Source organism: Alkalihalobacillus bogoriensis ATCC BAA-922, from assembly GCF_000621445.1.
GTDB lineage: Bacteria > Bacillota > Bacilli > Bacillales > Bacillaceae_F > Bacillus_AO > Bacillus_AO bogoriense.
The window spans coordinates 1-57671 of record NZ_JHYI01000011.1 but is presented as its reverse complement, the minus strand read 5'-3'; the positions used below and the strand labels follow the sequence as shown (position 1 = coordinate 57671).

General features: G+C 36.5%; 62 protein-coding genes (1 of these 62 running past the window's edge). 20 read left to right on the top strand and 42 right to left on the bottom strand.

Going from position 1 to position 57671, the window contains the following annotated elements:
* Nucleotides 1-526, top strand: the end of a protein-coding gene (locus T323_RS0104265) for a glycoside hydrolase domain-containing protein (protein ID WP_051556360.1). Its footprint begins 539 nt before the window's first position; the window shows 526 of its 1065 coding nt (coding positions 540-1065); its start codon lies beyond the left edge, outside the window; the stop codon is at nucleotides 524-526.
* Nucleotides 527-890: 364 nt separating this feature from the next.
* On the opposite strand, the gene ku is transcribed toward T323_RS0104265, so the two are convergent.
* On the bottom strand, nucleotides 891-1724 hold the full coding sequence (ku, locus tag T323_RS0104260) for a non-homologous end joining protein Ku (RefSeq protein ID WP_026672161.1): 834 nt from the start codon (nucleotides 1722-1724) through the stop codon (nucleotides 891-893).
* Between the two features lie 129 nt (nucleotides 1725-1853).
* Between ku and T323_RS0104255 the strand changes: the two genes are divergently transcribed.
* Entirely contained in the window at nucleotides 1854-3662 is a 1809-nt protein-coding gene (locus T323_RS0104255) for a DNA ligase D (protein ID WP_245613686.1), read from the top strand.
* A gap of 524 nt (nucleotides 3663-4186) precedes the next feature.
* On the opposite strand, the gene T323_RS0104250 is transcribed toward T323_RS0104255, so the two are convergent.
* The 5 genes from T323_RS0104250 to uvsE form a co-directional block, all read right to left on the bottom strand.
* Nucleotides 4187-5116: a manganese-dependent inorganic pyrophosphatase gene (locus T323_RS0104250; RefSeq protein WP_026672159.1), complete on the bottom strand. Its 930-nt coding sequence runs from the start codon at nucleotides 5114-5116 to the stop codon at nucleotides 4187-4189.
* A gap of 104 nt (nucleotides 5117-5220) precedes the next feature.
* A complete protein-coding gene (locus T323_RS0104245; RefSeq protein WP_026672158.1) occupies nucleotides 5221-6909 on the bottom strand; it encodes a methyl-accepting chemotaxis protein in 1689 nt (562 codons plus the stop codon).
* 182 nt (nucleotides 6910-7091) lie between these two features.
* A complete protein-coding gene (locus T323_RS0104240) occupies nucleotides 7092-7988 on the bottom strand; it encodes a manganese catalase family protein (RefSeq protein ID WP_026672157.1) in 897 nt (298 codons plus the stop codon).
* A 24-nt stretch (nucleotides 7989-8012) separates the two neighbouring features.
* Entirely contained in the window at nucleotides 8013-8258 is a 246-nt protein-coding gene (locus T323_RS0104235) for a YuzF family protein (RefSeq protein ID WP_026672156.1), read from the bottom strand.
* 177 nt (nucleotides 8259-8435) lie between these two features.
* Entirely contained in the window at nucleotides 8436-9332 is an 897-nt protein-coding gene (gene uvsE / locus T323_RS0104230) for a UV DNA damage repair endonuclease UvsE (RefSeq protein ID WP_026672155.1), read from the bottom strand.
* Nucleotides 9333-9480: 148 nt separating this feature from the next.
* On the opposite strand from uvsE, the gene T323_RS0104225 reads away from it, so the two are divergent.
* The 3 genes from T323_RS0104225 (at nucleotide 9481) to T323_RS0104215 (ending at nucleotide 11661) form a co-directional block, all read left to right on the top strand.
* Entirely contained in the window at nucleotides 9481-10065 is a 585-nt protein-coding gene (locus T323_RS0104225; RefSeq protein ID WP_026672154.1) for a hypothetical protein, read from the top strand.
* A 31-nt stretch (nucleotides 10066-10096) separates the two neighbouring features.
* The gene (locus T323_RS0104220; RefSeq protein ID WP_026672153.1) at nucleotides 10097-10342 is read left to right on the top strand and encodes a hypothetical protein; all 246 of its coding nucleotides are present in this window, start codon (nucleotides 10097-10099) and stop codon (nucleotides 10340-10342) included.
* Between the two features lie 86 nt (nucleotides 10343-10428).
* Nucleotides 10429-11661 carry an aminopeptidase gene (locus tag T323_RS0104215; protein WP_026672152.1) on the top strand — a complete coding sequence of 411 codons (1233 nt, stop codon included), beginning with the start codon at nucleotides 10429-10431 and terminating at the stop codon, nucleotides 11659-11661.
* Between the two features lie 300 nt (nucleotides 11662-11961).
* On the opposite strand, the gene T323_RS0104210 is transcribed toward T323_RS0104215, so the two are convergent.
* A complete protein-coding gene (locus tag T323_RS0104210; RefSeq protein WP_026672151.1) occupies nucleotides 11962-12864 on the bottom strand; it encodes an aldo/keto reductase in 903 nt (300 codons plus the stop codon).
* A gap of 135 nt (nucleotides 12865-12999) precedes the next feature.
* Here T323_RS0104210 and T323_RS25940 point away from each other — a divergent pair, with 135 nt between their 5' ends.
* A complete protein-coding gene (locus T323_RS25940; RefSeq protein ID WP_051556359.1) occupies nucleotides 13000-13551 on the top strand; it encodes a hypothetical protein in 552 nt (183 codons plus the stop codon).
* A gap of 185 nt (nucleotides 13552-13736) precedes the next feature.
* Here the strand turns inward: T323_RS25940 and T323_RS0104200 are convergent, their stop codons facing one another.
* Complete coding sequence (locus T323_RS0104200) at nucleotides 13737-14933, bottom strand: alpha/beta hydrolase (protein ID WP_051556358.1); 1197 nt, start codon at nucleotides 14931-14933, stop codon at nucleotides 13737-13739.
* A 457-nt stretch (nucleotides 14934-15390) separates the two neighbouring features.
* Nucleotides 15391-16056: an SIMPL domain-containing protein gene (locus T323_RS25935; protein ID WP_051556357.1), complete on the bottom strand. Its 666-nt coding sequence runs from the start codon at nucleotides 16054-16056 to the stop codon at nucleotides 15391-15393.
* Between the two features lie 108 nt (nucleotides 16057-16164).
* Between T323_RS25935 and T323_RS29505 the strand changes: the two genes are divergently transcribed.
* Nucleotides 16165-16290: a hypothetical protein gene (locus T323_RS29505; protein ID WP_279390754.1), complete on the top strand. Its 126-nt coding sequence runs from the start codon at nucleotides 16165-16167 to the stop codon at nucleotides 16288-16290.
* 325 nt (nucleotides 16291-16615) lie between these two features.
* Here T323_RS29505 and T323_RS0104180 read toward each other — a convergent pair whose 3' ends face one another.
* Entirely contained in the window at nucleotides 16616-16903 is a 288-nt protein-coding gene (locus tag T323_RS0104180; protein ID WP_026672149.1) for a HesB/YadR/YfhF family protein, read from the bottom strand.
* 15 nt (nucleotides 16904-16918) lie between these two features.
* Nucleotides 16919-17416, bottom strand: coding sequence for a preQ(1) synthase (gene queF, locus T323_RS0104175; protein ID WP_026672148.1), 498 nt, complete (start codon nucleotides 17414-17416; stop codon nucleotides 16919-16921).
* 169 nt (nucleotides 17417-17585) lie between these two features.
* Between queF and T323_RS0104170 the strand changes: the two genes are divergently transcribed.
* Nucleotides 17586-18110: a ribonuclease H-like YkuK family protein gene (locus T323_RS0104170; RefSeq protein ID WP_026672147.1), complete on the top strand. Its 525-nt coding sequence runs from the start codon at nucleotides 17586-17588 to the stop codon at nucleotides 18108-18110.
* Between the two features lie 95 nt (nucleotides 18111-18205).
* A complete protein-coding gene (locus tag T323_RS29500; protein ID WP_281175707.1) occupies nucleotides 18206-18337 on the top strand; it encodes a hypothetical protein in 132 nt (43 codons plus the stop codon).
* Between the two features lie 7 nt (nucleotides 18338-18344).
* Here the strand turns inward: T323_RS29500 and T323_RS0104160 are convergent, their stop codons facing one another.
* Nucleotides 18345-19061 (bottom strand): DUF2225 domain-containing protein, encoded by a 717-nt coding sequence (locus T323_RS0104160; protein WP_051556356.1) that lies wholly within the window; start codon nucleotides 19059-19061, stop codon nucleotides 18345-18347.
* 171 nt (nucleotides 19062-19232) lie between these two features.
* Here T323_RS0104160 and T323_RS0104155 point away from each other — a divergent pair, with 171 nt between their 5' ends.
* From T323_RS0104155 to T323_RS0104145, 3 genes are all read left to right on the top strand, one after another.
* Nucleotides 19233-20327, top strand: a complete 1095-nt coding sequence (locus T323_RS0104155; RefSeq protein ID WP_026672145.1) for an alanine racemase — start codon at nucleotides 19233-19235, stop codon at nucleotides 20325-20327.
* A gap of 117 nt (nucleotides 20328-20444) precedes the next feature.
* On the top strand, nucleotides 20445-21089 hold the full coding sequence (locus T323_RS0104150) for a cobalamin B12-binding domain-containing protein (RefSeq protein WP_051556355.1): 645 nt from the start codon (nucleotides 20445-20447) through the stop codon (nucleotides 21087-21089).
* 27 nt (nucleotides 21090-21116) lie between these two features.
* The gene (locus tag T323_RS0104145) at nucleotides 21117-21764 is read left to right on the top strand and encodes a hypothetical protein (protein WP_026672143.1); all 648 of its coding nucleotides are present in this window, start codon (nucleotides 21117-21119) and stop codon (nucleotides 21762-21764) included.
* Between the two features lie 141 nt (nucleotides 21765-21905).
* On the opposite strand, the gene T323_RS0104140 is transcribed toward T323_RS0104145, so the two are convergent.
* From T323_RS0104140 to T323_RS0104125, 4 genes are all read right to left on the bottom strand, one after another.
* On the bottom strand, nucleotides 21906-25505 hold the full coding sequence (locus T323_RS0104140) for a CheR family methyltransferase (protein WP_051556354.1): 3600 nt from the start codon (nucleotides 25503-25505) through the stop codon (nucleotides 21906-21908).
* A 504-nt stretch (nucleotides 25506-26009) separates the two neighbouring features.
* On the bottom strand, nucleotides 26010-26921 hold the full coding sequence (locus T323_RS0104135) for a chemotaxis protein (RefSeq protein WP_026672141.1): 912 nt from the start codon (nucleotides 26919-26921) through the stop codon (nucleotides 26010-26012).
* 121 nt (nucleotides 26922-27042) lie between these two features.
* A complete protein-coding gene (locus T323_RS0104130; protein WP_035177674.1) occupies nucleotides 27043-27840 on the bottom strand; it encodes an ABC transporter ATP-binding protein in 798 nt (265 codons plus the stop codon).
* A gap of 2 nt (nucleotides 27841-27842) precedes the next feature.
* A complete protein-coding gene (locus T323_RS0104125; protein WP_026672139.1) occupies nucleotides 27843-28025 on the bottom strand; it encodes a DUF2535 family protein in 183 nt (60 codons plus the stop codon).
* A gap of 190 nt (nucleotides 28026-28215) precedes the next feature.
* Here T323_RS0104125 and T323_RS29495 point away from each other — a divergent pair, with 190 nt between their 5' ends.
* Nucleotides 28216-28347 (top strand): hypothetical protein, encoded by a 132-nt coding sequence (locus T323_RS29495; protein WP_281175706.1) that lies wholly within the window; start codon nucleotides 28216-28218, stop codon nucleotides 28345-28347.
* Between the two features lie 6 nt (nucleotides 28348-28353).
* On the opposite strand, the gene T323_RS0104115 is transcribed toward T323_RS29495, so the two are convergent.
* Nucleotides 28354-29274 (bottom strand): dipeptidase, encoded by a 921-nt coding sequence (locus T323_RS0104115; RefSeq protein ID WP_026672138.1) that lies wholly within the window; start codon nucleotides 29272-29274, stop codon nucleotides 28354-28356.
* 154 nt (nucleotides 29275-29428) lie between these two features.
* Here T323_RS0104115 and T323_RS0104110 point away from each other — a divergent pair, with 154 nt between their 5' ends.
* Together T323_RS0104110 and T323_RS0104105 are read left to right on the top strand one after the other, a co-directional pair.
* On the top strand, nucleotides 29429-29857 hold the full coding sequence (locus T323_RS0104110; RefSeq protein ID WP_026672137.1) for an Hsp20/alpha crystallin family protein: 429 nt from the start codon (nucleotides 29429-29431) through the stop codon (nucleotides 29855-29857).
* A gap of 23 nt (nucleotides 29858-29880) precedes the next feature.
* Nucleotides 29881-30312 (top strand): YppG family protein, encoded by a 432-nt coding sequence (locus T323_RS0104105; RefSeq protein ID WP_026672136.1) that lies wholly within the window; start codon nucleotides 29881-29883, stop codon nucleotides 30310-30312.
* A gap of 68 nt (nucleotides 30313-30380) precedes the next feature.
* Here T323_RS0104105 and T323_RS0104100 read toward each other — a convergent pair whose 3' ends face one another.
* From T323_RS0104100 to T323_RS0104055, 7 genes are all read right to left on the bottom strand, one after another.
* A complete protein-coding gene (locus tag T323_RS0104100; protein WP_026672135.1) occupies nucleotides 30381-30581 on the bottom strand; it encodes a hypothetical protein in 201 nt (66 codons plus the stop codon).
* 107 nt (nucleotides 30582-30688) lie between these two features.
* A complete protein-coding gene (locus T323_RS0104090) occupies nucleotides 30689-31924 on the bottom strand; it encodes a DUF418 domain-containing protein (RefSeq protein WP_169737872.1) in 1236 nt (411 codons plus the stop codon).
* Nucleotides 31925-32440: 516 nt separating this feature from the next.
* Nucleotides 32441-33625 carry an MFS transporter gene (locus T323_RS0104080; RefSeq protein WP_026672132.1) on the bottom strand — a complete coding sequence of 395 codons (1185 nt, stop codon included), beginning with the start codon at nucleotides 33623-33625 and terminating at the stop codon, nucleotides 32441-32443.
* A gap of 136 nt (nucleotides 33626-33761) precedes the next feature.
* Nucleotides 33762-34979, bottom strand: a complete 1218-nt coding sequence (locus T323_RS0104075; RefSeq protein WP_026672131.1) for an EAL domain-containing protein — start codon at nucleotides 34977-34979, stop codon at nucleotides 33762-33764.
* Between the two features lie 75 nt (nucleotides 34980-35054).
* Nucleotides 35055-35825 (bottom strand): TIGR03943 family putative permease subunit, encoded by a 771-nt coding sequence (locus tag T323_RS0104070; RefSeq protein WP_026672130.1) that lies wholly within the window; start codon nucleotides 35823-35825, stop codon nucleotides 35055-35057.
* Nucleotides 35826-35837: 12 nt separating this feature from the next.
* Nucleotides 35838-36833, bottom strand: coding sequence for a permease (locus tag T323_RS0104065; protein ID WP_026672129.1), 996 nt, complete (start codon nucleotides 36831-36833; stop codon nucleotides 35838-35840).
* 982 nt (nucleotides 36834-37815) lie between these two features.
* Nucleotides 37816-38676 carry an alpha/beta fold hydrolase gene (locus tag T323_RS0104055; RefSeq protein ID WP_084309089.1) on the bottom strand — a complete coding sequence of 287 codons (861 nt, stop codon included), beginning with the start codon at nucleotides 38674-38676 and terminating at the stop codon, nucleotides 37816-37818.
* A gap of 102 nt (nucleotides 38677-38778) precedes the next feature.
* Here T323_RS0104055 and T323_RS28715 point away from each other — a divergent pair, with 102 nt between their 5' ends.
* Nucleotides 38779-38928 (top strand): hypothetical protein, encoded by a 150-nt coding sequence (locus T323_RS28715; RefSeq protein ID WP_156942391.1) that lies wholly within the window; start codon nucleotides 38779-38781, stop codon nucleotides 38926-38928.
* Between the two features lie 48 nt (nucleotides 38929-38976).
* Here the strand turns inward: T323_RS28715 and T323_RS25930 are convergent, their stop codons facing one another.
* Nucleotides 38977-40086 (bottom strand): P-loop domain-containing protein, encoded by a 1110-nt coding sequence (locus tag T323_RS25930; RefSeq protein WP_051556353.1) that lies wholly within the window; start codon nucleotides 40084-40086, stop codon nucleotides 38977-38979.
* Between the two features lie 239 nt (nucleotides 40087-40325).
* Here T323_RS25930 and T323_RS25925 point away from each other — a divergent pair, with 239 nt between their 5' ends.
* Nucleotides 40326-41735, top strand: a complete 1410-nt coding sequence (locus T323_RS25925) for an HD-GYP domain-containing protein (RefSeq protein WP_245613682.1) — start codon at nucleotides 40326-40328, stop codon at nucleotides 41733-41735.
* A 40-nt stretch (nucleotides 41736-41775) separates the two neighbouring features.
* On the opposite strand, the gene metA is transcribed toward T323_RS25925, so the two are convergent.
* Nucleotides 41776-42690, bottom strand: a complete 915-nt coding sequence (gene metA / locus T323_RS0104035) for a homoserine O-acetyltransferase MetA (RefSeq protein WP_026672127.1) — start codon at nucleotides 42688-42690, stop codon at nucleotides 41776-41778.
* A 315-nt stretch (nucleotides 42691-43005) separates the two neighbouring features.
* Between metA and T323_RS0104030 the strand changes: the two genes are divergently transcribed.
* Nucleotides 43006-43668, top strand: coding sequence for a reverse transcriptase-like protein (locus T323_RS0104030; RefSeq protein WP_026672126.1), 663 nt, complete (start codon nucleotides 43006-43008; stop codon nucleotides 43666-43668).
* A 564-nt stretch (nucleotides 43669-44232) separates the two neighbouring features.
* On the opposite strand, the gene T323_RS0104025 is transcribed toward T323_RS0104030, so the two are convergent.
* The 9 genes from T323_RS0104025 to T323_RS0103985 all read right to left on the bottom strand — a co-directional run bounded on the left by T323_RS0104025 (nucleotide 44233) and on the right by T323_RS0103985 (nucleotide 53899).
* Entirely contained in the window at nucleotides 44233-45246 is a 1014-nt protein-coding gene (locus T323_RS0104025; RefSeq protein WP_026672125.1) for an HD-GYP domain-containing protein, read from the bottom strand.
* Nucleotides 45247-45314: 68 nt separating this feature from the next.
* Nucleotides 45315-46166 carry a PHP domain-containing protein gene (locus tag T323_RS0104020; protein WP_026672124.1) on the bottom strand — a complete coding sequence of 284 codons (852 nt, stop codon included), beginning with the start codon at nucleotides 46164-46166 and terminating at the stop codon, nucleotides 45315-45317.
* Nucleotides 46163-46696, bottom strand: a complete 534-nt coding sequence (locus tag T323_RS25920; RefSeq protein ID WP_035177667.1) for a DUF4352 domain-containing protein — start codon at nucleotides 46694-46696, stop codon at nucleotides 46163-46165. Before T323_RS25920 ends, T323_RS0104020 begins: the two co-directional genes overlap by 4 nt.
* A 219-nt stretch (nucleotides 46697-46915) precedes the next feature.
* A complete protein-coding gene (gene nadE / locus T323_RS0104010; RefSeq protein ID WP_026672123.1) occupies nucleotides 46916-47746 on the bottom strand; it encodes an NAD(+) synthase in 831 nt (276 codons plus the stop codon).
* 108 nt (nucleotides 47747-47854) lie between these two features.
* Nucleotides 47855-48274 (bottom strand): acyl-CoA thioesterase, encoded by a 420-nt coding sequence (locus tag T323_RS0104005; RefSeq protein WP_026672122.1) that lies wholly within the window; start codon nucleotides 48272-48274, stop codon nucleotides 47855-47857.
* Between the two features lie 12 nt (nucleotides 48275-48286).
* On the bottom strand, nucleotides 48287-50605 hold the full coding sequence (locus T323_RS0104000; RefSeq protein WP_026672121.1) for an AAA family ATPase: 2319 nt from the start codon (nucleotides 50603-50605) through the stop codon (nucleotides 48287-48289).
* Complete coding sequence (locus tag T323_RS25915) at nucleotides 50586-51521, bottom strand: DMT family transporter (RefSeq protein WP_308417642.1); 936 nt, start codon at nucleotides 51519-51521, stop codon at nucleotides 50586-50588. The genes T323_RS0104000 and T323_RS25915 overlap by 20 nt, the downstream gene beginning before the upstream one ends.
* A gap of 222 nt (nucleotides 51522-51743) precedes the next feature.
* On the bottom strand, nucleotides 51744-53348 hold the full coding sequence (locus T323_RS0103990; protein WP_026672120.1) for a CopD family protein: 1605 nt from the start codon (nucleotides 53346-53348) through the stop codon (nucleotides 51744-51746).
* On the bottom strand, nucleotides 53345-53899 hold the full coding sequence (locus tag T323_RS0103985) for a copper resistance CopC family protein (protein ID WP_026672119.1): 555 nt from the start codon (nucleotides 53897-53899) through the stop codon (nucleotides 53345-53347). Before T323_RS0103985 ends, T323_RS0103990 begins: the two co-directional genes overlap by 4 nt.
* Before the next feature lie 134 nt (nucleotides 53900-54033).
* On the opposite strand from T323_RS0103985, the gene T323_RS0103980 reads away from it, so the two are divergent.
* Nucleotides 54034-54663 carry a TVP38/TMEM64 family protein gene (locus T323_RS0103980; RefSeq protein ID WP_026672118.1) on the top strand — a complete coding sequence of 210 codons (630 nt, stop codon included), beginning with the start codon at nucleotides 54034-54036 and terminating at the stop codon, nucleotides 54661-54663.
* Nucleotides 54664-54709: 46 nt separating this feature from the next.
* On the opposite strand, the gene T323_RS0103975 is transcribed toward T323_RS0103980, so the two are convergent.
* The 6 genes from T323_RS0103975 to ypzF form a co-directional block, all read right to left on the bottom strand.
* Complete coding sequence (locus tag T323_RS0103975; protein ID WP_245613681.1) at nucleotides 54710-55210, bottom strand: VanZ family protein; 501 nt, start codon at nucleotides 55208-55210, stop codon at nucleotides 54710-54712.
* Between the two features lie 81 nt (nucleotides 55211-55291).
* Nucleotides 55292-55474, bottom strand: a complete 183-nt coding sequence (locus tag T323_RS0103970) for a hypothetical protein (protein WP_026672116.1) — start codon at nucleotides 55472-55474, stop codon at nucleotides 55292-55294.
* A gap of 80 nt (nucleotides 55475-55554) precedes the next feature.
* Complete coding sequence (locus T323_RS0103965) at nucleotides 55555-55695, bottom strand: acid-soluble spore protein N (RefSeq protein WP_026672115.1); 141 nt, start codon at nucleotides 55693-55695, stop codon at nucleotides 55555-55557.
* Between the two features lie 69 nt (nucleotides 55696-55764).
* On the bottom strand, nucleotides 55765-55896 hold the full coding sequence (locus tag T323_RS28285) for an FbpB family small basic protein (RefSeq protein ID WP_084309086.1): 132 nt from the start codon (nucleotides 55894-55896) through the stop codon (nucleotides 55765-55767).
* Nucleotides 55897-55968: 72 nt separating this feature from the next.
* The gene (locus T323_RS0103955; protein ID WP_026672114.1) at nucleotides 55969-56682 is read right to left on the bottom strand and encodes a YetF domain-containing protein; all 714 of its coding nucleotides are present in this window, start codon (nucleotides 56680-56682) and stop codon (nucleotides 55969-55971) included.
* A 57-nt stretch (nucleotides 56683-56739) separates the two neighbouring features.
* On the bottom strand, nucleotides 56740-56883 hold the full coding sequence (ypzF, locus tag T323_RS29110; RefSeq protein WP_169737871.1) for a protein YpzF: 144 nt from the start codon (nucleotides 56881-56883) through the stop codon (nucleotides 56740-56742).
* Nucleotides 56884-56981: 98 nt separating this feature from the next.
* Between ypzF and ymzB the strand changes: the two genes are divergently transcribed.
* On the top strand, nucleotides 56982-57326 hold the full coding sequence (gene ymzB / locus T323_RS0103945; protein WP_026672113.1) for a protein YmzB: 345 nt from the start codon (nucleotides 56982-56984) through the stop codon (nucleotides 57324-57326).
* 134 nt (nucleotides 57327-57460) lie between these two features.
* Here ymzB and T323_RS25910 read toward each other — a convergent pair.
* A partial coding sequence (locus T323_RS25910) for a transposase (RefSeq protein ID WP_156942390.1) occupies nucleotides 57461-57671 on the bottom strand: 211 nt, incomplete at its 5' end.

The window sequence follows — 57671 nt, the reverse complement described above, 5'->3', positions numbered from 1 at the left end:
AGAGGAAGTTGAATTACTCCACCGCGAAGGTGTATCCATCCTTGTCATTTACAATCATTTTACAGATGGAACATCGTATGATAAAGGTGTTGCCGAAGCTGAAGTGGCGATTGAATATGCCGAAAACATCGGCGTTCCTGAAGGTGTAGCTATCTTTGCTAACGTTGAACCATTCTATCCCATTGATTCAGCCTTTATTCAAGGATGGTATGATACAATCGAGCCTTCCATTTACACTCCCGCGATTTACGGTGTATTTGCCGAAGATGGCGATAATGATGTCCGCATTGCATTTGAAGCTGCCATTGAAGAAAATCCCGATATCCTAGACAATGTTATCATTTGGACAAATCAACCACAAATAGGTATAACGACCGAAGATAATGCACCAGAATTTAACCCAGCTGCTCCAGAAGATTCGTTAGCATGGGCTTATCAATATGGGATTGATGCAGAAACATGCAATATCGATACAGTATTATATCAATCTTCAATTCTCGATTATGTCTGGCGTCCAGACCAATAATAATAATCTTTAAGGGATGTCGTTCATGGCATCCCTTTTATATCGTTGTCACCATGCTATCGGAAATCTATTCCGCTATTTTATAAAAAAGTCATAGATCCTGATTGCTATCGGACATACGTTCCGGTATTAGTGAAATACCAAGCTAGTTTTATCGTCTTTTTCTTCATATAACTGAATAGATGTCCGATAGCCTTCCGAAATAGGTCAATTATTAAGAAATAGCGGAACAAATGTCCGTTAAGGTTAAGCCGGCCACGAATGTGCACTAAGTTTAAGTCTAGAACTTTCTCTATCATCCTTTATTTTCCATAAGTTTCTTTAAAAAAATTTGAAAAACCGCAGCGATGACTGCGGTATCATTCTATGCATTTTTTCTTTCTTTTGTTGTTGTTCGTTTTCTTGTTGTGGTAGGTTTCTTTTTCTTTGTTTTGTCGATAGACGCTTGCAACGCAGCCATTAAATCGGTAACATTGTTTGGCGTTGCTTTTTTCTCTGCACCCGTGACAATATCTTCTTTTCCTTTTTTCTCTTCAATTAATTCCATCAATGCTGTTCGGTATTCATCATGATAATTTTCTGGCTTAAATTCCGTTGTTAATTGGTCAATTAACATCATTGCTGTGTCTAATTCTTTTTTTGTTATATTATCTTCTGCAGGCACATTTGGGACTTCACCGACATTCCGTACTTCATCTGGATAATGGATCGTCTCCATTACTAATGTATTTTTATATACTCGTATAACCGCTAAATGTTCTTTTGAACGAATGATAATTTTAGCTACTCCAATTCTACCGGAGTCTTCCAATGCTTTTCGTAACAAGGAATACGCTTTGCTTCCCCCTTCATTTGGAGCCATAAAATATGTTCGTTCAAAATAAATGGGGTCAATTTCTTCTAATTTGACAAAATCAATGATTTCAACAGCTTTTTCCTCATTATCTTTTTTTAGTTTTTCTAATTCTTCATCATCAAGCACTACAAATTTATTTTTGGCATATTCATAAGCTTTTACAATGTCTTCCGCTTGTATCGGTTTTTCACAGACCGGACATGTTTTTTCATAATTAATCGGCGATTTACATTCTTTATGAAGATTTCGTAATTTTATATCTTTGTTTTCTGTTGCAGCATGCAACTTAATCGGAATATTAACGAGTCCAAAACTTATGCTTCCTTTCCACATCGTATGCATGGCTACTCACCTACTTCATCTTATTTGTATTAGTTTTCGAAGTTGGCGTCTTTTTATGTATGACTTCTTCCTTTTTTTAAAACACTATATAGTAGATCTGAATTTCTGGAGGTAAGAAAAGTGAAACCTATGATGCCGACATTGTCATTCGAAACCCCAATCGGTCCCGATTGGCGATATGAAATTAAATATGATGGTTTTCGTTGTATTTTACGTTGGCAAGAAAATCAACAGGTCGAGTTACTTAGTAAGTATGGAAACGATTTAACAAACCAATTTCCTGAAATTATTGAATACTGTCAATCCATTCATGATGTAATAAAACCGCTGCTTCCATTGTCTCTTGACGGAGAACTCGTTGTTTTGGACAACCCTTACAAAGGGAATTTTGAACATATCCAATTGCGTGGAAGACTAAAAACAAAAGACAAAATCAACACCTATTCCAAAGAAATTCCCGCTACTTTTATGGCGTTTGATTTATTAGAACTCCACGGTGTGAACTACAAAGAAAAATCATTTACAGTCCGGAAAAAGCAGCTTGCAGAGATTTTTTCAACCGTTATCACTGATAGCCCTTTTCTAAAAATGGTGACAGCGTTTACTAATAAGGATACCGTTTGGAAAAAAGTAACGGCATCGCTAGGCGAAGGAATTATTGCAAAGCATAAAAATAGCAAATGGGAGCTTGGGAAACGAACAAAAACATGGTATAAAATTAAAAATTGGCGTGTCGTTTCAGCTTTTATAACAGCCTATCAAAAAGATAATGGATTTTTCCATGTAGCGATTTATAACAGTAAAAAAGAAATGGTCCCGATTGGTCTATTTAAAAACGGACTAGAAGATGAACAAAAAAAAGCGTTAGTGGAAACTGTTCGCAAAAATCAGACAAAAGAAGATGCTACTTATGTTTATGTGAACCCGAGTTTATGTGTCGATATTCAATGTATAGAATTATATAAAGGGCATTTACGTGAACCTTATTTTAAACAGTTTCGTTTCGATATAGGGCCTGACGACTGTACTGAAGAAAGGCTCAAATTAAGTTTAGAACCTTTACCTGATACAGTCACGATCACAAATCCAAAAAAATTACTATGGCAAGATAAAGCGATATCAAAAGAAGATTATTTACAATTTTTACGGACGATGTCACCTTACTCCATGCCATTTTTACAAAACCGCTTATTAACCGTCATTCGCTTTCCCGATGGCGTTCATAAAGAAGCGTTTTATCAAAAAAATTGTCCGGATTACGCACCTGATTTCGTCCAAACTGAAAAAGCCGATTCCATTGATTATATCGTTTGTAACAATTTAGAAACGCTCATATGGCTAGGGAATCAGGCAGCCATTGAATTTCATGTTCCATTTGAAACAATTCATACGAAAACACCAACGGAAATTGTCTTTGATTTAGACCCACCATCAAGAAATGAGTTCACTCTTGCTGTTCAAGCCGCCTTACTCATTAAAGAAGTCGCCGATGGGTTACAGCTTTCCTGTTATTGCAAAACTTCCGGAAATAAAGGGATGCAAGTGTATTTCCCTTTACCAGACAATATGTATAGTTACGCAGATACAAGGGCCTTTACAGCCTTTATTGCCGAATATCTTATTTCCCAAGAACCAAAATGGTTTACGACGGAGCGCTTAAAGAAAAATCGTGGGAATAAATTGTACGTCGATTATATTCAGCATGGGGAAAGAAAAACGATAATTGCTCCCTATTCAGCTAGAGGGAACGAAGACGCTTTAGTCGCCACACCATTATATTGGGAAGAAGTAAACGATACTCTTTCGATTGAGAATTTTACAATCGAAACGGTTCCAGCCCGTGTGAAAGAAAAGGGTTGTCCATTCTCCTCCTTTTTTGAAGCAAAAAAAACACAACCTTATGGACCAGTGCTCGATTTTTTAAAGGAAAAAGTGTAATAAAGAAAAACGCGGAGCGTCTTTTCTTTCAAGCGAAGTGTATGATGAAACAACAAACACATCCCATGTCCCATTTTTGCGGTCAGAGCAGCCGTTATTTGTGAACATGATACGGGTTTCCGTTTTTTAGCGGCCACAGGAGCGCTTATTCACGCAAAAGCCACTCTATTCCTAGCGATATATTATGATTAGCTGCTCCTGTGTCCTCCAACGTTCCAAAACGCTAGCCATGTTCACAGATAACGGTTTTCATGGCCGCTTACTTACCATAATCAACAAAATTGCTAACGCGATAATCCCGCCCAAGTGTTGAATGATTCACTTGGGTCTTTTCTTTCAAGCGAAGAGCGGAGCCCTACCCGCTTTTGACAGTGAACCACAAGTGCTCTTCTTGGGGTGAAACGCGCAGGTGCGCAGCCTTCGCTCTTCTTGAAATAGCTTTCAAAGCTTCACTGCTACACCAAATTTTTATATGTATGAAAAAGGATCCGATAATCATAGCGATTCGGATCCTTCCTTCGTTTTTATTTTGAAAATACATTATCTAATACTGGAACGATTTGTTTCTTTCTAGAAACAACACCTTTTAACGTTGCCACATTGTTTTCTAATGTCACTTGAAACGCTTCTTCTACCACTTTTGTTTCATTCCCTAACGCTAATACAACAGAATCATTATTTAAAATGTCCGTGACAACAAAAACGAACAAATCAAGATTTTTCTCGGAAACAACCTTTGAAATCGTTTCTTCAATTTCCGCCTGTTTGCTTAACACATCGTTTGTATCAACAGCGTTTACTTGCGCAATTTCTACTTTGCTATTTCCCATTTGAAACTCTTTTGCATCAAGAGAAATTAATTGTGCGATTGTTTTATCACCTAAATCTGCTCCTGCTTTTAACATCTCAAGACCATAGGCTTCAGAATCAACACCAGCAATTTCAGCTAATTCTTTAGCTGCCGCAACGTCTTCATCTGTACATGTTGGTGATTTAAACAATAACGAATCCGAGATAATCGCTGATAACATTAACCCTGCGATATCTTTTTGGATTTTAACGCCCTTCTCTTTGTAAATTTTATTTAAAATTGTTGCCGTACAACCGACTGGCTCAGCACGGTAATACAACGGGTCACTCGTTTCAAAATTTGCAATTCGATGATGGTCAATGACTTCTGTCACTTGAACATTCCCTAAGTCGTCTACACTTTGTTGACGTTCATTATGGTCAACTAAAATAACCTTTTGAACTTCATTTGCAACAGTTTGTACGAGGCGTGGTGCACTTACATTAAAATAATCAAGAGCAAACTGAGTTTCTCCGTTTACATCGCCAAGGCGAACAGGCTCAGCGTCTACACCTATTTCTTTTTTTAATTCAGCATATGCAATTGCTGAACAAATCGTATCCGTATCAGGATTTTTATGACCAAACACTAACACTTTGTCCATATTTCCACTCCTTACCTTGTCTTTATTATTCATACCAATTTCTATCTTACCTATTTCTTCTAAAGACGTAAAGATAAGAAACAGAGAAACAAAGAAATTTTTCTTTACAGTTTAAATTTTTGTACAGTTTCTTGAAGTTCATCGGCTAGTTTCGTTAATGTCGTAGAAGCTGCTGTTATTTCGTCCATTGTTGCCACTTGTTCTTCTGTTGAAGCTGCGACATTTTGGGAATATGCTGCTGCATTTTCTGCAATTGTAGAAGCTTCTTGAATGGATGTTACCATTGTTTCCGTTCCTGCTGATATTTGCTGTACTGCAGCGGATACTTCTTGTACTTGAGTTAACACGTCATTAATGGAATTTGAAATCGTTTGAAACACCGTCCCTGCTTGGTCTGCTAATGTTAGCCCTTCGTTAACCGACGCATTCCCTTCATCCATCGCCGTAACAGATGTATGAATATCTTGTTGGATTTCATGAATTAAATGACTAATTTGATTGGCTGATTCATTCGATTGTACAGCAAGCTTTCGAATTTCTTCTGCCACAACCGCAAACCCTTTTCCATGCTCACCCGCTCGTGCTGCTTCTATCGCTGCATTTAAGGCAAGTAAATTCGTTTGATCAGACACAGCCGTTATCATCGTAATAATTTTATCGATTTCATTAGATTTTTCTTCTAGGCGTGTAACGACATCTGTAATTTCATTCGTTTTGACATTTATCTCTTCCATTTGTTTCATTGTTTGTTCAATGACGCTCACACCATGACTTGATTTTTCTTCTGTTTCTACCGTATGGTTTGTCACCGTTTGAATGTTGTTTGCAATTTCTTCAATCCCTTGAGAAATTTCTCCTGTTATATTTGTCGCATTCACCGTCACTTCCACTTGCTTTTCAGCCCCAACGGCTACTGATTGAATTGAATTCGTAATTTGTTCTGTCGCCTTTGACGATTCAATTGCACTCGCATTTAACTGCTCAGCTGATGCAGCAACTTGACTTGAATTAGTCATAATTGTTGAAATCATCGTTCGTAAATTATTTGTCATTTCATTAAACGATTCATTTAATTCATAGATTTCATCTTTGCTTTTGATTTGAATCGGCTCTACTGTTAGATCTCCTGACGCTATTTGTTTTGCTACTTTCGTTAACTTTTGGATTGGTGTGGAAATTAAAAACGCTATTAAGATTCCACCACCAATGACTACAAGTAAGCTTACAATACCAGTCACACTAATTCTTAGCAAAGATTGTTCCGCTTGATTCGTCGTCTCGACTTGAACATTCGTTCTGACTCCTTCAAGAAAATCAGAAAAGGCTAACGTCTTATTTGTCAACTCTTGCCCTAATGGTAAGATTGAAGAAGCGACAACTAATGCTGCTTGTTCTGGATTAATCGTAACAATATTCGCATTGCGATTAATCGCTTCTATATATTGATTATTCATTTCTTCAATTTCACTTAAATGACCGAGCGTTTCTTCTAAAGTAGCTATACCACGTGCTTTTTCAATTAAGCCGTTAATTTCATCATTTGTTTCTGCAATACTTTCTAAATATCTTGGGTCAGTCGTTAACACATATGTACTTACATTACTTGCTTGTTTGTGAGCGTTAGCTTCAATCTTCGTAGAAATATAGTGAAGCTCAGAGACAGTATCCACTAAATAAGAATACGACTCATTTGTTTTTGTAATTGTAAAGTAAGAAAATGCGTTGGCAACGAAAATGAAAAATGCAATGATTAATACAAATCCAATTAGTTTTTTCTTGATTGTCAGTTTCATAATATTTGCTCCTTTTATTTAGTGCATCGAAATAGTCCTAATACTTATGTACTATACAGGAAACAATTCTATTTTAAAAGCTTTCTCAATATAGTTTGAATAGCAATATTTTTCTGACTTTTCTCCTATAAATACAAGTACATAAATATAAAAGAGACGTAGATTTAACTACGTCTCTTCTCTTACATATTCGCATATCCTTGTAATCTTTTATAAATTTCCATAAAGTCATCTTCAGACACTCCTGGAGCAAACTCTTCTGGCACTTCCTCAAAATCAGGAACAGGTGCTCCTTCTGGACTTCCAATGACAACTTCAACCGGACTTCCATCTTCCGGATGTGTACCTTTCCATATTTTATCAATATCACGATAATCTGTTTCACTCCATGTGTAAAGTTTACGATGGATGCCTTGTGCTTCAAATTTTCTCGTCGTTTCAAATGCAGCATTATCAAGGCTTGGAATAGGAATCATTTTTGTGACGTCAGCACCTGTCATAACTTCTAATGCTTTTGCATAAGCTACAACATGGACACCACCACGGACGAGCAAATAACCGATCATCTCACGTGCAACAGGATTATCCGTCATCTCATAAACTCGCATTTTATGTGTACGGGCTCCACACTCTAAGAAGAAATTATGAAGCAAATCTAACAACAAGTTACCACTATTAAACACATTATCTCCCGTCCATGGTCTTCCATGTGAATCGCCTGGTAAAGAAGCTTGTGCAGTGGCAATATAATGATAGTGACTTCTATCATCTACCGCATTTTGCATCGGAGTTATATCTGGGTTCCCTGGGAATGTTGAACCTGTCATCATTAAATTCACAGTGTTTGAAACGAGTTCAACATGACCAAACTCTTCGGCTGTAATACTTGCAATTAAGTCATAAAAAGGTTTAAATTTCTTTTTATTTCGAAAATTAAACGATTGAAACATATAATTATTTAACGTGGACATCTCACCGTATTTTCCACCTAATAATTCTTGCACAGCGGAAGCCGCGTTTGGGTCGGGATTTTTTGGTCTAGGTAAGTCAATGAGAATTTTATCCATCCGCTTAATCAAAGTGAAAACCTCCTATTCTAGTGTTTAATACGGCATAACCCAAATGATCGTTTGTGTTCTTACGAAAAACTGTGCTCCAGATACATCAATGACAACGTGATCAGGCTTTACATCACAAACGACTCCTCGTAAGCTTTCTTTCGTCGTTTGGACGACAACATGTTTGCCTAAAAATGATTGAAATGCTTGATAGACATAAGGGTCGACAAGTGAAACCATTTTCGGGCTACTTTGTTCATATCCAGCTCTTTCTTGGTCTTGGTTTGACATTCAATACCCTCCCTATGTTAGTCATTCATTTCATCCTATGTTGCTTTGTCTTCGTTCATTCATATTTTTCCTGCCAAGAAAGGAATAAGAAAAATGCGGGAGCGTCTATTCTTTCAAAGCTTCCTGCTATACCAAATTTTTTCTACTTTCTTAACTTTCAAAAAAAGAATGTAAATCTCACATCTCCGTGAAATTTACATTCTGAATGTCTTTTCTTAATTGTAACAATGCTTTGTCTTTTTGCTTCGCTTCGATCATAATATCCACTTCATAACCTGAAATGTAATGAGCTAAGCTCAAATAATCATCAAGAAAAATATAATCATGATGAGCTGTATCCTTTTTATGCTCTCGTCCACTACTAATGTGAAATTTCGGGGTTCCTATGCCTTCCCACGTGCGGAGGACATCTTGAATATATACCTTTGACTCTTTTTCTTTTGCTTCGTTACAAATATGATGATGGATATCAAAACAAACCGGTACTTTCGTCTTGGCTGAAATATCCAACACATCAGCAACCGTGAATACTTTATCATCATTTTCTAATCTAAGTTTCTGTTTAACTGCTGGACTTAACTGAAGATACTCGTCAATAAATCGTGTTTTTGCTTTTTCTTTGTCACCATAAGCTCCACCGACATGAATAATCATATCTGTACCACCCACTAGCTCAAGTAACCGGTTATGATATTCTAAATCAAGGATAGCATTTCTGACTACTTCTTTACGTGGTGAATTTAATACCGTATATTGCCCTGGATGAACACTTAACCTCATGTTCTCTTTTGTTTTCAGTCTTTTTATTTCATTTGTAATTTGCAGAACATCCTCATCTTCCCACCATTTCCAATCTAGAATCGGATGACTGCCAAACGGGACAATATCACTACTTACTCGATAAAACAAAATGTCGTGGGCTTTATTCCACTGAAGAATGGCTAACACTTCTTTAAAATTAGAAATTGTAAGCTCTTTTACTTTTTTCATCCCTTCTTTTTCAACAGTACCAAGTCGGCAAGTTTTTAATTTCGAAGGTAGGGAAAGGTTAATACATGCATATCCAAATCTCATCGTATATCTCCATCTTTTTTTTCAGAGTTATTTTTTTTCCTAAAAATAAAGGAAATTAACAAAATCATTTCATAATGGTATTTATTATATGACAAGTTATGGTATAAAGAAACTATACGTTGAACGGCTTAAAGGAGTAGGAAACAGTATGAAAGTAAAAATCAAATATGTCCCTCTCATGATTGTGGTACTCATCCTTCTTTCTATCGGTTATGCTGTTTATTTCGTAGACTCCGAACAAACAAGCACAACAGTAGAAACATTAGGGGATTTTGGTTCTTATGTAGAACGTCATCACGCTGAATTCGAGTATTCACTCCATATCCTCTTAGATGAATATAAATTTTCTAATGTCGATGGGTTAGGAAGTCTTGTAACCGACCTTTCTAATGAAAGAAACTACCTTGCTATTAGTAATAACCCAAATGAGGAAACACTAGAACAATTAAAACAAGAAACTGAAACTTCATTAGAAGAATATGTAACGAATATGAAGCACGTTGACCCAGCAACACTTCCATATGCGCAATTGCAAAATGCTTGGTTTTATACAACGGGACAAATGGAAAATCAAAATGATATTCACCTCCATACTTTAGGTCTTACGATTGATGATGAGCATTTTATTGTGCAAATCTCTTATACAACGGCATATCCTGAGTATAAAACAGAGGCGAAAAAGCTTTTTTTAATGGCCAATTCTTTAAAGTATAAACAGAATATAGAAGAGTAAAGCGGAGATAATAAGGGCAGGAGGTGTGATCATGACTCATCCATACTTATGTCCGAGTTGTAAAACAAATCGTTCAAGGTTTAATATTATTGAACAACAAGCCACTCCGGTTAAGCTTCATCCACAAACAGGGGAAGTTGTTGAACAGTTCACAAATGATAAGTTAGATCCTTTTCATCTCCCTTACCGTGGACCAGAAAGAAAAATTCAATGTGGTTCTTGTGGCTTAATTGAAGATGAACAAATGTTTAAAAAACGAGCCATTGCAGGACAGTAAAAGGGGGATGACCCCTTTTTTGTTTTGCATTTCTCCATAAAATGTTAAGATGAAAGAGAATTGAATACATAGATAAGGGTGATTTTATGAGCAATTTACAAACAAATTTAGAAAAGTATGCTGAATTAACGGTAAAAGTTGGGATTAACATTCAAAAAAACCAAACCCTCGTTGTAAACGCACCGTTAAATTCCATTGACTTTGTTCGTCTTGTCGCAAAAAAAGCCTATGAAGCAGGGGCAAAAAACGTTCATGTGGAATGGAATGACGAAGAACTAACATTACTAAAATATAAAATGGCTCCAGATGAAGCATTCCATGAATTTCCCGAGTGGAAAGCAAAAGGGTATGAAAAAATGGCTGAAGATGGCGCAGGATTTTTAAGCATCGTAGCTAACAACCCTGATTTACTAAAAGGAGTAGACCCAGAACGAATGGCCAATGCGAATAAAGCTAGTGGAAAAGCGATGGATACGTTCCGTTCTTATGTTCAATCCGACAAAGTCGCTTGGACTGTTGCTGCTGCCGCTTCACCAGGCTGGGCGAAAAAAGTATTCCCTCAAGACGATGAAGCAACAGCAGTCGAAAAACTATGGGATGCTATTTTTGCAGCAACAAGAGTGACAGAAAATGACCCTGTTTCTGCTTGGAAAGAACATACAGACAATTTAACAGCCAAAGTACAAACATTAAATGAGAAAAAGTATAAAAAGCTTCACTATACAGCAAAAGGCACTGACTTATACATCGAGCTGCCTGAAAAGCATTTATGGGCAGGAGCCGGAAGTGAAAACGAAGCAGGCACATACTTTATTGCAAACATGCCAACTGAAGAAGTATTTACTGCACCACAAAAAGACGGTGTAAACGGTACCGTTTCTAGTACAAAACCTTTAAACTACGGTGGAACATTAATTTCGAACTTCACTTTAACATTTGAAAACGGAAAAATTATCGACTATAAAGCAGAAGAAGGCTATGAAACATTAAAACGTTTAGTCGAAACGGATGAAGGTGCTGCCTTTCTAGGAGAAGTCGCACTCGTTCCACATGATTCACCGATTTCAAACTCTAACATTATTTTCTACAATACGTTATTTGATGAAAATGCTTCAAACCATCTTGCTATCGGAAGTGCGTATGCCTTTAACCTTGAAGGTGGGAAAACGATGTCTAAAGAAGAGCTAGCGAAAAACGGATTAAACACAAGTATTACACATGTTGACTTCATGATTGGTTCTGCCGATATGAACATCGATGGCATTACTGCGGATGGAACACGTGAACCATTATTCCGTGATGGAAACTGGGCATTTTAATTAAAGTGGAACAAGAGGCTAACGGGTACAAAGTAACAATTTTGTACCCGCCTCCTCCCCAATTACGCTTTCGGACATATATTCCGCTATATCATTAGATTCGAGGTTATTTTTCTTTTTTACGGACATCTGTTCCGTTATTTCCCTTTTCTAGTCGCAAAAACACTGGATTTTCGTGAAATAGCGGAATAGACGTCCGATAGCACTGAGGAAACCGGTTTTTCTGCCCATTTAGCGGAATAAATGTCCATTAACACTCGCAAGAAAGGCGGTCGATAAACATCGACAGCCTTTCTTATATTAGCGTTGTGCTTCATACACAGATGCTTTGGCCCACGCTTTGATTTGCTCTCGCTGTTCATTTGATAGCGTTTCTTCATATGAGTTTACTATCTCTTCTAATTGCTCGACAGTGCGCGCACCAGGAATCGCTGTTGCAACTGCCTTTGGAGTTAACACATATGATAAGGCGGTCGACAATAACGGCACGGGTAACGTTTCTATTTTTTGAATAAGTGTTTCTACTTCAGCTTTTGAATAATCTAAGTACCCATTTTCAACTACTTTCTTTTGCCATTTGTCTGTTAACAACCCTCGCGCCACTGGTCCCCTTGCAATGACACTTATTTCATTTTCATGGAGAAAGTTTAACATTTCTTCTTCAGGTCGCCTATCAAAAATACTATATTGCATCATGACACTGACGATATTTGATTTTTTTGTATATTCTCGAATAACGTTCGGTCGGATTGAGGATATTCCGTAATAGCGAATTAGTCCTTCTTTTTGTAACTCCTCAAACGCTTCAATTGTTTCATCGATAGGGTCTTGGATTGTTCCACCATGAAGTTGATATAAATCAAGGTAGTCAGTTTGTAATCGTTGTAAACTTTCCTTTACGGCTGTTTTTATGTATGATTTTGATGGATCCCAATGCCACCCTTGCTTATCTTCATTCCAGCGATTTCCTACTTTTGTAGCTAGAATAATGTCTTGTCGTTTTCCCTTAAGGGCACTTCCCACAAGCTGTTCATTCAAGCCGTACTCATATAAATCTGCTGTATCAAAAAAGTTAATTCCGCGATCGATGGCTTCCTCTATTACACGGGTTCCCGTTTGTTTTTGCTCAGATTGAAATGACATACAGCCTAGCCCAATTTCCGATACGAACAACTCACTCTTTCCTAATTGATTTTGTTTCATTTTCGAACACCACCTCTTCCTATTTCTTCAAGTATTACGTCCTTTTCAACCCATGTCAAACGAAAGAAACTAGACTAAATGTGAGCCTGTCATCATAAGATACATTAGTTATATACATATAGGAGGAGCTGTAAAATGACAGTAATTTATTTCACAACATTTGGGATTCTTACGCTCTGGGTTATCATCATGGTGTACTTATGTAAAACAGCGTTAACAACAATGATGAGTATGACGATTACAATGACAATTAGTACAACTGCTGGTCTTATGATTGGCATGTTATTAACTACTTTGTCCCCTTACCCTTATTTTATTTGTACTTTTATTAGTATGCTACTTGCTGCATTCATAGGAATTATTGTCGGTTGGCCAAAAGGCCTTCTTGTCATCCTTGACGGGATTATTTCTGGAGTGATGGGCGGAATGATGGGAGCGATGTTAGGCTTTATGTTACCTCAAGAATCGATGATTAGTTCGATTCAAGTGATGAGCGTCATCGTTGCAGGGATATTATTTTTACTTTATTTATTTTTAGCAAGCCATATTCGCGCACCTCGTTTTCTCCAACACCCGCTCCCGTTTTTTTCTGTCGTTTGTTTGTTTTTATTATTAAATCACTTTACACCGTTTTCAATCCAGGATCTTCCTGTCATACAAGAACATATTCATACATGGATCGTATAAACTAGTACCAAAATTTTTATTTCTTATAAGCCAAAACATCCAAGGTCAAAGAGCGACCGCGCCCATTCGGTCTCCGCTCGCTGCGCGCAAAGGGGAAACCCGCCCCTTTGCTTTTGTGGCAGCGGCTTCTACCGGGGCTTCGCCAAAAAATCCAAGGTCAAAGAGCGACCTTGGATTTTTTGGCTTTAGTATCGTAATGGAATGATCGATGATGCTTGTTTGCTTATGAGGAAACTGGCTATAGCATAGGCTTCTACTTGTTCTCGGAATCTTTTTTCACTTGGTTGTTCGATGATTGTTACTGTGAATGTGTCTTGTGTCGGGACTGTTTCTTCATGCAATACTTGTTTGAGGAAGTAGGATGTTTGCTGTAATCCATGTTTGCCTACGTCCATCACTTCAAAAAAGGATATAAACCCGTGCATGACTCCATTGTATCTTTGGGCTCGAACAGGAACACCACTTTCAGCTAAGCGTCTTGCATAGGCTTCACCTTCATCTCGAAGTGGATCAAATTCTGCTGTTATAATTAATGTTGGAGGTAATCCTGATAAATCTGGGGCTTCTAGTGGTGAAGTATATGGACTTGACCACATATATTCTTCAGGTGTATATTTATCTCTTGCCAAATTCATAACTCCTCTTGATAATAGAAAGTACCCACTATCATACTGCTCCCTTGATGGAAAGGAAAGGTCATTAAAAGTTGTGAGTGGATAATATAAAATTTGCGCCTGCAACTCTGGACCTTGTTCATAGTTGGACATTAACGCCACAGCCGTTGCAATATTCCCACCTGCACTATCCCCTGCTACAACGACTTTCGCAGCGTCCCCATTGAATGTGTTAGCCGATTCGACCGCCCAAACAAGCGCATCATAACTATCTTCAATCGCTGTAGGAAATACATATTCAGGAGCAAGGCGATAACCGACAGAAATAACAACACTGTTTGTTCGCGCAGCAAGTGAGCGAACAATATTATCATGTGTATCAATATTGCCATACCCTTCTAAAAAAGCTCCTCCATGATAATACATAACAATCGGATATGGCCCCTCTCCACTTGGGCGGTACATCCTTGCCCTTATGTTTGAACCATCCCGAACAGGTATCATCATTTCCTCACGCTTTAACGTTGATGTTCCACTCCCCGCCAAAAAACTAGGTCTTTTAATATCTGGTGTGACAAGATTTTCATTAACGGCATGTAAGACAACTGCTGTTTTTACAGGTAATCTTCCTTCTTCTGTTGTCGCCCATTGTTGAACAGAAAAATAAACGATTCCAGCAAAGGATAAAAGTAAAACGCTTATATAAACAAAGAATATTTTAAATATTCCGAAAGCTTTCGTTGGTTGTTTTTTACGATTAATAATCATCATAAACCTCCTATCTGAGATAAGAATAAGGTTGTTTATATTATATCAAAAAATGTGGAAAATAAGGGGTTTTAATTTGATTTTTTCACACTATTTTTACATACTTTTTTAGAATTTATTGTATGCAAACATTTTCATTTTTGTGTCCTTGTTTATGTAACAACCCTTTCATAGAGTATTGTTACGCAATCTATTCTTAATTAACCGCATTTTTCACACAAAAAAACTGCTCCATTAATGAAGCAGTTCTCGTATCTTAGTATCGGATACTATAAGCTACGCTCTGACATTTTCAGCATCATGACAGCTAAAACGATACTTACCACAACTGCCATTCCGCTAATTCCTAAAATTGCTGCGATTGCGCCACCCATCGTATCACTCCTTACCGATTTAAATTTCTACTGTTTTCACTATGTTAATAGTAACATATTAGGGATGGACAAATTGTGACAAATCATTGAACGCCCGAGTAAGAATAGATAACTGTTACATTAGCTTCGATTGTAAATTCCTTTGGTTCTATTGGTGGAGCCATTGACGCATTTGTACTTAAGACAAAGTCTGAACGTAATTCATGTACAGACATTTGATGCGGCGGTTGCTCTTTAATTTGAACAGGAATTAGTGAAAGGGAGACAGGAAGGTGGGAAAGAAGAACTTCTGCTTTTTCTCTTGCATTGCTCATCGCCAATTCCAATGCTTGATTATATACGAGTTGTGGTTCAGCGACAGAGAATTGCAATCCTCTTGCTATATTAGCTCCCGCTGACACTGCAGCTTCGTAAATCAGTCCACCTTGTTCAATATTAGAAAATGTCACATTTATAAGATGCTCCACTTCAAAGCCTCTTATTTGGGAAAGTCCTTCCGTATAATCATATACAGGGTTGACCCGAAATGAATCTGTCTCTATTTGTTCACTTGTTACGCCAATTTGTTCGAGCTGATTTCGAACACGATTCATGACCACGACATTTTCTTCTAAGGCTTGTGCTGACGTCTCTGCTCTTGTTACAATTCCAATCGTAATGTTCAAAACATCAGGATAAACATTCACAATTCCTTTTCCAATGACTGTTATCGTATGTTTTCCAATCGACCCATTTTCATGTTTATTCAACGTTCATGCCCTCCCCATTTTGCTTCTTCATTTCCAATATATTCAGCTTCTTCTTTTGAAATAAATCTTTTTAAACTCGCACACGCTAAAAGAAAAGGAGGGGTATCGATGAAAAAGCGAAATCCACAAAAAAATAAAGCATTAACAAACAATCAAACACCAACAGAATCAATGTTTAATGAAGAAGTCGCAAGTGAAATGGTCGCTGATAAGCAAAAGAAAAAGAAAAAATAGGGTATTAAAAATTTTTTTGCGGTCAGAGCAGCCGTTATTTGTGAACATGATACGGGTTTCCGTTTTTTAGCGGCCACAGGAGCGCTTATTCACGCAAAAGCAACGCTATTCCAAGCGATATATTATGATTAACTGCTCCTGTGTCCACCAACGTTCCAAAACGCTAGCCATGTTCACAGATAACGGTGTTCCTGGCCGCTTACTTAAACAACAATACCCCAAACCCCTAGTAGAGCAATGTTAGACACAGGTCGACTCTTTTATAGTTGCCTAAACATAAGAAAAAGCTGCCGATTGTCTCGACAGCTTAGCTATTTCACCACGATTATCCGTGAACGAATTCAATTTCTTCTTTATTTCGACTATACTTAATTTTAATGTCGGTGTCATTAAAATACCATAAGTCTTCTTCTTCGATATAAAACGTAACGCCTTCAATTTCTGTTTGAATGGCATTATGCTTTGGCTCTTCTTTCATTAGTCCTAATGAGAACCCTTTTTGAAAATCTCCACATCCACCATAACGGACAAAAATTCTCATATAATCTTCTTGTTGTAAATTAAATTCTTCCTTAAACCATTGAAATGCTGGTTTTGTCACATCGATTTCCACTGCACTTCTCTCCTTTTAGCGATTATCAATTGTTTCAGGATATAAATCATGATTCATTAAACGATAATCGGCCATTTTTTCATACTTTGTTCCTGGCTTCCCATAATTTGTATATGGGTCAATTGAGATACCGCCTCTTGGCGTGAATTTCCCCCATACTTCAATATATCTAGGATCCATCAACTCAATCAAGTCATTCATAATAATGTTCATGCAATCTTCATGAAAATCTCCGTGATTACGAAAGCTAAACAAATATAATTTTAATGACTTGCTTTCGACCATTTTTTCGTCAGGTATATAGCTAATATAAATAGTCGCAAAATCAGGTTGTCCTGTTTTGGGACATAGACTAGTAAATTCAGGGCAATTAAACTTAACAAAATAATCTCGATTTGGGTGTTTATTATCAAACGCCTCCAAAATCGAAGGGTTATATTCATATTGATAAGGAACTTGTTCTTTCCCTAACATTGTTACACCTTGTAATTCTTCTTCTTTTCTCCCACTCATCTTTTTTCCTCCTCGATTTGAAACAGTAACTCCTCTTTCTTTTCTTATTTACTATACCATAAAAATTAGATTTATTCTTTTCCAACACTTGCTCGTTTCAACCGGAATAGAATACCCATTTCGGAGCATATCCATTTAATAAGCCAACCAAATAACGGGGGAGAAGCGTATGACAAACGATTTTGTCTTTCACAATATTTCACAAAAAAACATGCGTTTCCAAGATGTGTTTGCCCATATTCAACAGTTTATTAAAAGAAATAACAAAGGGACGTATCGGCTTATGATTGGAACTGATTCACAAGTACACCCCCGTTCAACAAGATTTATTACGGGAATCGTCATTCGAAATGTCGGACACGGAGCATGGGCTTGTTTAACGAAACACGAGCAACCTAGGCGCATTGAAAGTTTGCATGAAAAAATATCGATAGAAACCGATTTAACAGAAGAAGTCGCTTCTCTTTTTACAATTGAATGTAAAAAACAATTGTATGATTTAATCCTACCACATGTGAAAGAAGGAAGTTCCTTAACGATTGAAGGTCATATCGATATCGGGAAGGGAGAACGCAACAAAACTAAAATTTATGTCGATGAAATGATGAACCGTATTGAAGTACTAGGGATGAAACCATTAATAAAACCTGACTCCATTGTTGCTTCCTCTTATGCTAACCGATTTACAAAATAGCTTGCCTATTTCTTTCCTTTAGGAAACTTTTTTTACCGTAGTGAATAATATAGTAACAAATACCACCGGTAAAATGAAAAAAGGAGGACAATGGAATGGCAAACAAAAAGAAAGTCGCATATTATACGTTTCTTTTCCAAAAGCTTGGCATGATTACTGATGAACAATCACAAGAAATTTACGCAAATTTAAATACTAAAAATATGAATAAAAAAAATAAGGGTTAAATGACCCTTATTTTACTTTTTCAAGTTCAGTTTCAGCTTTTTGTTGTTCCCTCATAATTTGCCATTGGGTTTTCGCCATTTCAATATAGCGCCGGTCTTTCGTTTCATCTTTCATATGAATTAATTCTGAAAAATAAACACTCGCTTTTTGAAAATCTCCGACGCGACGATATAACTCTCCAATTATATACGTTACATGAATTTGTGACATCTCTGTATCGGTATAATCACCCTCGAAATACGACTTTTCATATGCTTTAAGTGCATATTCCATAAAACGAGGTTCATTTTCTTCATCACCTTGTATTCGGTAAATCCACGACAATCTCATATGAAGCCCTGCCATAACAATCGGTTTTTCTTTTTTGATTTGACCGGCAAAAATCGCAAGTTTAAATGCTTGAATGGCTTGGGTAATCGTTCGCTCTTCACTATAATCATAGCGTTGTTGCCAATGAGCTGAAATTTTATCCTTTAACTCCTGTTTTCTTTTTGGATTGAAATATGAATCGGCATCATCTGAAAACGAATAACCACAATGTGGACAAACATTCACATGGTAAAACAAAGGATTGGCTTTTTCATTTTCTGTTTCATAGTTCGAAAAAAAATCTGACTCGATGTTTCTCACTTTTTTCGCACTTGACCGAATTCTTTTTGTTTGAAATGTTGTTTTACATAGTAAACAGTCTACTTCTTTATTATAAAATGGGTCTATACTCATGATTGCACCTCCCGAAATCAACTCTTCTATCTTTATAATAGCACCTTACTCACAATAAATAAAGGTTTACACTTAAAACAATAGGACTTTTTACACTTAGTTGTGTGATTTACAACCTACTCATTCTCAGTCATACTTACATTATCCAATAATAACTAAGGAGGACATGATATGTTACGAGTAGATACCCCTTCTCTTTTGCTTGATATCGGAAAATTAACTCAAAATATAAAAGCGATGCAAGCCTTCTCGCTCCAACACCATATTGCTTTACGACCGCATATAAAAACTCATAAATCTGTTCACATTGCTAAACTCCAACTAAAACACGGCGCTGTTGGCATAACCGTAGCAAAACTATCTGAAGCCGAAGTGATGGCAGATGCAGGAATTGAAAACATCTTTATTGCGTACCCCATTTCTGCTCCAAAAAAGCTAAAAAAACTTCTTGATTTAACATTGCAAGCGAACATTACAGTAGCCATTGATAGTATAGAACAAGCAAAAATGATAAATGAGTTTTTTCAAAGTTCAAATCAAATGGTCGAAGTATGGATAAAAGTCGATAGTGGTCTTCATCGTTGCGGTGTGACTCCTGGTGAAGAAGCTCTTTCTTTAGCCAAGTTTATAACGTCTTGTTCACAGCTGCGCTTAACTGGCATCTTTACACATGCTGGTCACTCCTATGCAGCTAAAACTACTGACGAACTTCTTCTTATCGGAGAACAAGAAGCAGCTGCAGTAGTGGAAAGTGCTTTATTATGTGAACAAGCCAATATTCCAATTTTACACCGAAGTGTAGGCTCAACCCCTACGTATCAAATATCTGGTGCAATGGCAGGTATTACAGAAGTTCGTCCTGGCAATGCTGCATTTTTTGATATGGTCCAAGTCGGTTTAGGTGTTGCAACAGTAGAACAGTGTGCGTTAACGGTATTGGCAAGCGTCGTATCTACAAAAACAAATCGAGTCATTGTTGATAGTGGAAGTAAGACCTTAACATCTGAACGAGGTGCTCATGGAAATGAAAGTATAAAAGGATTTGGCTATATTAAGGAACACCCTGACTTAACAATTGAACGACTTTCTGAAGAACATGGAATTCTCACGTTCTCGTCTCCTCACACGCTACAATTAAATGACACTGTTGAAATTATTCCAAACCATGCTTGTCCTGTCGTTAATTTATTTGACTCGTATTTTGTACACAAAAACGGAGAGCACATTGACACTTGGCCCGTTGATGCTCGAGGCTGTAACAAATAAAGCATTCTAGAATAAACACTTATTTTGTCACATTTTATCTAACCAGATGGTTTTCATTTCATTCAACGATTGTTACTAGTATAATAGTGAAGACAACGATGCTTAGGAGTGAGCCCATTGTATGATTATGCTAGACATTTAGCGATGGAATTTTTAAAAGGGGACCATTTCACAAGTTGGTCACTCATCCAACAACAAATTGATGATGGGATGAGCTCTTATTTTATTTTTGATTACGTTCTTCGTGATGCGATGTTTTATATTGGTCATATGTGGGAAAATAATGAAATAGGCGTTGCTGACGAACATTTGGCCACTTCCATATGTGATTATGTTTTGACAAGATATAGTTTTGATCGCCACCCATTAACAAATCGTGAAAAACGCGCGATGTTTTTTTGTGTTGAAGGTGAAGAACATTATTTAGGTGCAAAAATGGCTTCTTCCCTTTTTCAGGAGGCTGGTTGGGATGTAAAGTATTTAGGTCCTAACCTTCCTCTAGAATATGCGATCTTTAATGCAAAAAAATGGCGCCCCGATGTTATCGGTCTATCGATTACATTACCTTTACATTTACCGAAATTAAAAGACTATGTTTATTCACTAGAACATTTGCCACATCGTCCAAAAGTCATTGTTGGTAGTCGCTTAATTGAAAAATATGACTTTACTCCGTTCATCTCAAATCAAACAGTGCTCGCAAAAGAAGTAACGGATATAGAGCCATTTATCGAGCAATATTTAATGAAAGTCATTGAATAGCTCAGATTACAAATGGAGTTGGTTTTATTGAACGAAGCAGTTGTGCATCATCCGGTTCCTTACTTTATTATGGACAAGCAATTAACTATTAAAGATGCGTCAAACGAAGCATCCGAACGATTTCCGATTTCAACTTCTTCCTTTCTTGACCTTGTTGATTCAGAAAGCCAACAAAAAGTGATTCACCTTTTAACGAAAAGGGAATCAGCTGTTTTCGAAGCAAATATGAAAACAAAAGAAAATCCACTCAGCTTATTTGATCTTTATCCAAAGTGGGTCAATGATTCTTGTCATCTAATCTGTATTGAAAAAGCGGAAAACATTCATCATATTATGCAATTGATTCATCGTTTACGAGAACAATTAGACCAGACAAATTTTGATGAATATACAAGCAACATGAAACGCGACATCATCCCGAGTATCCTGAACATTAATATGAATGATATGAATCGACTCTCGATTACAAATGCGTCAGGTCGAGTCGAAGAAATACCAAACAAAGTGGAATCGATTCAAGAGTTAATTAGTATATTTAGACCAGATTTAATTGAAGTGGGAAAAAGTGATTACTTGGAGATCATTGACCGTCATTTAGATGAAATCCTAGCTATTTCCCATTACTTAATCGCGATTACCCCTATATTTAATAAGAATAAGGAAGAATCTGAGTAGAATCTTCCATTCAGTCTGTCGGATAGTCGACAGGCTTTTTTAAGTTAGGCACGCAATTCACAGAATGGTGTTGAGCAGAGTAATGAAGATGTAACATAAGAACACCTTTGAGAGTCATATCTCAAAGGTGTTTCCTTTTTCTTATTGTTGGATTGGCAGTTTGAGCGTTACTGTTTTTCCTTTGTTTTCTTCACTTTCAAACAGCATTAAACCATTATGGTTTTCAATAATACGGTAGCTAACCATTAAGCCAAGTCCAGTGCCTTTTTCTTTTGTTGTATAAAAAGGTTGTCCGATTTTATCCATTCGGTCTTTAGGAATCCCTTTTCCTTCATCCTGAACTTCGATTACGACGAAGCGATCCTCTTCCCTTGTTGTAATGGAGATCGTTCCACCGTTTGTCATCGCTTCTATCGCATTTTTGATTAAGTTGATGACGACTTGCTTTATTTCTTTTTCTACACATTGAATCGTCGGCAGATTTTCACCATAATTACTTTGAATTGAAATATTGCTTATAATCGCTTGGGTTTCAAGCAACATCGTGACATCATGAAGGACGCTGTTAATGTTCGTATCTTCATACTTTACAACATGCGGTCTTGCTAATACGAGCAACTCATTGATAATCGATTCAATTCGATTGAACTCAGACAACATTATGCCTAAATATGATTGGTTTGAGTCCCCTTCTGCCTGCATCAACTGGATAAACCCTTTTAACGCGGTTAAAGGATTTCTGATTTCATGCGCTATCCCAGCTGCAAGTTCTCCTAAAGCCGATAACATTTCAGATTTCCTCAAAAGATCTTCAGCGATTTTTCGGTCTGTTATATCTTCAGCTACCCTTAAATATTGGGTAATGGAATCATCACTATTAATGATTGGTAAGAAGACAACAGATTCCCACCTTAGCTGACCTTTTTTGTTTTGCACTAAGCAATCACCAGACCATTTTTTCCCTAAGCTGACGGTATCCCAAGAATTTTGAAATTCTTTTTGACCTTCTCCGCTATTTAAAATGTCATGTAAAGGAGCGCCCACAACTTCTTGTTTCGAATATCCGAGTTGCTCTGTAAATCGAGCATTTACATATTCAATCTCGCCACCAGTGTTTGTAATGACGATACTAGCCGGTGATTGTTCTAATGCAAAGGAACGAAGAATTAAGTCATTATTCGTTTTCTTTATATCTGTAATATCAACAAATGTGATGACAACACCTTTAATATAATTTTCCCGTGTTCGGTAAGGGTAAATGCGCAAACTATACCATTTACCATCTTTACTATTCACTTCTTTTTGTAAGCGATGATGCTTTCGTAAGACTTCTGCAGCATCAAGAAGTAAATCGTCATATTGTAAATGATGTGAGATATGAGCTAACGGGCGACCGATATCTACTTCTAACAAATTAATTAATAATGTAACTTGTGGTGTAAACCGTTTAATTTTTAAATTTTCATCTAAAAAGACAGTCGCCACATTTGTACTTACGAGTAAATTATCCATATCATTATTTAAATCAATTAACTGTTGAATTTTTTCTTCATGCTCGGCATTGACATTTAATAATTCGTCATTGACAGACTGAAGTTCCTCGTTAGAACTTTGCATTTCTTCGTTTGCTGCAATTAACTCTTCATTCGTAGATTGATATTCTTCATTAGATGTTTCTAGCTCTTCAATGGTTGTTTGTAGATGTTCTTTTGTAAAGCTCAATTCATTTTCTAAATCCATAATCAATTGTTGAATATTATCGTCTAAGTCATACCCAGTCGTTTCTAGATCGCTCTTTACATTTTGGTCATTATTTATAACCTCAAAGCATATAAATGTTAGATGCTGATTTTCTTCACCAAACGGTTCGACCCTTAAATGAATTCTTTCATGGCCATCTTGCATTTTTAAATTCGGATACAATACCTTTTCATTTGTTTCCCTCACCTTTTTTAACGCTGTATTAATGGCGACCGATAGATGAGTCGGAAGTAACTTTAATATATTAAACGTAATACTCCCGTGGGGAATCCGAAGAAATTGCGTTACATTCCCACCTGAAATCACGACATTATTCTCATTATCCACGATAATAAACGGATGAATATATTGTTCTAATAATATTTTATAAACATCATCAAGTCGTTTAAAAGGACGATTATCTAAATATGATTGATACATCTGGTCACTCGTTCTCATGTCACTTCTTTTTGACTCAAGGTGACGTAGTGATGTCGCTTTTGATTCTCTTCCATTGATATTTTTATATAACTTCCATTTCGGATCTACCGAATGAAATAAATTTGTAAAATTGTTCACTGATTCACTAGGTCCCAGAAATAAATAGCCGTTTGTTTGGAGCGAAAAGTGAAACATCGATAATATCTTTTTTTGTAAATCAGGTTGAAAATAAATAAGCATATTTCGACAGCTTATAAAATCTAAATTGACAAAAGGAGAATCTTTGGCAATGTTATGCGGGGCAAATATAATCTTTTCTCGAATTGTATGGCGAACTTTATAGTAATTGTTCTCTACACTAAAAAATCGCTTTAACCGTTCTTCCGTTATACCAATAACCGATTGTTGAATGTAGGAGCCTTCAGAAGCTTTTTTTATCGCCTCTTTATCTAAATCCGTAGCAAATATTTTAAAGTCCATTGGTTCAGGGAAGTCTTCTAAGTATTCTGCTAGCAACATCGCTAAAGAATAGGCTTCTTCTCCGGTTGAACATCCTGCTACCCACAACCGAATTTCTTGTTCCCCTTTTGCGATTTTTTCATTGACTATCTCTGGAATCACTTTATGTTCAATGACTTCAAACGCTTTTTTATCTCGAAAAAACTCTGTAACATTTATTAATAAATCATTTTGCAAAGAAACGATCTCAGACGGATTTCCGATTAAATATTCTTTATATTCATGTAATGTTTTAAAATTTAATTTATTTACATTCACTCTTTTTTCTATACGCCTAAGAATGCTTGCTTTCTTATAGCTAGAAAAATCAACCCCGCTTTTTCTATTAATTAAAGCAAAAATTTGTGTTAAGATATCGTCTATATTTTGGTCGATAAAGTTCATATAATCGCTTGGCTTCATCCCGGTTGAGATTTCATTAATAAACGTTGCGATTTCTTTCGAAGTGAAAACATGGTCAACCTTACCAGTTTGGAGCGCATTACGGGGCATGTCTTTAAATTTGGCTGTTTTTTCACTTTGAATTATAACCGTACCGCCTGCTTCAAATATCGATTCTACTCCTTTTGTTCCATCCCAGCCCTTGCCTGATAAAATGATCGCAACAGCATCACTCCCTTTCTCCTCTGCTAGAGAGGTAAAAAAGTGATCGATCGGAAAATTCATGGATACCCCTGTTGTATATTCCGATAATTCTAATACTCCATTATAAAAGGTGACATTGTGTTGTGGTGGAATTAAATAAATATGATTAGGCTCTACAATTGTTTGATCCGTCGTGTGAACAATCTTCATATTTGTTTTTTTTGATAATAAATCTTTCATATGACTCTTATAATTTGGAGAAAGATGTTGAACAATAATATAAGCTAGTCCATTCATTGGATTTATATTTTCAAATAATTCATTTAACACTTCAAGACTACCTGCTGATGCTCCGATTCCAACAATTTTAAAATTTGTTACTCTATCATCTATTTTTTCTATATTTGACGTATCGTTATGAATTGGAAGTTGGCTAACTATTCCTTTTGTATCCAATAACGGTCACCTCTCTCTAGTTAGCACAAATGCTGACCAAAAATAAACTCTATTTTTTATTCTAGTGTAAATTAACTATTCTCGCAATGCTTAAACGACAATGAAAGTCTTCGTATTTTGTCAAATTTTCACTAGTTTTGTTATAAATCATGTAGTAGGAAATAATTTTATCTCAACATAAAGGTTTACCCTTTTTTAAGACAAGAAAAACATGCCAAATGATTAAAAATACTGGCATGTTTTTAGCGGATATTATTCCCGGTTAAATGGTGCGGACATCTATTCCGCTATGTGAGTAAAAATGAGTCTTTTTCAATTTTTAACGGACATCCGTTCCGCTATTACAGGAAAATCAGCGACAAACACGCATTGTTTCCGCATATAAAGGAACATATGTCCGATAGCTTTCTCCAAACTACCCTTTTTCATAAAATAGCGGAACACATGTCCCATTACAAACAAGGAAGGCTGTCGATCGTTATTCGACAGCCCACATACTAAAGGTTACAGGATATATTTATCAATATAGTTCACAAGCTCAACGATTTCTGGCTTACTTACTTGTGCAATAGCTCCCACACTTTCTCCTTTATGTTGTAAGTCTGAACTAATAATAGAAGAAAAGATAATGACCGGAACCTCAGTAAGCTTTGGATGCTGTTTAATTAATTTTGTAAAATGATGTCCATCCATTTGTGGCATTTCAATATCAGAAATAATTAAATGAACATGTTCTGTGATGTCTGTCTCTTCTTTCGCAACCTCACTTAAATGCTCCCAGGCTAACTTGCCATTTTCAAAAAACTGAACATTTTCATATCCTGCAGCATGGAGAGTATCTTGTAATAATTTTCGTAAAATCGCCGAATCTTCTGCCACAATGATTTTCTTCGTTGACCTTTCTCGCGGTCCAAGAACAGATAATTGGGATGTTTGTAAGCCTGCTTCTGGATTAATATCTACAACAATTTTTTCAAAATCAAGGAGCAATGACATTTCGCCTTCAAGTTTCACAATCCCAATCGTTTGGGCTTGCTCTCCTTTAGAGAGATGACTTGGCTTTTCAATTTGTTCCCAAGAAATGCGATGAATTCTTGAAACATTATGCACGTGAAATGCTACTTTTAATTTATTTAATTCTGCAATAATAAATTTATCTGTACTTCCATCTGCTGAAGGTGGGAAATGTAATACTTTCGCTAAATCCACAACAGGGATAACTTCATCCCGTAATCGAATAACACCTTCTACAAAGGGATGTCCATTCGGAGTTTCCGTAATTGGTAGTGGTTGAATAATTTCCCTTACTTTTAATACATTAATTCCAAATGTACTATTCCCAACATTAAACATAATAATCTCTAGTTCGTTAGTACCGCTCTCAAGTAGTATTTTACTGTTGTTCCCTTCAAACATTGTTAGTCCCTCTATTCTCTCTTCAATTTTTTCTTCCAACTAGTTATTTATTACTAGTTTAATGTATAAGGTCACATTTATACAACCTTTTTTCTTATTTTTAACTTAAAACTTTTAATTTTTATTTTATTACCTTAATCCAAGCCCGCTCATTATCCCATGATATGGTTAATTTTAAGTTAAACGCTTGAGAAAGCAATTCTGGTATCATGATTTCTTCTTTTTTTCCTTGAGCAAAAATTTGCCCGTCTTTTAGCAATAAACAATGAGTAAAACAAGGTAATATTTCATCAATGTGGTGTGTCACATAAATCATTGTTGGTGCCGCTTTTTCTTTTGAAGCAGCTTGAATAGAATTTAAAAATTGTTCCCGAGAAAACAGATCAAGACCATTACAAGGTTCATCAAGAATAAGCAAGTTTGGGTTTGCTATCCATGCTCTAGCTAACATGACTTTCTTTTGCTCTCCTTGTGACAAAGTTCGGAAAGGTTGGTTTGATAAAGCTTCGATTTGAAATAATGCTAATGTTAACTCTACGTCTTTTATATCGGATGCTTTTATCATTTCATAAACACCAACAGACGCAAATTTTCCACTTAGGACAACTTCAAAAGCTGTATCATTCGGCCTCGTAGAAAACCTCTCATCTAATGCTGAACTGACCCACCCTATCTTTTTACGAACTTCTTGGACATTCACCGTGCCATAACGATTCCCTAATACATGTACACTTCCGGTTACTGGCCACTCATAACCTGTCACAACTTTTAATATTGACGTTTTACCCGAACCATTTAATCCAAGTATTGCCCAGTTTTCTCCTTTTTTTACTTTCCACGTCACATTTGAAACAATTGCTTTGTTTAGTTTCTTTACTGTTATGTTGTTCAAATAAATCAATTCTTTAGGCATATTCATTTTCAATCAACCTCTTTAAACGAGTACACGTCATTAGGACGTTGCTTTCCATTGATTTCATCAATGAGCTTCTCCACTTGCCATTTTAAATGAAACTTTTCTTTTTCTTCTGTGACAAATGGTATGTCTTTAATGATTATTTTTTTCCCGTTTGTATGAATCATTTCAATTTCATTTTTATACAAGTATGGAACCTCCTTTAAAGAGTCTTCTTCCTTCTATTTTAACAAAGCGCGCTTTAATATTGTCAATCTTCTTTATACCTTTTTAAAAGAAAAGCAAATAAGGATAATCGAACTACTTCGCTCGATTATCCTGTAAACGATGTCACCATCTGCTTTGTTTTGCATTTACTATTAAAAAGGAGTGACGATTATGCTAACGGTTATTGTCTTCTGCTTACTTATTATTGTTTCGGGTGTACAGAAAACATTTTTTTCACCTTCATATGAAGAATTTCATTTATATAAAAAAGAATGGCCAACATCTAAACAGAAAGAAAAATAACTTTTTTTAAGAAGGTAGATGGTTTAAAAAGTTTTGGTAGGCAAACCCTCTAACTTCTTCTTCCGTAAAATGTTTTAACAGTTCATTAATGAGGTTTTGATAGTCGCCGGCATGATGCAGACCAGAAACTGTACTTGGAATGCCGTCAAAATCAGAGCCGAAGCAAATTTGTTGTTTCCCACCAAGGGAACATACATGTTCTATATGGTTTACAATACTCGCAATAGTCGCTGATCCTTCATTTTCAAGAAAATATGGATGAAACACTACACCAATAGGGGCTTGTTTTTTTATCATCGCCTTTAGTTGTTCATCCGTTAAATTACGACGATGAGAGCATAATGATTTTGCATTCGAATGGGTCGCAATCGGATAATGAGCCGTTTCAAGAACATCCCAAAATCCCGCTTCACTAATATGAGAAACATCGGTCAAAATTCGATGTTCATTGTTTAATGAGATAAGTTCCCTACCTAAACTTGTTAATCCAGCTCCTCTTGGTTCACCAATCCCATCAGCACATAAATTCGCCTGATTCCATGTCAAACCAACTGACATCACTCCAAGGTGGTATAATAACTTCAATCGTTCCAAATCATCGCCAATGGGATCAACCCCTTCTAATGTAAGAATGGCACCTATCTCATTTTCCTCTAACTGCAAAATATCCTCCCATGATTTGATATGTTTTATATGAGGATTTGGTGTTATGACTTTCTCAAAGAAAAGTTGAATTTGGTCAAGAACAACTTGAAACTTTTGGTCACTTTTTATCGTTGGTTCAACAAATATCGCAAAGCACTGAATCCAAACATCCCCCTCTCGTAACCGATGGATATTCGTTTCAATGTCGTTTGAGGTGAAGTCTCTCCTTCTATCCTCCCATAGCTTCAATAGTGCATCACAATGTGTATCAATCACTCTCATTTAAGTTTCCTCCTTTAATCTACCCTTGGCAAACAAACATTTATTGGAAATGTCCTTTTATCAAAAAAAATCTAGGTGTCTACCCGTTCCAAAATTTAAGTGCCTACATATGATGAAGTATAAAAAATGTGAGGAATTATGGAGGGTAGTTAGCATGAAAGACGATAAAAATTTACCGAACTTACTTCATCAATCTTATAGTGACTTTTTAAAATCGATTGATTCTTTTTTTCATCACTCATTTAAAAATTTTCATAACCATGGAATGTTCCAACCTACTTTCCCTGTTAAAACGTATGAGACAGATACTGAATTTATTATTGAAGCAGAGCTACCAGGCGTAAAAAAGGAACAGATCAAGTTAGACATTCATCAAAACCATGTTCGTATTGCAGTGAAGCATGTTGAATCTATCAAGGAGCAAGATGATTCAAGTCAAGTTGTTTCTCATTATGAAAGTGAACAAATTAGTGAAAGAATTATTGCATTACCGTTCCAAGCGACAAATCCAAAAGCTAAATATGAAAATGGTATCCTAACAATCCGATTTCCTAACCGAAGAAAGACAATTAAAATTGACTAACAATAGGTAAAGGAGTGATTGACATGCATTTTCCTCAATACCCTATGTACGGACCCGGCTGGCCAATGAATAACGCACAATTCCAGCAAGGGCCGCAACAGCAACAGCAACAACAACCACAACAACAAACACAGACACAGCCTCAACAACAAACACAACAGCAAACCCAACCTCAACAAGGGTTTCCACAAATGGGGCCAAATCCATTTATGCAAGGACCAGGAATGAATCAAGGACCTTTTGGGCCGTATCAACAAAATCCTTATTTTCATGGGCCAGGAAATATGCCATCAAAACCGATTCCTCCATTTCTCGCCCCGTTTACGAGTGAGAATGGAAAGTTTGATATAAATAAAACAACAAAAACTGTCGACCAAGTTGTTAAAACATGGAACCAAGCTGCACCACTCGTGAAACAAATGGGGACATTTTTTGGTGTTACAAAACAACCTTAATTAAGAAAAAAAGCAATGGCACATCACCATGATGAAGTTAGGTGGTTGCTCATTGCTTTTTTATTCGACTAACCTCTAACTTTTTGCGCATAAGCAAGCGTTTGAGCACGGTTAATCAGTTTAAGACCTTGAGAATCTACAAAATCAATTTTTAAATAATCACCGATTTCGTCTTCAGCTTTTTGATCAGCTAAAAAAACAAAATCATCAACTTTCATTACTTTATCATCTGCTCTCGCCTCATCCAGAGTGAGAAAATACTCAATCATCGTGCTTCACTCGTACGTATCTCTTGCAACAACACGTATCGGTTTTTGAAAGTCTGTTTTTGCTAAATAAGCTTTCGCATTCTCCGTAACCACAATGTTCACTTCGTTCACCCCTTTACTTTCATCGGTTGTCTTTTTTTGTATGTCGCTGTTCTCCATAACCATTCAAACGGACCATATTGGAATGTTTTTAGCCAATAATAGCTAACAACCATTTGAAGTCCATAAATGATTATCGCAAAGAGGATGCTTAACGCAGGGCCTACTTTCGCAAATAAGCCGAAACCAAACCCATAGAAAATTGTGACACAAATAAACGATTGAAACAAGTAATTTGATAGCGCCATTTTCCCAGGAAAGCTAAACAAACGGAATAGTGGTTGCCATGTTTGCTTTTGAACAAGCAATGTCACCGAAGTCATATAGAAAATACAAAGTGCCAAACCTGAAAAGCTTCTAAACATTTCTGCTAACCCTAAAGATAAAAATGACGGAATTGGTAACACTTCACCTTTATGTACAGCAAAAAGAATGGTAAAGACAATCCCCCATACTAAGCTTTTTTTCCAGATTGATTTTACCCAATCCAAGTGGTCCTGCACTCGGAATATATCAATACGTTTTGTAACGTATAATCCAAATAAAAACAACGGTAAAATCATCGGCACAGCTAAAATCAAATTTAAGATGACAACAGGAAGCTCATTTACTAATCGAAATACAAGAACTTCTCCATAGGTTCCTGTTTGCAATACTTCATTTGCTTCATGAATAACTTCTGTCGTTACGCCAATTTCTTCTGGTAAATATTCTAATAACGCTGCATTCATGATGCCGAAAAATCCAATTAATACCGCAAAGCCAATAAATAACCATCGTGCCCAGTTTAACACCGTTTTCGGTTTTAAATCAAAAAACAAGAGTAATAGAAAGCCTGCTAACGCATAGTTTACTAAAATATCGCCTGACCAAATGAAAACAAGATGAATAAAGCCAAACAAAAGCAAAATCGTTAGTCTTTTTGCAAATAATCCTTTTGCCTTTACTCCTTTTTCAAACGCTTTTTTCAAGAATATAGCAAATCCAATCCCAAATAAGATTGAAAACATAGGGTAAAATTTCCCAACAACAAATAAATCAAGAAACCAAGACGCTGCAACATTATAACTTTCGGTCCACTCATTCGGACTCAGTCCAAAAGAAATAAACTTCGGCTCTTGGTAAAACAACATATTCGCTAATAATATGCCAAATAAGGCCACACCCCGAATAGAATCAAGAAGATGGATTCGTTCTCCTTGTTGAATTGGTTGAACGTGTAACGCATTTTCTTTATGTAGCAACATAATTCCTCCTCTACTGTATACACCCATATTATACATGATTTTCCTCGTAAAAGAACAAAAACTAATAGTAGCTTTAAAGATTTTTGGAACTGTCGCTTGAATCCGCTACCGGTATGGAGGGTATGCTTTTTTTTAGTTGGAGACTGTAAACTTTCCCTTTTTAATTTTTAAATACAAGAAACTTATGAAAGTTTATGTTACTATATAATAAAGATTGGAAAAATTATACTGTATGGAAGGAGATACTACTATGTCTATTGGGATTATTTCCATAATCACTTTTGTTGTATGGTTTTTGGCAATTCAAGAATTTGCTAAGCCTGAGAAAAATCAGAGTAACAGAAAAATAATTACATTGACATCCACAGGTTCCTTACTAACATTAGTTCTGTCCATCTCACTTTTTCACAACCTCCAAAACTTAAATTTTTAAGAAGGAATTTCACTTCCACATTTTTTCCGCAAACGCGCATAAAAACGCCTTTGAGAAATCGTTCCTCAAAGACGTTTTTATTACATTGCAGCTTCTGTTTGAGCTTTTATTTCTTTATCTTTTTTATCAATCAACACTTTATAAACGATTAAACCCGCCATGCCGATAAAGGATGTTCCACCTAAACAATAGTACAATAAAGAATGGCTATAGGATTCAATGACCCAACCCCCAAATAGTGAGCCAATGATTCCTGAAACACCAAAGAAGATCGTAATAAATAAGACATGACCTGTTGCTTGTAATTCCTCTGGTATTAGTTTTGTTACATATTGAAACGCACATAAATAAAAGACACCAAAAGTAATTCCATGGAAAAGCTGAAACCAAAGAATATGACTTGGTTCTGTTAATTGCCCCATTAAAATCCAGCGTATCGTATATAACCCCGCCGCAATTGTAATAAACGTAATCGCTTGAAATCGTCGAAACCAGAGTGCACTTGTTGCTAATATTACCGTTTCTGTGGCAACACCGGCAAACCAGGCCCATCCAATGAGGGATTCATCTCCTCCTAAACTTGTAATATAAATCCCAAGGAAACTATCATTTGTTCGATGACCGATCGATACAAGCATAATAACCGTTAAGAAAAATAAGAGCCTTTTGTTTTTTCGAAGTTTTAACGCCCCAAGTAATGTCACTGGTTTATTTGTTGTTTTTACATCTTTTAAAAACAAAGCAGTAATAAATAAAATCGCCGCTAAAAACCAAAATGGATACATTAAATAACCAATCCCGATAATGGACAGTAAATACCCTATCGCTAATGAACAAACCCCAAAACCGATCGAACCCCACATTCGTAGCTGCCCAAAACTAACATTATGCTGTGCCGATGTTTTTTGGGCCAAACTATCCCCGAGTGCGGTTAGTGGAGGAACAAATAAAAATAAGAAAAAGACCAACACGAGAAATCCTATAAAACTACTCATTTGGAACAAAATAAAAGAAATCAAAACCGCTCCAATAATCGCAACTAACAATACGTTTTTTATCGTTTTATATTTATCACTTAAAAATCCCCAAATCGGTTGTGCAAATATGGATGCGAAAGGTCCAATCGCTAACAACCATCCGATTTGGGCAGCAGTGAGTCCTTGTGATTGGTAATAAACAGGCATATAACTCGTAATAATCATTAATGTTGCATAAGCAAAAAATAAATAAGCCATAACTGGGCTTAATGTTTTCCATTGTTTCACGTATTCGTGCTCCCTTCTGTGAAAACAGACGGATTAATCATACCTCGTTTAAAGATAAAATTCTAGAATAAGTAATCGGAAATCTTACCAAAATAAAGAAGGTGGTATCATACCTTTGATACACACCTTTCTATCATTACAGTAAACCGTCTTTTTCATAAAGATAAGAGTAAGGAATATCAATAAATAAAAATAATTGTTCGCCAATTGGATACGAGTAGGTTCGGATCATCTCGTCTTTTTCAATATCCGTATATAAGTCAGACAATAATCCTTTTTTTTCATAGTTCATTCTGACGATATTTTCTAAAAAATAAGGTCTCCAGCTCCAATTTTTTGAACGACTTTCCTTTTCTAACGTCCAATCCCCACTTTCAGTTCTCACAGCATTTGAAGATTGTTGAAAACCATCATGGTCGCAAATGTACACCCGAAATGTTAAGTCTGTTAATGAGTTCGCAATCGATAATACAGCTGCATCAAAATCTTCATAAGATTTCACTGCTTTTAACGTCGCTTTTAAGCGTAGTCCGACTGTTTCTGTTAAGGATAATTGCGATTCGATTTTTTTCCTCTCATATTTTATAAAATGATGAAATTCCTTGCGAATCGAATCCTTGCAAAAATCAGCTTCTACAAATTCCGCTTTCGGCACGCTTAAATAATAGCCTTGATAGTATCTCCCACCATTTTTCCAAGCGAAATTTAATTTTTGATAATTATCAATTTTTTCAAAGAGCAATGTTGCTCCTAACTTTCGAGTTAAAGAAGATAACGAATGTAACACATCACGATATAACTCAGGAAACGCATCTCCTTCAATAAATCCAACATTGACTTTTACAATACTCGGTTTTAACACAGCCATTCTTTCTAAATTCGTCGTGGCGTTATCAATCCCACCAATTGAAATGCGAACGCCTGTGTTTTGTATGTACACGAGCAGATGTTTAATATGGTTATAATTTTCAACGTAATCACTTTCTTGAATTTCCAACACAATTTTTTCAAAAGAAAGCCCTTTTGATTCATATGCTCGTAATTTTGTAAAAAGACGCTCACCATCATCTTTCAACAAGGATTGAATATTTATATTTAAACAAAGAAATTGGTCTAGGTCATGTTTTATATAATACTCTAATGCTAATGTTTGGATATGGTCTTCAATCTCTTCCTGATATTCATAAGGAATTGATTCATCATGAAAAAACCAGCCTAAACTTTTCACACCTTGAGTCGTCATGATTCTAGCCAATACTTCATATCCGACAACTTCTTGTTTATCAGCACTAATAATCGGTTGAAAATACGGCAATACTTTATCTTTATTCATTAACACATCTAACGGATCCACACGTCCACCTCCATACCCTCTTGTAAGAAGATTCTTCTATTATAGCATAGGAATAAAGATGACCGCCTTGATTGATTATTTTACATATGGATTTTCAGGCACTTCAACTTTCGACCAAGAATTCACTTTAATATAAGGTGTCAATCCATCTTCTGTTTGAAGATAAGCAAGTTCCCCTTTCATTTCAATCCACGGGTCTTCCCCATGGATATGCGGCAATTCTGGAAAATGAACGATAAATTGAATGACCTTCGCATCGGCTATGCAATGTGTTACATGAAACCTTGAAATAATATATTGATGTCTTTCTAATCCTTCTGCTTTATGTAACATCCCTGTTAATGTAATCGTTGCTCCATGGTATTGTGTCGGATTAAATGTAATATCAGCTGCCTTTTCAGAAAAATTTTCATTTGTTAATACCAGTTCTTTCTGTTGGTGAGGAGAAGCTTTCACCACATTCCCTTGTAAGTCTGGAACCATCGTTCGATTCATCGCAACCGAATGATCCAAAGTTTGAATGGGCAAAAATAAACTCGCACAAATAATAACGACCAAAATGCCGTAAGAAAATAAAGAAGGAAACGATAGAACCTCACCTTTTTCGTGGTTACAGCCGAAATAAGAACACATTTCATCATGATCGTCGGCTCCATTTTTTGTCCAAATCGTTTTAACTTGCAAAAAGAAAAATATTAAAAATAATAGAGAGGCTGCCTTTGTTAAAATAATATATTCAGAGTGAATAAATTGTTGGAGTTTTCCCGTAGCAACTAAATAAAATATAACGGCCGAAAGCAATCCTAATAACAAGGCTCTTAGTAGACGTTCTGGATGAAAGGTCACACTCAACACTCCTTATAAAAAATAAACAGCCAATGTTAGACCATAAACGACTGCTGTGATGGAAACAAACAAACAAAAAACAAATCGAAATGAGAAGACGGCTCCAAGCATCCATGTATTCTTTAAATCAAACATCGGTCCATAAAGTAAAAAAGCAAGTAAACTTTCGGTTGGGACAAATTGAGTAAAGGAAGCCGCAATAAAGGCATCTGCTTCAGAACATAAGGAAAGAAGATACGCTAAAATCATCATCATCATCGTCGACATCATCACATTATCTCCAAAGGCGAACAATGAAGAACTAGATAAATATGTTTGAACACTTGCTGCTAATATAGCCCCGACAATAAAGAACTTACTCATTTCAAAAAATTCTTCAATCGCATGTGTGCCCATATAGGAGAGTCTTTTCGAAAAAGGAGGGCGTTGCTGTTGTATGAACGGCTGTAATGTTTCCGTTGTATGCTTTAACTCTAAGCGATGCTTAAATACAGAGTACACAATGAGTGCTACTATAAATGCAGCAAGAAATCCTAAAGAAAATCGCATGAGCATCATCGTCACATCTTGACCAAATGCCATATACGTGGATAAAGCGACAAGAGGATTAATGAGTGGCCCGGTCAGCATAAAGGCGACCGCCGCATACAAAGGGACCCCTTTCATTAACAGCCTACGAACGATCGGCACGATTCCACATTCACAAGCTGGAAACAAAGCACCTAAGGAACAGCCTGTTATCACCGCAAGAATAGGATGTTTCGGTAACATTTTTTTCATTTGTTGTTCGGAAACAAACACTTGAATTACCCCTGAAATGACAACACCCGCTAGCAAAAAAGGAATCGCCTCAAAAAATAGACTTAACGCCAATGAGCTCATCATCAAAATGGATGCTGGTACATATTCGCTTCCAATTGAAATAGGAGAAGCTGAATATAATACGATCAAAATAATCGCTAACAACATAAATAATGTTACATCATTTAAAAATTGAATTCGCTTCATCTACATGTCCTCCATCATATCGCTATTTAAGATATATGCGGACAAGTGTAATTCTGAACCGGAATCTTTTCGATTCAGAAATTTTTTAGGCTATTTTCGTAAAGGTTGTTCCTACCTTTTTAAAGCTTCACTGCTATACCAAAATTTTTATGCTTTCTCATTTGTCTCATTTTTGCGGTCAGAGCAGCCGTTATTTGTGAACACTATACGGGTTTCCGTTTTTTAGCGGCCACAGGAGCGCTTATTCACGCAAAAGCAACTCTATTCCTAGCGATATATTATGATTAACGGCTCCTGTGTCCAGCAACGTTCCAAAACGCTAGCAATGTTCACAGATAACGGCTTTCATGACCGCTTACTTCCCATAAACAACAAAATCGCTAACGCGATAAACCCGCCCCAAGTGTTGAATGATTCACTTGAGTCTTTTCTTGCTTGTCTCATAGTACTCCAAGTCCCTCATTCATTTAAAAAATTTATTAGAGCAATGTTTTACACAAGTTAACTATTTTATAGTTTCCTGTACAATAACGAAAAACTGAGTGAGGAAACCCACCTCACTCAGTCCTTTTTTGTTTCCTGCAAATCTGAAAGCCTGCACTCTACTCCATGTACGCCTTTATAATACTCAGGTTACATTTCTCCTCCATAGACTTCACAGGTTTCATCGGATTGCCACCATCCATTAAATCAAAATCTCTTACTACATCAAAAGATGTCTTTTCCTTTTCATGACACACTAAACAAACATAGCTGATAGAAGCCTTCTATTGGACACTTTTCTTCGATTTTGCACTCGTTTTGTCTAATAGAACCTTTCTACTAGACACTTCTCTCCGATTTTGTACTCGTTTTGTCCAATAGAACCCTATATAACACAAAATTTAAACACCCTCCGTCAAGAATAAGCTTTCAAAGCTTCACTGCTACAACAAAATTTTTATGCTTTCTTATCTTAAAAAAAAGCCAGCTATGAATTGTCTCATAACTGATTTCCATTGATAAATTCGAGCATTTTCTGAGCCACTTCTTGTGGTCTTTCTTCCGGCACTAAATGACCTGTTTGTTCATAGACGATGAGCTCTGAGTGGGGCAAATCACGGTCAAGCTTTTTCCCAATTCGCAATGGTACAATTTCATCTTCTTTCCCCCAAAATAAAAGAGCTGGCTGTTGAATTTTATTTAATTGTTCCGCGGTTAAGTCTCCTTCCCTGTGCCTCATTAATCGAATAAGCGCATCATAAAACCCTTCATCTTTAAAAGGCCTCGTATACTCGACTAAGGCATGCTCATCAACTGCGTTTTTATTATAGACGACATGAAGAAGGGCATCTTTATAGTCCCGCTTTTGAAACCACCACTTCAATACTCGACTAGAGAAAGGAAGATAAGAAGCATATAAATAGTGCTTTTTTACACGCTTTAAATAACCAGAGCTTGAAAGTAACACAAGTTTCTTGACTTGTTCCGGATAATTTTTTGCCATGTACAAAGCAACCTGTCCACCCATAGAGTGACCAACTGCTATAATGTTTTTCACTTGAACCAATTGTAAAAATCGAAAAATAAGTTTAGCGTAACTTTCAAAAGAATAAATAAAGTTTTTTGATTTTTCGCTTTTTCCAAAGCCAGGCAAATCAATCGCTAAAACAGGATATTCTTTACCGATGAGCGGCATTAAGTATCGAAAACTATACGAACTTGAAACAAGACCATGAACAAGAACAATAACAGGTTCTTCTTTTGCTTGCTTTCCTCGGTAATATTCATAATGGACTTCTACCCCGTCAATTGCCATTGTTTGCGCTTTATAATAATCTTCTGTTTTTACATGTTCCCACATATTGGCTCCTCCTCTTTTATCCATGTATGAATAGTTTTTCCAATACGAATCCAAACTATAATGAGTTTAACTAAATCTATTAAGTCTAGGGGAGGTACTGTTATGAAAAACAGTAACAAAAATCAAAATCAACAAAATGAAAAACAACAGACAACATTTGATGAAGATGTCCAATTATATGTAAATGAAGAGCTTCAAGTCGATTCTGGTGATTTAAAAGATAAAATCGGTCTTGTCAAAAAAAACATATAGCGCGGTTATACGTGCCTGCTATGATTTCGCATAGCAGGCCTTTGTATTTTAAGCCCATTCTTTTTGACTTGCTTTAATTGTATTCATGATCGTGGTCATCATTTGTTGTTCCATCTGTTTTCGCTTTTCTCTATCTGTCGCTTCGTTAATATAAGCATCAATGACCTCTTGAGCTTCTGCTGCTTTCTTTAAATGGAGCGTTCCCGTTTTCATTCTCTTTTTATATTCGGTTTCACAATGTTCAATTTCTTCTTTATTGTCGATTTCCACTTGAGGATTAACACATAATTCAAACATATCTATGACCACATCGCCTACTCGAGTAGGGTCAATGACATGTGGTGCCGTCCCATCCACTATCGCAAGTTCCAATTCCTCTATGATGACCATATCATAGCTTGATGGGTCAAAACCACAAATAAAGTAAGTGACATTCATTCCTTGTTGTAATGCTTCGTTTGCGACTCTTTTCATTAACGTTGATTTCCCACAGCCTGAACGGCCTTTTATGATAAATCGCTTTTTCAAATGTTCCGTTAGTTCATCGATAAAATGAACCGCTCCTTTTGGTGTAGCTGCACCGAAAAATATTGTTTCTGTATGGCCACCCTCTTGCTCTCTTTTTTTTCGGAAAATGGATTTAATTAAGTTCGCTGTCACTTCATCTGCTTTTGCAAAGCTCATTTCACTTAAATAAATCTCTTCTTTTCTTTCATGAAAAGGCTTTGCTTCTGCAAAGGCTTCATATGCTAATTGAACATGGTAGTCTCGTTCTTCTTGAAGTTGTTTTAAGCGCTCTGAATATAATTCAAGTTTTGATTTAGAAATGGCTTTATTAAAATGAATGACGACAACCCTTTGCTCAGAGAAATTTTCACCAAGCTTTACGACAATTTCGTTAGATACGATTGCAATTTTTGATTGAACAAGCCGAATTCCTTCAATAAGCTGATTGTTATTTGGAGAATGAAAATAATCGACGGCTAATCCTTTTTCTTCAAAATAGGAAGCTAGTTTATATAATTCATCACTCGTATCACGAACAGCTAATCCTTTCAGAACAAAAATACAATCCAATTCTTTGCTTAACTCTGGAAGTACTGAGTAAAACCCAATTCGCGTATTTCCGCTCACATAATAATGTCTGTTTGTTTTCATGATGTCCTCCAAAATAATTATTTTACAAAAAATGATGATTGGAATCTAACCTAACACCTTGTAAAATAGACTAATATCTATTGTAAACTTATGCGGCATTTTATCTGAATGTGACATACGCACAAGCTAATAATTTTGAAAGCAGGAAGAACATGGTCTATCGACACTTTCTTAGGACTTTATTCAAAAATTACATTATAGGATCTCTTATCGCCGTATTTGGGGTTGGAGGCGTTCTTATGTTTACTGTAACACCTTCAACCGTCGTAAACATAAAGCCACTTTTAACTGTATTACTGATTTCACTTCTTTTTATGGTCATTTCAGAAGTACTTATGTTTAACAAACATATCGCACCAATCAAGCAGGCATTACTTTGTGAACATCCAAATTTTGCAACACTAGAGAAAGCCTATCACCAAACCCATCGATTTCCGGTATTAACAGTGAAACGAATTCTAGGGCCACATTTATTTGGATTATCAATACCAGCGATGTTGTTAACCTATTTCTTTATTTCTACTGAACGAATGACACTTTCCTATCATTTTATTATGTATGCGTTTATTGGAGCGATTATCATTGCGGGGATGCATGCATTGATTGAATATTATCAAGCAATGATTGCAATTGAGCCTGTCCTGCAAGAACTATATGAAAAAGCGAAAACGAATCACAAACAAATATTATCGATCGACGGTTCTATTTTAGTATCATTAAAAACGAAATTCCGCTTAAGTATTATTTTTCTTGGTGGGTTTCCCCTTACTTTATTTGGACTCGTCGTTCACTTTACATTTATTGAGCACTCACTCCAAGCCCATATTCATTATTGGCTGAGTATTTCATTTTTGATTGGGGTCTGTCTTCTCCTTTCTTTGTATGGTTCAACATTGTTATATTATCACGTGACAAATCCAATATGGCGTCTTCAAGCTGATATGAGAGAAGTAGAGAAAGGGAATTTTGAAGTTGTGGCCCCTGACTATAATTCAGATGAGTTTTCAGGGCTTCTATACGGATTTAACCATATGGTCCAAGGGTTAAAAGAACGAGATGTCGTGAACAAGCAATTAAATGAAAGCTTTATTGCTACATTAGCAGCGGCGTTAGATGCACGAGACCACTATACAGCTGGTCACTCTATACGTGTTGCGACGTATGCTGTAGAAATTGGGAAAAGAGCTAACCTTTCAGCCGAATCTCTTCAATTACTAAAAGAAACTGCATTATTACATGATATTGGAAAGATCGGGATTCCTGATCATATACTTTTAAAAGATGGCCCATTGTCGGATGAAGAATATGAGGAAATTAAAAAACACCCTGTTCTCGGGGAGGAAATTTTACGACAAGTTCAGCCGGAAGATGTTATGAAACGGTTTTTACCTGGTGTACGCTCTCATCATGAACGGATCGATGGAAAAGGGTATCCTGATAGACTACAAGGACATGATATTCCAATGATGGGTCGAATCTTAGCCGTTGCAGATGCGTATGATGCAATGACATCAGACCGTCCATATCGAAAAGGAATGACAAGTAAAAAAGCGGCTGAGATATTAAAAAGCGGAAAAGGGACACAGTGGGATGCTCGTTTCGTCGACTATTTTACTCAATGGTTAGCGGAAATGGAAGAGAGAATGTAAGTGGACAAGACTCCAATTACATTCTCTTTTTTTTATGAATTTAAGATTGAGACAAATCATATGGTGTTTCTTGATAAACGTAATAGTTTAACCAATTTGAAAATAATAAATTCGAATGTGCTCTCCACATTAACACCGGGGCAAACGAAGGGTTATTTTCAGGAAAATAGTTTTGTGGTAAGTCAATATCAACTCCTTTATTGACATCTCGCTCATATTCTTCCTGCAATGTACAGCAATCATATTCTGAATGACCCGTTACAAAAATTTGTTTCCCATTTTTAGAAGCGACAATGTACACACCTGCTTCATCTGAATCACTTAACACCTCTAAATCAGGAATTTGTTCAATTTCCGATTTTTTCACTTCTGAGTATCGTGAATGTGGTGCAAGATAAATATCATCAAACCCTCGTAAAAGCTTAACATTCGGAATATTCACCCGATGCCAAAAAACACCAAACATTTTTTTATCTAGAGAATATTTTGAAATTTTATAATGATGATAAAGACCAGCAAGCGCTCCCCAACAGATATGTAGTGTGGATGTTACATTTGTAACACTCCAATCCATAATTTGTTGAAGCTCCTTCCAATAAGTTACATCCTCAAATTCTAATTTTTCTACAGGTGCCCCAGTAATAATTAACCCGTCAAATTTTAATTCTTTAATTTCTTCAAACGTCTTATAAAACGAAGATAAATGCTCTTGTGATGTATTTTTCGATGTATGCGAATCAGGATAAATAAATACAACATCGACTTGTAACGGTGTATTTCCTAACAACCGAAGCAATTGTGTTTCAGTTGTTTCTTTTACGGGCATTAAATTTAATATCGCTATTTTTAATGGACGTATGTCTTGCTTATAAGCTCGACTTTCATCCATTACAAATATATTTTCTCTATTTAATATGTCCTTGGCTGGTAGGCTATCAGGTACTTTAATTGGCATGACGTCGTCTCCTCCATTACAAATATTAGCAGATGCCATTGTTGTTGATTATACAATATGTTTTTACGATGTGTAAAAAATTCAAAACGATCCATCCTAATAACAAGACGTTATAGAAAGGGTGTTAAAATATGTTTTCGACCATAATCCGCCATTTTATCAAACTTCTTGTCCTTAAACAAGGCATAAAACTTGTTAATCATTTATTTAAACGATGGGAACAACGAAAAAGATAACTTTACCCTTGTAATTAATTAAATTATCATGAAATTAGACAATTCGCAATTTATTTTTCTTTAAAGGATGGGGAGTTAGATGAATGTTTATTTAGAATGGAGTTATAAGCCTGCTAAAGGAAAACAGACGATTGTTTTTCGCTCAGACTCTTTTCCAGTCACCTCAATCCTTACATTGGTTGATGATATCGAAAAAACAGGGCGAGTCAAAGAATTATTTTTTGTCGATGAAGAAGGCTGTCAGTGGTCAAAAAAAGAAATCCTGAAATATATAAAAGGCGTAGAAGACGAACCTCATGACATTATCGTTCATTTTGATGGTGGCTTTGACCATGCCACTAGCAATGCTGGCCTAGGCATAGCCATTCAGTTTAAACAAAACAACAAAACGTACCGCCTTCGGAAAAACGAAAGGATTCACAATATCCAAACGAATAATGAGGCTGAATATGCGGCCCTTTGGTTTGCCCTATCTGAGCTCGAAGCATTAGGCGCTCATCACATTCCGATTATGATTAAAGGAGACTCACTCGTTGTCATTAACCAATTAACAGAGGAATGGCCATGTTATGAACCTGAACTTCAACAATGGGTGGACAGAATTGAAGCAAAAGTAAAAGAACTTGGTTTTCAAGCTCAGTTTCAAGCTGTTTCTCGCAAACAAAACAAAGAAGCTGACCAACTAGCGACACAAGCGTTAGAAGGAACCGAGATTTCGAGTAAAAGAACAGTGGAAGAATAAACAACATAAGACAAGCCATGATTTTGGAAAGGTTTGGACATGCTAATAAATAACATATCTCACTTTTGCGGTCAGAGCAGCCGTTATTTGTGAACATGATACGGGTTTCCGCTTTTTAGCGGCCACAGGAGCGCTTATTACCGCAAAAGTAACTCTATTCCTAGCAATATATTATGATTAACTGCTCCTGTGTCCACCAATGTTCCAAAACGCTAGTCATGTTCACAGATAACGGTTTTCATGGCCGCTTAAATTACCACAAACAACAAAATCGCTAACGTGATAAACCCCGACCCAAGTGTTGAATGATTCACTTGGGTCTTTACTCGCTTGTATCATAGTACCCCAAACCCCTAATTCATTCTAAGAATCTATAAGCGCAATGTTATCCACAGGTCGACTTTTTTTAGTACACTAAACAATAAGAAAAACGCGGGAGCGTCTTTTCGTTTCAATCGAAGTGCGTAGCCTTCGCTCTTCTAGAATAAGCTTTCAAGGCTTCACTGCTAGACCTAAATTTTTATGCTTTCTTATATGATAAACAAAAGGATGAGTCAAAGGAATTTATCCGTTTGTCTCATCCATTTCTTCTACTTCTTCTCTTGATAATTCTTCGGTAATAATTAACGTTGGAAAGTCTGCCAATGACCGTTCTTCATCCGTTTCTAATAGTTTTATGACAGGGCGATGTAAATGCGTATCAATTTTTGTAACAATAGCTTTTTCGGACGTGTTTAATCGAATAAACGTCCCAGGTAAAAAAGAAGGAACTCCTTTAAAAAGAGCATTGACAACAGCATGTGAATAGTGCGAATCACTTTTTGCCATTAATCGTTCAATCGCCTCATAGGAAGTAACATGATGCAATGAAATCATGTTCTCATATTCATTAGCGATACTACACACTTGCGCAAATTGAAGAAAATCTTCCCCGCTAATTTTACGTGGGTACCCTTGTCCATCTAAACGTTCATGATGTTGATACGCAATATGAGCAGAGAGTAGATTGATCTCTCTAGCATTTCGAATAATGGAAAACCCTTTTTCTGGATGTTCTTCAACTCGATTGGCTACTACTTTTCCAATATCATGTAACAAACAACCAATGGCTAAATCACGTTGCTGTGATTCTGTATATTGCAAAAATTTTCCGATTTGTAAGGCAATTAATGTGACATTCACACTATGTGCATAAGGCTGAAGTTCATCGGCAACAGAGGTAGACGGGATTAATAAGACAGCCTTCCTCTTTCGAACTTCGTATAAGAGCTTAAAGACACATTGTTGCAATTCTTTTATTGGTAACACTTTACGTAATTTCACTCGTTCAAATGAATCTTTAATTAATTGTGTTGCATCAATCCACGTTGGCATATCGACCATTTCTTCAAGAGTAATTCCATGCGAAGAAGCATCTTCAATCAACAAAAATGTAACACCAATTGATTTTAGCTTTTGCAAATATTTGGGATGAATTCTGTTTCCCGCTGCTAATAACACTCGACCTTTCGCATCATAGACCGGCTTGGCTAACTGCATAGAATGCTCTTTATATTCCTCAATCTGAATTAATCTCATAGAAGGTTCACCACTTTCCAAACATCACAAAAACATATTGTACTATCGAATACTGACCGAGTCTACTATCATTTCAATTTTTCCATTAGTTGCATGGCGAATTCATTAGATAGCCTTGTCACTCCTAATGGCTCTCTTTTTCGACCATACTCTTCGTGATGAAAATCAGAACCACCTGTTCGTAACAATTGAACATCATACGTTTGTTCTAATCTCAATGTAAACTGCTCATAATGTATGACGTCAGCTTGAGTATGGTCCCGATGGTATACTTCAATTCCGTCTAACTGCTTCTCTCTTACCCATTCTTCAATCAATTCATCTAACCCGTAATACACTGGATGTGCAACAATAGCGACTCCACCTGTTTGATGAATCCAAGTAAAAGCTTCTTCTGGCGTCATTTCTTTTTCTTTTGAAACGTAACACGGTTGTCCTTCTGCTAAATACCGGTCAAAAGCTTCAGCAACATCTGTGACATACCCTTTTTGAATCAATGCTTTAGCTACATGCGGCCTTCCTATACTTCCACCATCTACAAACTGAAGTACATCGTCAGCTTGCATTGTAATACCTACTTGATGAAGTTTGGAAAGGATAACATCTAGTCGGTTTCTACGCTGAATCCTTTGCTGTTCTAACATATGTAATAGTGCTTTATCGGAAATGTCTATCCCGTATCCTATTATGTGAACACTTTTCCCTTTTGCTTTTGTTGAAAACTCAATACCAGGAATTACTTTTATACCAAAAGCTTGTCCTGTTTCAATTGCCTCTGACACTCCTGCTACCGTGTCATGGTCAGTTAAAGATATAATCGTTAACCCTTGTTCCTTACACTTTCGAACGAGCTCTGACGGTGAATACCCACCGTCAGAGGCGGTCGAATGCATATGCAAATCCGAATTTTTTTCTATCATTCATGTGACTCCTTATTCAACTCGTTTTCTTGTAATTCCCATACTAACTGGCCTGTTCGCAAGTGATCAGTATAGACAAACTCAAAAGATTGGTCAGTTGTTGGTACTTTAAAAGCCACTTCACCTCGGACCGTTCGTCCTTCACTTATTTGTCCACCTAGAATGCCTTTTGTTTCCGTTCGGGTTGTATGTTCGTAACCATAACCTTCTTCATCATTCAACGTTAGTTTATGCAATGAAAATTCGTAACTTGAATGTTTATCATTTGTTACGGATATATCTACTATAACATAATTCACGTCTGAATTCCCTTCATCATGCTTCGAATATACATCATTAACTGTCATTGTAATACCGTTTATTTCTAATGTGTCACCAACACCATGACTAGAATTCGATGTTGTCTTAACGGTCATCTCTTTATTTTCTTCATTACCAAATGTTATATCTCCATCCACAAAAGTAAAAAAACCTAATGCAACAACTACAAAAGATAGAAAAACTAATAAAACGACCTTTGCTCTCACCATTTTATTCTCCTCACTCCACTTCATTATCCTACTTATGAATATGAAGAAACGATCAAAATGATGCAATGTAACCGTCCAAATTATTAAGAAAAACGCAGGAGCGTCTTTTCTTTCAAGCGAAGTGCAAAGCCCTGCCCGCTCTTCTTGAATAAGCTTTCAAAAAAAGGTATCCATTGTCTTTATATTGACAAGGACACCGTTATATCAATCATCTTCGTATTATTGTTTCCACCATGTATCGTACACAGTTACAGGTAATTGTCTTTTATGTTCAGTTTGAATATAACGTTGTACAATTTTTTCCATTGTTTCGCGAGACACTTGCTTTCCTTCAAGAAAGGCGTCTAATTGTTCGTATGTCATTCCGAGGGCATCTTCATCGGGTAGTCCTGGTTTATCATCTTCTAAATCAGCAGTTGGTGCTTTTTGATATAAATGTTCTGGGCAACCCAACTCTTGTAATAACTGCTTTCCTTGTGTTTTCGTTAATCCAAAAATCGGTGCAAGATCACAAGCGCCATCACCATGCTTTGTGTAAAAACCTGTTACTGCTTCAGCAGCATGGTCAGTGCCAACAACTAAACATTGAAAATGGGCTCCAATGTCATATTGTGCTTTCATACGCTCTCTCGCTTTTGTGTTCCCTTTATTGAAATCTGATAAAGACATAGCGGTCGCTTCATAAAACGACTGAGCAGCAGCATCTACCGCTGGTTTAATATTAATGGTCACTCGCTTGTCCGGTTGGATAAAATCAAGTGCATCTTGTGCATCTTGCTCATCTTGTTGAACACCGTATGGAAGTCGTACCGCAAAAAACGTGAAAGACTTCCCATGATTTTCCCTATTTAATTCTGTAATCGCCATTTGACATAGCTTTCCTGTTAACGTAGAGTCTTGTCCACCGGATATACCTAGCACTAAACCATTCTGTTTCGAATGTAATAAGTAGTCTTTAATAAAATCGATTCTCCGTCTAATTTCCTCAGCAGGTTGAATCGTAGCTTCCACCTTTAAGTCTTGAATAATCTTTTTTTGTAATTCCAACATATATCCCCTCTTTTCTTCCTGCATACAAACTCTCCTTTCTTATACACGGTTTTTCTGCTTTTGTCCTCCATCTTGTATCATTTCCTTACAACGTATCTTTTTTGAAGTTCAACTCTTTTTTTCCCTTTCATACACTTCATGCCACTCTGGTAATTGCTTACGAATTGATATCGGACGAAACGTTTCTTTTTTGACACAGACGTGCAAACTTGTTCCTGACACGCAAGTTTCTCCTTTTTCATTTACAATATCATACCCATAAGTCACTCTCAATCCATCATAGGCTTCAATCCACGTATGAACGGTAACCGTTTCTCCATATTTCGTCGTATGCTTATAATTTAAATTAATGTTAAGGACAGGAGCTAATACTCCATCTGCTTCCATTTGGGCGTAGCTAAAGCCTAGCTCCCGAATTAAAGCCGTTCTTCCAAGTTCACACCACACGACATAACTGCTATGATGAACAATACCCATTTGGTCCGTTTCTGCGTATCTAACTTCGACTGGAATACGAGATATTTTCAATTTTATTTCCCCCTACATATTGAATAAATCGATAAAGTCAGCTTCCCGTAATGTTGTTAACGCATCTGTCTCCCAATGTTGTCCCTCTTCTATCATTCGACTGGCATGACGTTGAATGGCGCGGTCAACAATATCTACTGCAAACCTACCATTTCCGTCTATGGAAATCTCTTTCAATTTATCATCGATTTTTTTACGAAGTGATCCATCAATGTCATAACCATATTTCTTTGCATATTGTAAACTAATTTCACTTATTTCAATAGGTGAATAATCCGGGAAATGAATATGTTTTTTAAAACGAGATTGCAGCCCCGGGTTTTGTTGTAATAAATGAGTCATTTCATCTGGATAACCCGCTAAAATGACGACAAGGTTTTCATTATATTTTGTCATTTCCTCCACAAGCGTATCGATAGCTTCACGACCAAAATCTTTTTGACCACCTGAAGCTAGTGAATACGCCTCATCAATGAAAAGGACACCACCTAACGCTTCTCTAATTTTTTGCTTTGTTTTTATCGCCGTTTGTCCGATATAACCAGCAACCAAATCAGAACGTCCACAAACAATGACATGCCCGCGCTTTAAAAGACCAATTCCATTTAAAGCCGAAGCAAACAATCGAGCAACGGTTGTTTTTCCTGTTCCTGGATTCCCAGTAAAAACCGAATGTAAACCGATCGGAACGGTAGGAAGACCTCTTTGTTCTCTTATTCGTTGCACTCGAACAAATGATGTTAACTGTTTCACTTCTTTTTTTACATTGTCTAATCCGATTAATTGTTGCAATTCATCTAAAGAGGATTGTTCATCTTTATTTCCGTGTTTTTGCGTTCGAACAGCTTCTTCTGTAAGGACGGCAATATCTTCATAATTTAATTCTTGTTGGACGTTTGTTTGGGCTCCTTTTTGAAAAATCGCATCCATGACTATATTTTTAACGGTTCTCGCATTTCCAAATGTGTCATCGATTTGTTCCTTTTCAATTCGTCTTGATAATTCCACCTTTGCGTGATTCGAAAAAAAGAAATCATTATTTAACGCGATTTGTTCAGCAATTTGTATTAGTTCATCTTTCGTATAATCGCGTAAATGAATATGATTATGCTCCGGAAAACGACTTCGCAAACCTGGGTTAGCAAACAGAAAATGCCTCATTTCTTCTGGATAGCCTGCTAAAATCACTGCAAATTTCCCAGCATATTCATGATTTGTCATAGCTGCTACTAATGTATCAATAGCTGTTTGTCCATAATCATTCCCAGACGACTGGTCTCGTTTTAAGCTATAAGCTTCGTCAATAAACAAAACTCCACCTAATGCCTTTTGAATGAAATTCATCGTATTTTCTTCTGTTTGACCGACAAAACCACCAACTAATTGAGAACGATTCACTTCAATGACTTCTTCTTTTTCTAAGACACCTAATTCATGATAAATTTTAGCTAGCGTTCTTGCTAATCTCGTTTTACCTGTACCTGGATTTCCCGTTATCACCATATTCAAACTAATATCATCTTGCAAATGGAATCCACGCTCTTTACGGATATGTTGATATTGTAAATAGCGATATAGTGATTTGACTTTTTGCTTTACTTCATCAAGACCGACTAATTGCTGCAACTCAGAAAGAGCGGAAGAGTTGTCGTTTTTCCGTTCGAATAAAAGCTGTTCCCACTCCTGATTTAATTGTTCTACTCGTTGAATCATCGTTCTAACTTCGTTTAACTGAGTCGCCGAATAGTAAATACCTGTTACAGATTGCTGATACGCTTTTGTCGCTTTCGTTACAAGATGCATTTCCGCTTCTATACTTTCTAGTACTTGTAGCCATTTTCGCAACTTCTCTTCTTGCACATCTTCAATCTTCATAGCTATATCAATTGCCTGTAGAAGGGCCGATTCAACAGCCGGATAAACAGAAAAGAAATGTTCGGCAATTGCAACATAATCTTCGGCTAGCTTTTTCTTTGCACTTCCATGATCCGTTTCTCTAATTTGTGGAAATACCTTTGGTAAAAATGGAGTTTTCACTTTTTCAATGAACAACTGAAGCTGAACCCATTGGAATAATCGCGAATTTTCATCATGAACTTGCCTAAGCCAAGTTGTCACCATTTCATCTTCATAACTCACTCTTTTAAATCGAGAGTATGCTAGCAATGAATAGATGTCATCATGAACCTTTTCAACCTCTTCTTCCTCTCTTCGTTCTAATGAACGTAACAGCTGTAATGCTTCGGCTTCAGCAGTAAAATCGTCAGGCCTTTCTTTCCATTTCTCTACTTTCGTTTTGATCGCTGTCCATTCATCCGTTTGTCTTAACATTATTATCACCACTTTGGTTCACATTTGGTTTCTTTTTTTGTTGTCTTGCCAGCGTTGTTCCTATATATACTCCAGTTAAAACGAAAGCTGCACCAATTGCATGTACGAGCATAAATGATTCACCTAAAAAAACAGTCGCCATAATAACGGCAGACACAGGCATAAAATTAATAAAAATCGATGCTTTAGCCGCACCCACAATTTTTATTCCTTGATAATACATAATAAAGCTAACAACTGTTACAAATACACTCATATGAGCAATGGATATCCATGTTTGTGGTGTTGCTTGAACAACATCGGTCCAGCTTGTTTCAGCGAGCGCAAAAGGAAATAAGAAAAGTGTCCCGAATGCGACCGCATAGGTGGTTGAAACAACCGAACTAAATTTTTGTAACACAACTTTTCCAAGTACGCTATATAATGCCCAACTAATAACAGCACCAAGTAAAACAAAATCAATTGGCTCAAAGCCTAGTCGAAGCATATTGACGACATGCCCTTCGGATATGATGATGGCCGCACCACATAATGCGATAGCCATCCCAATAAGATGTCGTTTTGTTAATTTTTCCTTCAAGAACAGTCCTGACAATACTACAATTAATACGGGATTTGCGGCAATAAACAATGAGCTTTTTATGACGGGAGCATGCTTGCTGGCAAGAAAAAAGCAAATATTATAAATCGCAATGCCTGTTAATCCGAGGAGGGCAAAACGGACCCAATCTTTTTTTGTTGGAGTGGGACGATGCTTTTCTGTTACCCACATAATCGGAAATAACAAAATCATTGCTCCAAAAAACCTCAAAAAAGCAACCGTCGTTGGCTCAAAGCTTTCAACCGCAATTTTTCCGGCGATAAATGACTTCCCCATGTGCTTGTCGCTAATGCAAGCATAATATATATTACCCAAAGCTTTTTTCTCTCCATTTCTTCCGACCTTTCTCCTTGCGCTAAAGACGCTATGTCTATTATTGTAACACTTTTTTCAAGAATCGAAATTAAAAAAGCACCTCGCCATTTTGACGATTGTGAATTGATTTGCTTTATTCGTTCAATTCAAAGGACTAACTTCCTTAATAAAAATGTTCTCTCAAAAAAAAAAAAAAGAAAGCAATCTACATTGCTTTCAACGTTAGTGACAATAAACGCCCTCTTCCATAAATCCACGCATATAGCCACCAATAATATTAAATTCGTCATCAAAAAACTCAATCGGATGATTTGCGCTCCACTCCTCATTCGAAGCTGTCATAGAAAGGAACCCTTGATTTTCAACTTGTTCCTTCCGTGATAACCCTTCATAGTGAATATCAACCGATGTTACATTTGCAGGTTCATTAATTTTTCCGAATGACACATACGTATAGTCAAATCCATCTATTTTCCAATCACCAAAACGAATAAAAAACGTACGGATTTTATGGTCTGTTTCAGATACAGGAATGCCACCAACAGTTAATGTTGTGCCTTCCACTCTATAATACAAATCATCTTCTACTTTAAATAATTCTGCTACAAGCTTTGATTCATCTAACTCGTATAAGACTGCATGCGTATCATGCTGATATGGCTTTTCAACTAGGATTGAAATGTCATAGCTTTCCTCATATCCTCCGGCAATCGCTTCTTCTAATGAAGCATATGGTGTAATATTCGCATCTTTTCTACTTTCAATACTCGCCATCGCCGTAGCATAGCCACCTAGTACAAACAAACATAGAATTAATGAAGAAATAACAACCGATGTTTTCTTATGCAGATAATACCCAAACAACAATAATAATCCTAGAGAAACAACACCTACTATTCCATTCCATAATGTTAGTTGTAGCCCAAGTGGTAATAACTGCTGTGGATGCATTCCCAATATCATCGTAAACAAAGCCGATGGTTCTTCAAATTGTAATGTCGTCGCTACTTCATGTGGTGGTGTTTGTTCTGTCATAAAAGCAGAGATAACAAACACTACTAATGCGACAACACTTTCAAATTTAAATGATTTCTTTACTCGTTCATTTGAATAAACCTTCATTCTTCGCTTTAATAGAAAACCATGGACAAATCCAAAGATAAGCAAAGGGATGAATAGCAAATGCTTCAATAATAATAATTGGCCATAGGTTAAGACCCAAGAGTGTACATATTCAGGAACAATGTAATTCATCAACATAAAGCCAGAAGCGGTAATGACAAACACGGCTCCAACAGCTAACGGTGAAAACCATTGGATAAACTCTTGAAAATCAAAATCTGATTTCGTAAACCATGCAACAATAAATAATGTTCCAATCCAAACTGTTGCCGAAAAGAAATGCAGTCCATTGGCCACTGTTCCCCCAAGTTGGTCAAGTGATGCGGCATGGCTGGAAAAACCGACGACAAAAGTAAGGCAAGTCATTAATAGAAACGAAAGCCATGCTTTTGATTTAAATCGTGTTAACACGATTAGTACCGTTCCAATGATGGCTATGCCGATCCATGATTGACCTACTGCATATGTTCGAATAACCGTACTATATGTCTCCCAAAATGGTGCATCAAATGTCCTCGTAATATAAACACTTAACGATAAAACAGGAACAAGGCACAATACGATTATCGCAAAAATAACCCAGCGAATAACTTGTGGAGAAATCAAAAGAACTTGGTGCTTTTTGTTTGTCATTTGGATAATAAAATACCCAATAGCAAAAGCTACAAGCGGATAAAGAAGTGCATTACTAATACTTACAATCATTTTTGCATGACCCTTATAATGATAAATAGAACAGCAATTAAAGCAGCTAATCCTAATACTAACAGCCAAATATTCGTCGTTTGCTCTGTTTCTTCTGCTTCAACTGGATCCAATTCACTTTGTTCTTCCTCTAGAACTTTATCTGTCAGTTCTTCTTCAACAACTTCTGCAGGTTCTTCTTCTACCTCTACTTGTGGTTGTTCTGCCGTAACGGAAAACGAATATGAACCACTCGTTCCATGTCCATCTGCACCAAGCGCTTCCCACACAACCGTATAATTCCCTTCGTATAACGGTTCTTCTAATTGCGCAATGAGGACAGGGGAATCCACTTCAATCGATTCAACAACAATTGAAGTTCCATCATCTTTTGTTATCGATAATGTACTATGGGATTCAATTCCAGCATCAAAGGAAAGTTCTAACTGTTCTACAGCTTCATCGACGACTTCCCCATCACCCGGATACGATTCATACACATAAGAATGGGCAAATACGAAAGAAGGAATGAACATCATCAGAAAGAATAGGAGTATGATTTTTAGCTTCACATTTATGCACCTCCACGATTTTCTACTATACTTTCACACTCTTGTAATTATAAAGTGGGATTCTACCTTATGCAAATAAGAGAAACCTTGTATAATTAAATAGTATCAAGATTATTAGCTCAAAGGAGGTTCCAATGGTAAAAAAACTCACGATCGCAATCATGACGATTGCCATTGCCACTTCAGTTTATTTTTTTGGACAAGATATTTTCGTATGGCTTCAATTGCATGCGAAACAATATATACTATTAACCATTCTACTTGCTACATTGCTCGCATTATTTCCTGTTATCCCTTACCCTCTGATCGGAGGCGTGTTAGGAGCTACATTTGGCCCAGTGCTCGGCTCACTTCTAACATGGATTGGCTCATCAGCTGCTTCTATTATTATGTTTATCGTCGTACGGTATGGGTATCAAGATTGGGGGAATAAAATGCTAAAGCAATATAAGCCGATTCATCGAGTTACTGTATTATTTGAAAAAAATGCGTTTATAACGATTTTTCTCACTCGGCTTATTCCTATCATTCCGTCCATTATTGTAAATATTTACTCAGCATTAAGTAAGGTTCGATTTATCAATTATGCAATTGCATCGTCCCTCGGTAAAATCCCTGCAATGATTTTATTTGCTGCTGTTGGGAATTCTTTTGTCACAAATCCACAGGAAATGTTTTTTATCATCCTTTTTTATGGAGCCTTTCTCGTCATCGTCATTGGTTGTTACCAATTATGGAAACGCCGTATTGAAATTAAGGTATAACGGAAACAAAAACAAGCTTTCATGATATTCATCACGGAAGCTTGTTTTATTTTTTACGTGTAAACAAAACAATAACCCTTCTTTGAATAAAGAGTAAAACAAAAACAACAACAGCCCCTATCCATGCGCCAAACGTATTTAAAATAACATCATCAATATTGGCAACTCGATGAGTAAATAAAAATTGACAAATTTCAATTGTAATAGAGGTGAACATGGCCAGTAAGGTTACTTTCATAATGGATGTTCGAAAAAATGTAAACGCAAGCGGTAAAAGAAAACCAAATGGAATAAACAATATAATATTTCCAATTAAAATCCGGATCGGGTCCATAATATCTTTACTAAACACAGAGATGCGATAAATACTTCGGAAAGGAGTAAGATTATAATTTCTTCCGCCTGGTCCTTCAGGCCCTAGTGAAGCCCCGTAGTTCCAAGCAAATAGTGTAACATATATAACGGCGAGTAAATATATAAAAAAAAGAATCTTGCCTATTTTTTGTATCGATTTTTCAGTCTGTTTTAACGGTTTAATGAAAAACACTTCCTTGCTATCAATCTTCTGTCATTATCATTATTATGCTTTCAGCTTCATTAGACAAGTGTTTTTTTTACTATAATGGTTTTAATCCTCGGTCTCCATTCTTTTTTTCATCAATGTTAAAACTTGTTCTTTTGGATCCCAGCATTGAAATTGATAGGTTGGTTCAGTTTGATAACCTAACCGCTGACAAAAGCGTATCCGTTTACCATGTTGTTTCATTACTCGATAATGTTTACACGTTGCACAGCAATGGTATGGATTCATGTTAGTCTCCTTATTCTTTTGCTATTATCGTATCATATATCATTATATTCACAAGAAAAAAAGCTAAGAACAACACGTTCTTAGCCTTTTGGAGGAACATAGTCTGGATGCTCGTTCCCTTTTGTATTCATTTTTTTTCCGTTATTCGAGTTAGATTTTCTCGGTTGAGTTCCTAAATGGTCTGGTCGAAAGGTTGCGTGTGCAAATTGTGTTTTTTTCATTTGTCTCTCCCCCTTTCCCATATCATTATTATGACCGAATGGGTGGAGGAAAAACCGAGGTACTATTTACTAACTTGATTTTTCCGCTCGTTTTTCTTCCCAGCGTTGTTCAAGTCGATCTAATGCTTGTTCATCATTTAATAATTCACGTTTATTTTCTTTTATTAGCTCATCTAACGTTAGTTTCTTCACTCTTCTCACAATTCTCACTCCATTCTTTTTATCTATTCTGATAAGTTTGGAATGAAAATATACATCATTTTCCGGAAATTTTTACCCTTTAACTTCCCGACCACTAGCGTAGATTTGTCCAGTTTCATCAACAGTTAACACATAGACTTCCTTCACATTACGAAATCCTTGTTTCCGTACTTGTTCATCTAGCCATTGAATTGTACCATATTTCTTTAAATTTGCTTCAATAATATGGCCGTCCTCAATTAAAACAGATGGATATCCTTTCGATTTTGGCGCTTGCCCCATGTCAGTAGGCGTTAGCGAATCGTATTTCGTCTTTTTAATGACACTAATTTGACCATTTGCTTCTAAAACGGCATAATCAATTTCTGATAAATCAGGTGCATTATTTAAGCGTAAATCCATTAGCAACGATTCTAGTGTAATTTTAGCTTTCCTTAACTCCTCCACGAGAATTTTTCCTTTTTCTATAATAACAATCGGCTCTTCTTCAATTACCCTTCGAAAGCGTGGTGTTTTTAATGCTAAATACGACAGCCCTAAATGCAACCCACCAATTAAAGCTGCGGCTGCAAGCGGACCTCCTAGCGGCATATCTCCACTTGAAAGAGGTTCACCAACAACATCCCCGATAATAACTCCGAAAATAAAGTCAATCGGATTTATGGCGACCATTGAGCGTTGACCTAAGATTTTTACTAATATAAATATATATACATAGACAATAAGTGCTCGAATTAAAAATCCATATACAGGTAAATCTTCAGCACCAGTCCAGAAATCAAACATCATTACCCCCCTAATGAGAAAATGGTGATCCCTTTAAAAGAGACCACACGAGGTTGCTCAGTTCTTTTTCTCTCTTGACATTTTTTCCGACTCTACTTCAGCGTATGAAGCAAATTCATCTTGAAGGCTGTTTTCTTTGCCTTGCTTTTTTGCATTGTTATTTCGTTGTGCGTTCGGGTTTCCTTTTTTTTGTCTTCCCATAAACAAATCGCCTCCAAAAAAAATATGAAACATCCGTCATAGTTTGGCTTAAATTGATAAAAATATTTACGAGAAGTTTTTTAGGGGGCTAAGTAAACATGACAAAAAAAACGAATGAACAGATTCAAAATATTTTGGAAACGTTACAAGAATGGAAGGGGTCTAATATTTCCATTCAAAAGACGGAACGAAGAGATATTGACAATAATTTAATGGAGTTAGAAGATGTTGAGGTCGTTAAACAATTAGATGATGAAGATGATTATGTTGACCCTTATACAATTGAATTAAAAGGTAGAGGAACTGTTTTGAACGCTGCTGGTTCAAAGCCATTACCACTTCAAAGTTATGAATTACCAATTAACCAACTTTTATCCTTTGAAGCTTCTCAGGAGTTTCTGACGATAAAAACAGATAGAGCAACATATGTAATAAAAAAATAATAAAAATTTTCACTGTATAAGACGAAAAAGAGGCTGGGACATAACTAGCCAGAAATAATTGAAAAAGGTTCCGAACATCCAAAGATGATGTTCGGAACCTTTTTAGTTGGAGCGTTAGATGGATTATTATCATATTAGCCGCTCCTGGCAATGTACTTTCTCAAGTTCACCGCCAGGAAGGCAAACCCTAATTCATTTTTCACCTTCTCTTTGCCTCTCACTGACAGACGAGTGAAATGCAAATTAGCCTTCAAAAATCCGAAAACTGGTTCCACATCGGTTTTACGCCTACCGTAGATTTCACCCGTTTTCTCTTCTGAAAGCTGTTGTCTTACGTATTCTTTT

Excerpts from the sequence above, each read along its gene's own strand:
- T323_RS0104055 (WP_084309089.1), bottom strand. The coding sequence starts at position 38,676 with ATGTGGGAACATGTAAAAACAGAAGATTATTATAAAGCGCAAACAATG.
- T323_RS25925 (WP_245613682.1), top strand. The coding sequence starts at position 40,326 with ATGTTTACTGTAACACCTTCAACCGTCGTAAACATAAAGCCACTTTTA.
- T323_RS0104100 (WP_026672135.1), bottom strand. The coding sequence starts at position 30,581 with ATGATTGAGTATTTTCTCACTCTGGATGAGGCGAGAGCAGATGATAAA.
- nadE (WP_026672123.1), bottom strand. The coding sequence starts at position 47,746 with ATGTTGGAATTACAAAAAAAGATTATTCAAGACTTAAAGGTGGAAGCT.
- T323_RS0104210 (WP_026672151.1), bottom strand. The coding sequence starts at position 12,864 with ATGAAACAAAATCAATTAGGAAAGAGTGAGTTGTTCGTATCGGAAATT.
- T323_RS25940 (WP_051556359.1), top strand. The coding sequence starts at position 13,000 with ATGACAGTAATTTATTTCACAACATTTGGGATTCTTACGCTCTGGGTT.
- ymzB (WP_026672113.1), top strand. The coding sequence starts at position 56,982 with ATGACAAAAAAAACGAATGAACAGATTCAAAATATTTTGGAAACGTTA.
- T323_RS0103965 (WP_026672115.1), bottom strand. The coding sequence starts at position 55,695 with ATGAAAAAAACACAATTTGCACACGCAACCTTTCGACCAGACCATTTA.
- T323_RS0104155 (WP_026672145.1), top strand. The coding sequence starts at position 19,233 with ATGTTACGAGTAGATACCCCTTCTCTTTTGCTTGATATCGGAAAATTA.
- T323_RS0104135 (WP_026672141.1), bottom strand. The coding sequence starts at position 26,921 with ATGTTTGAAGGGAACAACAGTAAAATACTACTTGAGAGCGGTACTAAC.
- T323_RS29495 (WP_281175706.1), top strand. The coding sequence starts at position 28,216 with ATGCTAACGGTTATTGTCTTCTGCTTACTTATTATTGTTTCGGGTGTA.
- T323_RS0103970 (WP_026672116.1), bottom strand. The coding sequence starts at position 55,474 with ATGAATCCATACCATTGCTGTGCAACGTGTAAACATTATCGAGTAATG.
- T323_RS0104160 (WP_051556356.1), bottom strand. The coding sequence starts at position 19,061 with ATGAGTATAGACCCATTTTATAATAAAGAAGTAGACTGTTTACTATGT.
- uvsE (WP_026672155.1), bottom strand. The coding sequence starts at position 9,332 with ATGAGATTTGGATATGCATGTATTAACCTTTCCCTACCTTCGAAATTA.
- T323_RS29505 (WP_279390754.1), top strand. The coding sequence starts at position 16,165 with ATGAAAAAGCGAAATCCACAAAAAAATAAAGCATTAACAAACAATCAA.
- T323_RS0104215 (WP_026672152.1), top strand. The coding sequence starts at position 10,429 with ATGAGCAATTTACAAACAAATTTAGAAAAGTATGCTGAATTAACGGTA.
- T323_RS0104235 (WP_026672156.1), bottom strand. The coding sequence starts at position 8,258 with ATGTCAAACCAAGACCAAGAAAGAGCTGGATATGAACAAAGTAGCCCG.
- T323_RS0104115 (WP_026672138.1), bottom strand. The coding sequence starts at position 29,274 with ATGAGAGTGATTGATACACATTGTGATGCACTATTGAAGCTATGGGAG.
- T323_RS0104245 (WP_026672158.1), bottom strand. The coding sequence starts at position 6,909 with ATGAAACTGACAATCAAGAAAAAACTAATTGGATTTGTATTAATCATT.
- T323_RS0104170 (WP_026672147.1), top strand. The coding sequence starts at position 17,586 with ATGACAAACGATTTTGTCTTTCACAATATTTCACAAAAAAACATGCGT.
- T323_RS0104200 (WP_051556358.1), bottom strand. The coding sequence starts at position 14,933 with ATGATTATTAATCGTAAAAAACAACCAACGAAAGCTTTCGGAATATTT.
- T323_RS0104110 (WP_026672137.1), top strand. The coding sequence starts at position 29,429 with ATGAAAGACGATAAAAATTTACCGAACTTACTTCATCAATCTTATAGT.
- ypzF (WP_169737871.1), bottom strand. The coding sequence starts at position 56,883 with ATGGGAAGACAAAAAAAAGGAAACCCGAACGCACAACGAAATAACAAT.
- ku (WP_026672161.1), bottom strand. The coding sequence starts at position 1,724 with ATGCATACGATGTGGAAAGGAAGCATAAGTTTTGGACTCGTTAATATT.
- metA (WP_026672127.1), bottom strand. The coding sequence starts at position 42,690 with ATGCCAATTAAAGTACCTGATAGCCTACCAGCCAAGGACATATTAAAT.
- T323_RS0104025 (WP_026672125.1), bottom strand. The coding sequence starts at position 45,246 with ATGAGATTAATTCAGATTGAGGAATATAAAGAGCATTCTATGCAGTTA.
- T323_RS0104255 (WP_245613686.1), top strand. The coding sequence starts at position 1,854 with ATGATGCCGACATTGTCATTCGAAACCCCAATCGGTCCCGATTGGCGA.
- T323_RS0104225 (WP_026672154.1), top strand. The coding sequence starts at position 9,481 with ATGAAAGTAAAAATCAAATATGTCCCTCTCATGATTGTGGTACTCATC.
- T323_RS0104030 (WP_026672126.1), top strand. The coding sequence starts at position 43,006 with ATGAATGTTTATTTAGAATGGAGTTATAAGCCTGCTAAAGGAAAACAG.
- T323_RS0103955 (WP_026672114.1), bottom strand. The coding sequence starts at position 56,682 with ATGTTTGATTTCTGGACTGGTGCTGAAGATTTACCTGTATATGGATTT.
- T323_RS25920 (WP_035177667.1), bottom strand. The coding sequence starts at position 46,696 with ATGGTGAGAGCAAAGGTCGTTTTATTAGTTTTTCTATCTTTTGTAGTT.
- T323_RS0104220 (WP_026672153.1), top strand. The coding sequence starts at position 10,097 with ATGACTCATCCATACTTATGTCCGAGTTGTAAAACAAATCGTTCAAGG.
- queF (WP_026672148.1), bottom strand. The coding sequence starts at position 17,416 with ATGAGTGGGAGAAAAGAAGAAGAATTACAAGGTGTAACAATGTTAGGG.
- T323_RS25930 (WP_051556353.1), bottom strand. The coding sequence starts at position 40,086 with ATGAAAACAAACAGACATTATTATGTGAGCGGAAATACGCGAATTGGG.
- T323_RS0103980 (WP_026672118.1), top strand. The coding sequence starts at position 54,034 with ATGGTAAAAAAACTCACGATCGCAATCATGACGATTGCCATTGCCACT.
- T323_RS29500 (WP_281175707.1), top strand. The coding sequence starts at position 18,206 with ATGGCAAACAAAAAGAAAGTCGCATATTATACGTTTCTTTTCCAAAAG.
- T323_RS28715 (WP_156942391.1), top strand. The coding sequence starts at position 38,779 with ATGAAAAACAGTAACAAAAATCAAAATCAACAAAATGAAAAACAACAG.
- T323_RS0104130 (WP_035177674.1), bottom strand. The coding sequence starts at position 27,840 with ATGAATATGCCTAAAGAATTGATTTATTTGAACAACATAACAGTAAAG.
- T323_RS0104000 (WP_026672121.1), bottom strand. The coding sequence starts at position 50,605 with ATGTTAAGACAAACGGATGAATGGACAGCGATCAAAACGAAAGTAGAG.
- T323_RS0104105 (WP_026672136.1), top strand. The coding sequence starts at position 29,881 with ATGCATTTTCCTCAATACCCTATGTACGGACCCGGCTGGCCAATGAAT.
- T323_RS0104065 (WP_026672129.1), bottom strand. The coding sequence starts at position 36,833 with ATGAAGCGAATTCAATTTTTAAATGATGTAACATTATTTATGTTGTTA.
- T323_RS0104020 (WP_026672124.1), bottom strand. The coding sequence starts at position 46,166 with ATGATAGAAAAAAATTCGGATTTGCATATGCATTCGACCGCCTCTGAC.
- T323_RS0104250 (WP_026672159.1), bottom strand. The coding sequence starts at position 5,116 with ATGGACAAAGTGTTAGTGTTTGGTCATAAAAATCCTGATACGGATACG.
- T323_RS0103990 (WP_026672120.1), bottom strand. The coding sequence starts at position 53,348 with ATGATTGTAAGTATTAGTAATGCACTTCTTTATCCGCTTGTAGCTTTT.